The sequence below is a fragment of the Paraburkholderia sp. RHO2 genome (assembly GCF_050955445.1).
GTDB lineage: Bacteria > Actinomycetota > Actinomycetes > Mycobacteriales > Mycobacteriaceae > Prescottella > Prescottella agglutinans_A.
Window position 1 is genome coordinate 57,672 of the sequence record NZ_CP162617.1, and the last position, 56,554, is coordinate 114,225.

A 56,554-nucleotide genomic window follows, 5' to 3' on the forward strand; every position below is an offset into this window, starting at 1 on the left:
CGAAGCCGGGGAACAGCGGGACCGGCAGGCGCTTGCCGGTGGCGTCGAGCCACAGCGACGACGGACCGGGAATGATGCGGATCGCGTGGTCGGGCCAGATCGGATCCCAGTTGACGATGCCCTCGGTGTAGTGCCACATGCGATCCCGGTTGACGATGTTGCCGCCGGCGCTCTCGGTGATCTCGAGCATGCGGCCGTCAACGTGCGCGGGCACACCGGTGATCATGCGTTCCGGTACGCGGCCGAGTCGGTCGACGGGCCAGTTCTTGCGCACCAGTTCGGGATTGCCGCCGATACCGCCCGACGTCACGACCACGGCCTGTGCCCGGAGTTCGAATTCGCCCGCGGGCGTGCGCGACGACTTCACGCCGCGCGGTTCGATGGACGGCTCGAGCACGGTGCCGCGCACGCCGACGGCGGCACCGTTCTCCACGATCAACTCGTCCACCTGGTGCCGGTAGCGGAAGGTGACCTGGCCGCGGCGCGCGGCATCGAGCACCGGTTCGCGGAACACCCGCACCACCTCGGGGCCGGTGCCCCACGTGATGTGGAAGCGGGGCACCGAGTTCCCGTGCCCGGACGCGAGTCCGCCGCCGCGCTCGGCCCAGCCGACGTTCGGCATCACGCGCAGTCCGAGGTCGTGCAGGTAGGCGCGTTTCTCGCCGGCCGCGAAGTCGACGTACGCCTCGGCCCACTGTCGGGGCCAGTGGTCCTCGCGGTCGCGGTCGAATCCGGCGCTGCCGAGCCAGTCCTGCAGGGCCAGTTCGCGGGAGTCCTTGATGCCCATGCGGCGCTGCTCGGGGCTGTCGACGAGGAACAGTCCGCCGAGCGACCAGAAGGCCTGACCGCCAAGGTTTTCCACGTTCTCCTGGTCGACGACGAGCACCTTGCGGCCCGCCTTGACCAGTTCGTGGGTGGCGACCAGACCCGCCAGTCCCGCTCCGACGACGATGACGTCGGCTTGTTCTGCCACGGCCTATCTCCTGTCCGTATCGGTGCTGCTGTAACTGCTGACGACGGTGACGAACAGGCGCTGACGCGACTGCCGGACCGCCTCGTTCTCGGGTTCCATCAGGACCTGCACCGCGGTGCCGTCGTGGATGGCGACCAGCGCCCGGCCGAGCGCCTCGCGGTCGGTGACGCGTCGTCCGGCAGTGGCGAGGGCGTCCTCGACGATCGGCATGATCGTGTGCAGGATGGCGTCTTCGCGCGCGGCCATGACCCGCTTGAGGACGGGGTTGCGCAGCGCGTGGGCGGTGAACTCCGCGGTGATCCGGTACCAGGCGTCGTCGACGGGGATGGCCGCGAGGACGCGGTCGACGGCGGTCTCGAGCGTCAGCGACGCGGGCCGGGCAGCGGCGTCGGCGAGGGCGGTGCGGATGCCGTCGAGCATGAGCGCCGAGCGCTGCTCCCACATCGCGAGGAACAGCTCGTCCAGTGAGGTGAAGTTCGAGTAGAAGGCGCCGCGCGTGTACCCGGCGCGCTCGCACACGTGCTCGACGGTGGAGCGGCCGAAGCCCTCCTCGGCGAACACCTCGCCCGCGGCGTCGAGCAGGCGCTGGCGGGTCTCGGCGCGGCGTTTGGTGACCCGCTTGGGGCGCGGCACGTCGGTCGCCAGGTCGGACATCTGCACTGGTCATCCCTGCTTTCCGGTGACCGGGAACCTGTTCGATACAAAACTGTATCCGATGGGGCGCGCGTAGGGTCGGAATTGTGCAGGTCTGGTACGTGAGTTACGGATCGAACATGTCGCAGGCCCGGCTGGACTGCTACCTGCGCGGCGGATGTCCCGCGGGGGGTGTGCGCACGTACACCGGGGCGCGGGATCCGTGCGCGCCCGCGGCCCGGATCCCCGTCCGACTGCCCGGCACGGTCTACTTCGCCGGCGAGTCCTGGGTGTGGGGTGGGGGCCGGGCGTTCTACGACCCCCGTCTGCCTGGTGCCACCGCCGCATGCGGCTATCTATTGACCGGTGAACAGTTCGACGACATCCTCGCGCAGGAACCGTCGTGCTACGACCGGGTCCTCGACGTCGGCATGCTGGGCGGCGCGCCGATGCGCACTTTCACGTCGGTCGTCGGGCGCGGTGACGTCGCCGGGGCCGAGCCGTCGGCCGCATACCTCGCCACGATGACGACGGGACTTCGTGAGGTGTTCGGCTGGAGTTCCGAACGGTCCCATGCGTATCTCCGGCAATTGCGGCACTGACCGGGGTACGGTCGGGAGGCCGAACGCTGTGTCGGCGCTCACAGAAAAGGAAATCGATGTCGAATCTGCATGTCGTGGCGACCATTCCGGCCAAACCCGGATCCGAGAACACGGTCCGTGCCGCGCTCACCGCGCTGGTGGAGGCCAGTCGCAAGGAGGACGGTTGCGTGTCCTACGACCTGTACGAGTCGACGACGGCCGCGGGCACGTTCGTGACTGTCGAGGTGTGGACCGACCAGCACGCCCTCGACGCGCACATGAAGTCCCCGCACATGCGTGAGGCGGCAACCTCCTTCGGCGCGTACCTCGCCGCGGCACCGGGTATCCACCCGCTGCGCCCCATCGCCTGATCTCCTTCTCCCGTTTTGCGCACTTATCGGTCTCGTCCGGGCTCTGGAGCACCGATAAGTGCGCACAACGCGTTTCACGTGGAACCGGGCACGCCGTGGAGGTCCCGCCACGTCCGGTCGTTCAACACCGTCGCGGCGACGAGCACCATCCACCCGCTCATCGACAGCAGTTCGACGCGCTGCGCGAAGCCGAGCCAGGCGTGGCTGCCGGACGGGTCGTCGACGCCCACGAGCATCCACAGCGTGCCGATCAGGAACAGCACCACCACGGTGAGGCCGCACCACCACATCGCCCGCGGCGCGCGGTACACGAAGATTGCGATGATGAACGCGACCGCCGAGACCACCGCGGCCGTCACCGAGACGGTGCTCGTGAGCGCGTGCCACTGATGCGTGAGCGGTATCTGCGCCGCCTCGCAGGCTTGCTTGGAACACCGCAGGGGCAGACGCGAATCGGCGATCGTCCCGACCGCAAACACCCCGAGCGCGAGCCAGCCGACGGTGGTGAGGAACCGTCGCGGTGTCACGGTCAGACCCAGCACGGCGGCCACCGTCAGCGTGATACCGGTCAGCAGGTCGCCGCTGCGGTAGAGGATCCCGTGTTCCTGGTCCGTCGCCGCGAGTTGGCTCGCGAAGCCCTCGAACGGGTTCCCGCTCGGGTTCAGGAAGAACGCCAGTACCCACGACGAGTACAGCACCGCACCAGCGATCAGCAGTCCGGCGAGCGTGTAGCGACGCACCGCCGCCGCCGCCGCCGCCGTCGTCGTTGTTGTTGCTGCCGTCGTCGCCGACGTCACCGGCACGGCGTCCTCAGGCATGTCCGCTGCGGGGCTTGGCGAACGGGAAGGCGAGGGACTCGCGGATGCTGCCGCCGGTGATCAGCATGACGACGCGGTCGACGCCCATCCCGAGCCCACCGGTGGGCGGCATCGCGTGCTCGAGGGCCTGCAGGAAGTCCTCGTCGAGTTCCATCGCCTCGGCATCGCCGCCGGCCGCGAGCAGCGACTGCTCGGTGAGCCGGCGACGCTGGTCGATCGGGTCCGTCAGCTCGCTGTAGGCGGTGCCCAGTTCCATGCCCCACGCCACCAGGTCCCACTTCGCGGCGACGCCGGGGATCGTCGGGTGCGGCCGGGTCAGCGGCGACATCGACGTCGGGAAGTTGGTGTAGAAGGTCGGGAACTCGGTCTGCCCCTCGACGAGGTGCTCGTACAGTTCCTGCGCGACGGCACCGGCATCCCAGGACTTGTTGTACTCGATGTCGTTGGCGTCGCACAGCTTCCACAGATCCTCGAGCGACGTCTCGGGCGTGACCTCGACGCCGAGCTTCTCGGCGATCGCGCCGTGCATCGTCTTGACGGGCCACTCGCCGGAGATGTCGACAGGGACGAGTCCGCCGTCCGGTCCGGGTCGCATGATCGTCTGGCTGCCGTGTGCGGCGACGGCCGCGTTCTGGATCAGCTCGCGGCACACCACCATCATGCGTTCGTAGTCGCTGTGCGCCTCGTATGCCTCGAGAATCGTGAACTCCGGGTTGTGCTTGAAGTCGACGCCCTCGTTGCGGAACACGCGCCCGATCTCGAACACCTTCTCCATGCCGGCCACGCACAGGCGCTTGAGGAACAGCTCCGGCGCGATCCGCAGGTACAGGTCCAGGTCGTACGCGTTGATGTGGGTCACGAACGGGGCCGCGTTGGCGCCGCCGTGGATGCGCTGCAGGATCGGCGTCTCCACCTCCAGGTAGTCCCGGCCGGACAGCGTGTCGCGCAACGACTTCACGATTGCGGTGCGCGCCACCAGCAGCCGCCGCGACTCCGGATTGATCGCCAGGTCGACGTAGCGCTGGCGCACCCTGGTCTCGGCGTCGGTCAGGCCCTTCCACTTGTCCGGCAGCGGGTGCAGGCACTTGCCGTTCATCCGCCAGTCCGTCGCCAGCAGCGACAGCTCGCCCTTGCGGCTGCGTCCGATGGTGCCGCTGACCTCCATGAGGTCGCCCAGGTCGAAGGCGGTGGAGAACTCGTCGAGGCGGTCGCCGACGGTGGTGCGCTCGATGAGCACCTGAAGGTCGCCGGACCAGTCCCGCAGGACCGCGAACGCGACACCGCCGTACGTGCGGATCCGCAACAGCCGTCCCGCGATACGCACGCGCGTGCCCTCGGGCGACGCGGCCGCGGCGGCGACGGTGTGGGTCGGGGGATAGGCGACAGGGTAGGCGTCGGTGCCCTCGTCGGTGAGGCGCGCGAGCTTGTCCATCCGCACCCGCACCTGCTCGGGGCGGCGCGGACCCGACAGCGCCGACGCGGCCGACGCGGTCTCCGAGGCCGCGCTCGCGGGGACGGCGTCGGGGGCGCTGCCGTCGGCGTGCAGGACGCCGGAGATCGCGAGCGCCTCCGGCACCGCCGTGTGCGTGCCGGTGTGGGTGGCGGCCTTGGCTCGACGCCCGAATGTGGGGAGCGTCAGGAAGCCCTCGGCGACCGCCGACGCGATGCCCACGCGGGGCAGGTGCCGGTTGTCGTCGAAGCACAGGTAGCGCGGCGCCCACTCCGGTTGGTACTTCACGTTGGAGCGGTACAGCGCCTCGAGCTGCCACCAGCGGGAGAAGAACAGCAGCATCGACCGCCATATCCGCAGGATCGGGCCGGCGCCGATGCGCGCGCCCTCCTCGAAGGTGGACCGGAACACCGCGAAGTTCAGCGACACCCGGACGACGCCGAACTCGTCGGCGCGAGCCGCGAGTTCGGTGACCATGAACTCGACGACGCCGTTGGGGGCGTACGGGTTCCGACGCATCAGATCCAGCGAGACGCCGTTGGGCCCCCACGGCACGAGGGAGAGCATCCCGAGCACACCCCCGTCGTCGCCGACGGCCTCCACCAGCAGGCAATCACCGTCGAGTGGGTCGCCGAGCCGGCCGAGAGCCATCGAGAACCCGCGTTCGCTCTCGGTGTCCCGCCAGTTGTCGGCGCGCGAGATGACGCCGGCCATCTCCTGTGGCGGGATGTCGCGGTGGCGGCGGATCCGAGCGGTCACCCCCTGCTTGCGGATCCGGTGGACGGCCTGCCGTACCTGCCGCATCTCGCGCCCGTTCAGCGTGAAGTCGCGGGTCTCGAGGATCGCCTCGTCGCCCAGTTGCAGCACCGACAGCCCGCCCCTCTGGTAGGCGGTGGCGCCGGCCTCGCTCGCGCCCATCACCGCGGGTGCCCATCCGTACTGAGAGCAGAGCGCGAGCCACGCATCCACGGCGTGCGGCCACGCCTCCGGGTTGCCGATCGGGTCACCGCTGGCCAGACACACACCGATCTCGACGCGGTACGTCACCGCGGCCTTGCCGCTGGGCGCGAACACGACCGCCTTGTCGCGACGCGTCGCGAAGTAGCCGAGCGAGTCGCCGCCGCCGAAACCGTCGAGCAGTCCGCGCAGCGCGGACTCGTCGTTACCGGTCAACGCGTTCGACGCCCGCTGCGACCGGAACAGCACGATCACCGCGGCCAGCAGCGCGAGCGCGCCGAACAGACCCAGCACGGTGTTCACGAACGCGTGTGGATGCCCGTCGAACTGCTCGTTCTCGACCAGGGACAGGGCCGTGACGCGGTTGAGCGCCCACAGGAACCGCTCGCTCCGCGGCAGCGTGCCCGGGAACATCTCGACGAGGCCCCAGCCGAGCAGGGTGCCGATGGCGAGTCCGGCGAGCAGGACGCCGAGCGCCTTCCAGCCCGCGCCGCGCCGTACGCGCGTGTAGAACTCCTTGCGGGCCGCGATCAGGACGCCGATGACCGCGAGATGGACCACGCAGGCCACCGCGGCGCTGACGTTTCTGTCGATCGCCGCCTCGAGTGCGTTGCCGATCGCGAACAGCGCCATGTAGATGGTCAGCAGCCACCAGGCGATCCGTTTGCGGCTGGCCAGGGCAGCAGCCACCAGGCCCACGACCACCGCCCACGACAGGCTCGTGTCAGGGGCGTCGAAGTAGTAGTTGTTGATGTACACCCGCGGTGTGTGGAGAAGGAACCGCAACGCGGGTGACAGGCTCCACAGGAAGACCAGCACGGAGTACACACCGAGAATCAGCCCCGCGATGTGCGGGACTTCGGCGAGGCGTCCGCGTTTCGGTGCGACCTGTGTTCCGCGTACTTCCCGCTTGTCCGCCGCGTCGACCGGGGTACCGGTGCTGGTAGCCATCAACGTCCTCTCAGTTGCCGCGTCGTGTCTTCCTCCAGTGTGAGGCGTTTCCGAGCTGTTTGGGCGTTGGGGGGAAGATGTAGTCATGTCTGACGCTGTGGACGAGGTGCCGATCCGTGACGAGACGATCCGGTTGGGTCAGTTCCTCAAACTCGCGAACCTCATCGAATCGGGTGCCGAGGCCAAGGGCGTCATCGCGGACGGGCTCGTGAGTGTCAACGGCGAGGTCGAGGAGCGGCGCGGCCGGCAGTTGCGCGACGGCGACGTCGTCGAGATCGGCGGCCTGGCGGCACGGGTGAGCGCCCCGACCGCCGACTGACGGGCCCCGTGCCCGCCCGGGCCGGCACACCGGTCACGGGCCGGCGCGGCGCGGCCCCGCCCTCGTGAACTCCGGCTGCGTGCCGGAGAGGAACGCGTCCAGGCCGATGTCCAGGTCGGGGTTGGGGGCGCCGGTCCAGTAGCGCTCGAGCTCGTCGTCGATCCCGCCCCGGGTGGCCGCGTCGATCATCTGCTTCGCGGCCCGCTGGGTGATCGACGACCGCGCCGCGATCGTCGCCGCCAGGGCCGACGCCCGGGCGTGGAGGCGGTGCCCGGGCACGACCTCGGCGACCAGGCCCACCCGCAGTGCGGTGCCGGCGTCGATCCGGTCCCCGGTGATCACGAGGCGTTTCGCCGTGGCCGGCCCGAGGGTGTGGACCAGTCGGGTGATCGTCCGCGCCGGGTAGATCACGCCGAGCTTCGCCGGTGTCACCGCGAACTCGGCGTTCTCGGCGGCCACGCGGATGTCGCACGCCAGGGCGAGCTGCGCGCCGCCGCCGATGCAGTATCCGGTGACGGCCGCGACCGTCGGCTTGGGGAACGCCGCGAGTGCCTCCTCCGCGTCGGTGACCCGTTCTTCCATGCGGACGCCGGACCTCCGCGCCGAGCGCAGCTCACGGATGTCCATCCCGGCACAGAAGTGCGGTCCGGAGCCGGTCACCACCACCACCGACACCGTCGGATCGTCCGCCAGCCGCGCGAGCCCGGTCGTCAACTCCCCGAGCATCTTTCCGGTGAGGGCGTTGTAGCGGCGGGGATGGTCGATCGTGACGACCGCGACGTGCTCCTCGACGGCGATCCGGATCCGGCCGGGATCGGCGGGCGTGCTCACCGTCCCGCCCGGTAGTCCTCGACGAGAAGCTTTTTCTGCACCTTGCCCATCGCGTTCCGGGGCAGGACGTCCACGGCGCGGATCTCACGGGGACGTTTGTGGATCGACAGGGTCTGCGCGACGAAGTTCGAGAGTTCGCGGTGATCGCGGCAGTCGCCGACGATGTAGGCGACGATCCGCTGCCCGAGATCGTCGTCCGGCACGCCGACGACCGCGGCCTCGCGGACGTCGGGGTGGTTCAGCAGCGCCTGCTCCACCTCGCCGGCACCGATCCGGTAGCCGCCCGATTTGATCATGTCGATCGACTCGCGTCCGACGATGCGGTGGAACCCCTGCTCGTCCACGACGGCGATGTCGCCGGTCTTGAACCACCCGTCGTCGGTCATCGATTCGGCGGTCTTCTCGAAGTTGCCCAGGTATCCGTCGAAGAGGGTCGGGCCCGCGATCTCCAACTGTCCGAGCGTTTCTCCGTCGTGCGGTACCGGGTTCCCGGACTGGTCGCGCAGCCGGGTCGCCACTCCCCGCAGGGGCAGTCCCACCCAGCCGGGGCGCCGCTCGCCGTCGAACCGGGTGCTCAGCGTGATGATGGTCTCGCTCATTCCGTAGCGTTCGATCGGCGCGGAACCGGTGAGTGCGGTGAGGCGCTCGAAGACGGGCACCGGCAGGGGAGCGCTGCCCGAGACGAGGAGCCGCGCGGAGCCGAGAGCGCGGGCGACCGCCTCGTCGGCACACACGCGGGACCACACGGTGGGGACGCCGAAGTACAGCGAACCACCCGCTGCCGCATACGCATCCGGTGTGGGGCGCACGGTGTGCACGAGCGGGGAGCCGTGTCGGAGCGCGCCCACGACACCGAGGATGAGTCCGTGCACGTGGAACAGGGGGAGCCCGTGTACGAGGGTGTCGTCCGCATTCCAGTTCCACGCGTCGGCCAGCCCGTCCAGTCCTGCGGCCACTGCCGCCCGGGAGAGCACGACGCCCTTGGGGGTCCCGGTGGTGCCCGAGGTGTACATGATCATCGCGGTGGTGCCGAGTTCGGGCTCGGGGTGGGTCGATCCCGAACGTGCCCGTGGGTCGACCAGGACGGAGGGGAGGGTGACATCCTCCCGGTAGGCGCCGAGCCACAGCTGCGCGCCCGAGTCCTTCAGGATGTGGTTCCGCTCGGCCGGCCCCGAGTCGGGTGGCACGGGTACCGCGGCCACGCCCGCCATGAGGCATCCGGTCACCGCGATCACCGTCTCGATGCTTGCGGTGGCGTCGATGGCAACTCTTGTGGCACCGGCGATCTCGTCGGCCACGGCGGCCGCTGCCGCGATCAGTTCGGACCGGGTGAGCGCCTCGTCTCCGACACGGACTGCGTGGCGATCCTCGCCGCCGTTGCCGGGATCGCCCAGCGATGTCAGCAGCGGTCGAGGCCTCAGGGTGGTCATCGGTGAAGGGTCCTTTCTCGAAGCCCCTACCGGACGGTGCCGGGGCATCATCGGTCCACATTGTGGACCGCCGTGCTACATTGTGGTCCGGCTAACGTATAGCCCGCGATGCTCGCCGTCAACCGACGGGTGTGAAAGGTCTTGAATGAACAGTGTTCTCACCGCGCTCCGGGTGTTCGAGGAGGTCGCGGCCGCGCAGCCCGTCGGGCTGTCGGAGCTGAGCAAGCGTCTCGACGTTCCCAAGAGCACGGTTCAGCGGTGCCTCAAGACGCTGGCCGACGCCGGCTGGTTGCGCCCCGCGACCGGCGACGCGGGGCGGTGGGTGATCACCGGTAAGGCCTTCAGTTTGGGCAGTGCGATGTCGGCCGGCGACGACCTGCGCGACGTGGCGCTTCCCGAGTTGAGCCGGTTGCAGGCCGAGACCGGCGAGACCGTCCACCTGGCGGTTCCGGACGGGAGCGAACTGGTCCTGATCGAGCGTCTCGACAGCGCCCACCAGCTGCGCGCCTTCCTCCCGCTGGGGACGCGGTTGCCGCTGCATGCGGCGTCCACGGGCAAGGCGTACCTCGCGTCGTTGACGGACGCCCAGGTCGAGGAGTTCCTGTCGACCGAGCTCGCTCCGCTGACCGATCGCACGGTGACCGATCCGGCGGCGCTTCGTCGGGAGATCGCGGAGATCCGCAGCCGCGGGTACGCGGTGACCGACCAGGGGCTGCACGACGGGATCGCCGCCGTCGCGGTTGCCCTGCGCGGGCGGGGCGGCGCCGTGCGCGGCTGCTTCAGCGTCTCGGGCCCGGCCTCGCGGCTGACCCCTGATCTCTACCCGGTGTACGGCGAGAAGGCGCTGCTCGTGCGGGACGCGATCGAGCGGTTCCTGGCCTGACCGGACCGACCGTCAGGCCTGTGTGCGCTTGGTCCGTGAGCGGGTCTTGCCGGCGGCCTTGGGTGGTGCGGTTTCGGCGGGTTCGTCGTCGGGCAGCGGCTCGAACAGCATCGCGGTGTTGATGGTGGCGAGCTCGCGGCTGGCCGCCTCGTAGAGCCCGGTCAGGACCTGCATCGACCGCACCGCGTGGTGCATCTTGGTGGTGATGTCGCTCAGTTCCTCGAGGTTGGAGACCAGGGTCTGGCGGCGCAGTTGCGCGTACCGGTCGGTGATCTCGCGCCCCTTCGCGGTGACGGTGAACACCGACGACGTCCCGGACTTCGTCCGCTCGAGCAGTCCCATGCTCACCAGCTTGCGCAGGTTGTACTGGAGGTTCGGCAGGTCGTCGCGGTTGGTCAGCTGGGCGATCGTGGCGGTGTCCTTCGAGCGCTCCTGCATGCGCACGACGTGCAGCGCGACGACCTCGTTGAACGCCAGGTCGAGGTCGGCGGACACGCGGATGGCCTGCACCGCGAACCGCTGGAACCCGCCCTCCACCTGGAGGATTGCGAACTCGAAGGCGGTCAGCGCCTCCTCGTAGGCGTTCTCCGCCAGGTGCCAGCGCCGCCCCGGCGCCAGCGACTCGGGCCTGCCGGGTGACGTGGGGTCGCTGCTGCTCATCTTCTCCGTCGCTGGTTCGCTCGGCGTGGACCTGGCGGCGCGACATCCTGAATCGATACGCGCTGTGGTGCAACGGTATCAGGGGGAATGAAGGCAAACATTGAACTCATTCGTAGATCATTCATAAAATTTCTATTGACAGTCCACGAACAACTGATACTGTGACTCGCAACACCGCGAGTGTTTCCGACTTCTCAGACCGTGCGGCTCCCAGCCCGGGCCTGCACATCCGGCGCAGATCTCTGCACTGACAGCCACTTCCCATCCCAGACCACACGGAGGTCTCGATGACCACTACTTCCCACAGCGGTTCGTCCGCCGGGGTCACCCGGCAGTACGCGCCCTACGTCAAGGCCGACTGGGGCTACGCGAACCACTGGTACCCCGCCCTGATGTCCGACGAGCTCGAGGACGGCACCGTCAAGGGCATCACGATCGGCGGCCACGACATCGCCGTGCGCCGCTCGGCGGGCAAGGCGTACGCGCTGGCGGACCGCTGCATCCACCGCGGCGTGAAGCTGTCCGCCAAGCCGATGTGCCTGTCGGAGGGCACCATCACGTGCTGGTACCACGGATTCACGTACGGTCTCGAGGACGGCAGCCTCACCACGATCGTCGGCAACCCCGACGACTCGCTGATCGGCAACGCCGGCATCCGCACGTACCCCGTCGAAGAGGTCAACGGGATCATCTACGTGTTCGTCGGGGACGAGGACTACGGCACGCCGCCGCCGCTCAGCAGCGATCTGCCGGCCCGAGTCACCAACGACCCCAACGACAATCCGGTCCCGCACCTGCTGGACGAGGGCATCGTGATCCGCGGCATCCACCGCAAGCTGGTCGGCAACTGGCGACTGGCCGCCGAGAACGGCCTCGACCCCGGACACCTGCTCGTCCACTGGGACAACCAGATCCTGGTCGCGCTCGACCGCGCGCTGCCGCTCGGCGTCAACGCCCTCACCGACTCGGCCACCGAGGAGATCGACATCCCGGACGGGCCGAAGGGCGTGATGAACCGGTACGACCGCCCGGACCTCTACAAGCCGTGCCTCGACAACCCCAAGGTCAACATGAAGGCGCGCGGCACCGTGCCGCACTACTTCCGTACCTCGCTGTGGGTTCCGGGTGTCCTCATGGTGGAGCACTGGCCCATCACGGACGTCGTCCAGTACGAGTTCTACGTCCCGATCGACGATCACCACCACGAGTACTGGGAGATCATCGCGACTCGCGCTACCACCGACGAGGAGATCGCCGAGTTCAACTTCAAGTACGACAACTTCATGCTGCCGCTGGCGCTCGAGGGCTTCAACAACAGCGACGTCTTCGCCCGCGAGGCCACCGAGGAGCACTACACCAGGTTCGACGGCTGGAACAACGAGGTGCTCTGCGACATGGACTACTCCATCGTCGCCTGGCGCAAGATGGCGGCTCGCCACCCGCGTGGCTTCTTCGAGTCGCCCTTCCAGGACGAGGACTGACCATGTCCATCGCCCCGATCGACGCAATTCCGGAGTATGCAGTGACCACGAACAACGTCCACCTGAAGTTCACGGACGGGACGAAGACCGTTTCGGTGCCGGCCGGCACCACGATTCTCGAAGCAGCGAACGCGGCCGGTGTCCGACTGGTGAGTCAGTGCAAGGTCGGTACCTGCGGAACCTGCGTCGGTCGGGTCGCGTGCGGCGAAGTGATGATGCCCGAGGGTCGGGTCTACTCGCTGCGGCAGGAAGAGATGGCCGCCGGCCATCGACTCCTGTGCCAGGCGCACGCCTTCGCGGACTCCGAGGTGGAACTGGACTACCCGGCATCGATGCTGGACGAGTACCCGGTGATCCTCACCACCGCGAAGGTCGGTGCGGTCACCTGGCTCGGCGAGACGGTGGTCGAGTTGCGGCTCAAACTGCCCAAGTCGGTGCGCTTCTCGTTCCGCGCCGGCCAGTACGTGCGGATGCGGGTGCCCGGCACCGACGAATGGCGTTCGTACTCGATGGCGTCCGGTGAACGTGACCGGAAGACGCTGACGTTCACGATCCGGGTGCTCCCGTCCGGTGCGATGTCGGACTACCTCCGCGGCGCCGCCGCTACCGGTGACCAGATCGAGATCGAGGGGCCGATCGGCGGTTTCGGGCTCGCGGAGGACTCGGGACCGACCCTGATGATCGCCGGCGGCACCGGTCTGGCGCCGATGCTGTCGATGCTGGAAACGCTGCAGACCGCGCGCGACGATCATCCGATCCGCCTCGTCTTCGGCTGCACGCGTGGGGCCGACCTGTTCCACCTCGACGAGTTGGACGCGCGCCGCAGCTTCATGCGCAACCTGGCGGTCCGGGTCGTCGTCGACGAGCCCGGCGACGCGCTCGCCGCGATCCCCGACGTCCTGGTCGGGAACCCGGTCAGTGTTCTGACCGCCGACGACGTCGCGCATCCGCAGACCTCCGCGTACCTGTGCGGGCCGCCGGCGATGCTGCAGGCGGCCGAGCAGCGCCTGCTCGAACTCGGAATGCCGGCGGAGCGAATCCACGCCGAGCAGTTCCTTCCCAGCTAGATCGCAATCGAGCTGCGCGGTGACGCGGTTCGACTTCCGAACAGAGGCAAGAGATGAGTATTTCCCGACTGGGCGCTCTGAGCGTCGACGTCACGGACCTGGAGGCGTGGCGCCACGTGCTGGTCGACCTCCTCGGCCTGCACGCCCGACCGCGTGAGTCCGAGCAGGACCCGCTGCTGATCCGTATCGACGATCACCATCATCGGATCGCGCTGTACCCCGCGGCCGAGGACCGGATCCGGGCCATCACGTGGGAGGTCGACAGCCTCGAGGAACTCCGTGCCATCGCGGACCGCGTCGACGCCGAGGGCCTTGCCGTCGAGTGGATCTCGACGGGTGCGCCGGAGGAGCGGATGGCGGTGGCGGCCTTCCGGTTCGTCGACGCCGACGGTTTCCCGAACGAGGTCTGCTTCGGCCCCACGATCGATCACCTCCCGTTGGCGCAGGGCGGGGTGATCAGCGGTTTCGTCACCGGCGAGCTCGGCCTGGGGCACGTGGTGCTGATGTGCAAGGACTACCCGAAGGCGGTGGACTTCTACACCCGGGTCCTCGGGTTCCGATTGACGGACTACATCGTGTGGGACGGTGCGGATGCCACCTTCCTGCACTGCAATCCGCGTCACCACAGCCTGGCGCTGATGAACGAGTGCTTCAGCTTCACGGGCGGGGACTTCAACCACCTCATGCTCGAAGTGGCGTCGATCGACGACGTCGGCCGGGCCTACGACATCATCAACGACGCCGCCATCTCGCTGCAGATGACCTTCGGTCGGCACACCAACGACGGCGTGACGTCGTTCTACCTGCGCACCCCTTCCGGATTCGCGATCGAGATCGGCTACGGGGGAGACCTCGTCGACTCGGACGACTGGGAGGTCAAGACGTTCCGTTCGCCGTCCCGGTGGGGCCACGAGCCGCAGAAGGCGGAGTGAGCGCGATGTCAGTCGTCTCCTCGCCCTTCGCGGACATCCTGACCGACGAGAACCTCAGTTCCTCCGCGGTCGAACACTGCCTCGAACGCATCGCCGCCCGGGACCACGCGATCGGGGCGTGGGCCCACCTGGATCCCGATCTGGCGTTGGAGCAGGCCCGAGCCCGCGACGCCGAGCCGCGGCGCTCGGCACTGCACGGAATTCCGTTCGGCCTCAAGGACATCATCGAGACCGGTGACCAGCCGACCGGCTACGGGTCCGAGCTGTGGGAGGGATGGCGTCCGGATCGTGACGCCGAAGTGGTGCGGCGGCTGCGCCGGGACGGCGCGGTGATCCTCGGCAAGACGACCACCACCGAGTTCGCGACCTACCGTCCGACGCGGACCCGGAACCCGCACGGGCTGGAGCACACTCCCGGTGGCTCGTCGAGCGGGTCGGCGGCCGCGGTGGCGGACGGTCAGGTGCCGCTGGCGCTCGGTACGCAGACGGCCGGTTCGGTGCTGCGCCCGGGCTCGTTCTGCGGCGTGTTCACCCTGAAGCCGACCTACGGCCGGTGGCCGTTCGACGGCGTACTCCCCGTGGCGCTCACCTTCGACACCGTCGGCGGATTCGCGCGCCACCCCGCGTGGCTGGGTGCGCTGGACGAGTCCCTCGCCTCGGACGGCGTGCACACCCCGGACTCGGTGGTTCTGCCGGCGCTGCGCGATATGCGCGTGGGCGTGCTGCGCCCGCCGTGGGCCGACCGGGCGACCCCCGCCGCCGCGCGCATGCTCGAGGAATTCCGTTCGGGCATATCCGAAGTGGTGGCGGAGGTCCGGGACATCGAGGTGCCGGCGGAGCTGGCGGCACTCGACGACGCGCACACCCTGATCATGGCGGCCGAGGCGTCCGCGGCCCTCGCCGAGCGGATCCACCGTTCCCATCCGGAACGGATCAGCGACCAGTTGCACGCCTTCCTGTTCGCCGGACGCACCGCGCCGGCGAGCGACATCCAGCGGGCGCGTCGGGTACTGCGCTCCGCGCGAGCGTTCGTGGACCGGGCGTTCGCGGACGTGGACCTGCTGCTGACCCTTGCCGCGCCCGGGGAGGCGCCGGCGGGACTGACGAGCACCGGCGATCCCGTGTTCAACAAGTTGGCCAGCGTGAGCGGCTGCCCAGCGGTCGGGTTGCCCGCCGGGCGCGGCGTGCACGGACTGCCGCTCGGGATCCAGCTCATCGCGCCGGCGCACGCCGACCAGGCGTTGGTCCGGGTGGCCACCAGCCTCACCGACGGCGTCGGACTCGCGGCGCGTCCGCAAGTACCGGAGGAGGACGAACGTGACTGAGTCAGAGTCGGATACAGGGACGACCGCACGACTGCCGCTCGACGACGCGCGGCGGGAGATGTACGAGCGGGTGTGCGCGAAGCTGGATCCGGACCGGTTCCGTGACCTACTGGTCGACCTGATCGACATTCACAGCCCGACGGGCCAGGAGCGGGCCGCGTCCGAGTACATGGCGACCCACCTCCGGGACCGGGTGGGGATCGACGCGCGATACCAGCCGGTCTCGGAGCACACCGGCAACGCCGTCGGCGAACTGGCGGGCACGGGCGGGGGAAGCCGCCTGCTGTTGTACGCGCCCATCGACACCCACATCGATCCCGAGGCGGACGTGCCGTGGGTGGGGAAGTCGTTGCGCCCCGATATGATTCCCGAGGCGAGGGTCGACGGCGATCTCGTGATCGGACTGGGCGCGTCCAATCCGAAGTGCATGGTCGCCGGACTCACCGAGGTGATGAACGCGGTCGTCGACGCGGACATCCCACTGGTCGGCGACCTCGCGATCGGATTCGCCGGCGGCGGCATGCCGGTGACGATGAGCAACCGCGACCACGTGGGCATGAGCAGCGGCGTGTTCCACATGCTCACGCACGGCATGATGCCGGACCACGCGATCGTGCTGAAGCCGTGGTGGGCGGTGTACCCCGAGGAACCGGGAATGTGCTGGTTCAAGGTGTCGGTGCGCGGCACGTTCGGCTACGCGGGCATCACCCGCGGCACCGAGGGCTTCCGCTCCTCGATCGTCCCGGCCGCCACCGTGATCCAGGAGATCGAGCAGTGGCTGCCGGAGTACACCGCGCGGAACACATCGGGATCCACTCTGCCCGAGGGCTGGATCTCGGCCGTGCGCTCCGGCAGTCCGGACAAGCCGGCGTTCCCGTCGGCCACCACGGAGATCTACCTCGACGTCCGGGTCAATCCGCGCGTGACTCCCGCCGACGTCCGGCACCAGTTCGCGGAGATGATCGCCGGTGTGCGGCGGCGTCACCCGGACATCGAACTGGACTGGGAGATGTACGGGTCCCTCCCCGGCGGCATGACCGACACCGGGAACTGGATCATCCAGTCCTGCCGTCGCGGTTGGGAGGAGGTCGAGGGCCGGCCGTACGAGACGACGCCACTGCTCGGCGGCCAGACGGACGGCACCCTGATCCGTCGACTCGGAATCCCCTGTGCCCGAATTGGTTACCCGTGGCCGCCCGCGACGGCTCCCGACGAGCTGAACGAGGGGTTGGGCGGCATGGGCGTTGCATCGGTGTCCGACGTGATGATGGCGACCCGAGCGGTCGCGTACGCCGTCGTCGACACCCTCACTCGTACCAGAGAGGAACTCGAACTGTGAAGCGTGTCCTGAACATCGTGCCGGTACCGGTGCCGCCGGAGGCGTTGGACGCCTTCGCATCCCAGCTCTCCGGCGACTTCGTGCACCCGGCGTTCGAGAACGTCTTCGTGTCGGCCCGGGCGGGCGGCGGCGCGCTCGACAGCGCGTACGAGACGACCCTCGCGGATGCTTTCGTCCTCGACGCCGGCTGTCGGGCGGAGGAGCAGGGCTACGCGGGTGTGTGCGTCAACTCGATGAGCGATTCGGCGCTGGCGGCGCTTCGCTCGCGGTTGACGATCCCGGTCGTCGCGCCCAGCCAGGCCACGATGCTGCTCGCGTGCCTGCTCGGCAAGCGGTTCTCGGTCGTGACGATGTGGCCGCAGTGGCACGAGCTCTACCACAAGGCCGCCCGCGAGAACGGACTCACCGCGCGCCTGGCCTCGGTGCGGGACATCGGCGTCCGGCCGGACGCCGCCGAATTGTTGGCCGGCAAGGAAGAATTCGTCTTCGCCGCGCTCGAGCGCGAGGCCCGCGCGGCGGTGGAGGAGGACGGCGCCGACGTGATCGTCCTCGGCTCGACGACGATGCACCAGAGCCACGCCTACCTGTCGTCCGTGCTCGACGTCCCGGTGCTCAATCCCGGTGTCGTGGCCTACAAGATGTGCGAGATGCTCGTGCAGACCGGACTCGCGCACAGCAAGCGTGCCTACCCCTCGCCCGAACGAACACAGGACGACCTCCTGTCGGCCGTGGCGTCCGTCTTCCAGAGCTAGGAATCGACATGACAACCGAGAACAACCCCGAGATCGGGAAGAGTCTGCGGACCGGGTCCTTCGACACCAACTACCACGACGTCGGCAGCGGCGCCCCCGTGCTGCTGCTGCACGGCTCGGGTGCGGGCGTGTCGGCCTGGGCCAACTGGCGCGGCCTGATTCCGGTTCTGGCGCAGAACTTTCGAGTGATCGCACCCGACCTGGTGGGGTTCGGGTACACCTCGCTGCCGGAACCGGCGCGGTTCGAGATCTTCGATACCTGGATCGACCAGATCCTCGCGCTGCTCGACGGGCTGGACATCCCGAAGGTGCACGTGGTGGGCAACTCCTTCGGCGGCGGCCTGGCGCTGCACCTGGCGACTCGGTACCCGGACCGGCTGGGCCGGATCGTGCTGATGGGCGCCGGCGGTGTGAAATTCGACTTCACGCCGGAACTTGACGCGCTGTGGGGCTACACCCCGTCGGTCGAGAACATGAAGAAGATCATGGACATCATGGCGTACGACCGTTCCCTGGTCACCGACGAACTCGCCGAGCTGCGGTACCGCGCGACGACCCGCCCGGGCGCTCAGGAGGCGTTCGAGCAGGTGTTCCCCGAGCCGCGGCAGCGTCACCTCGACGCCCAGATCGTGCCCGACGACGAACTGGCGAAGATCGAACACGAGGTGCTGATCCTCCACGGCCGCGAGGACCGGGTGGTTCCGGTGGCGGCGTCCCAGCACATGTTCGACACCATCCCCAATTCGCAGCTGCACGTGTTCGGGAAGTGCGGTCACTGGACGCAGATCGAGCACGCGAACCGCTTCCAGCAGCTCGTCGGCCAGTTCCTCGGCGAGGAACTCGCGTGAGGGTCGCGATCATCGGCGCCGGCGTCGCGGGGCTGTCCTCGGCGAAGGTACTCGGGCAGTTCGGTTTCGACGTCACGGTGTACGACCGCACACCGGACGTCGGCGGCGTGTGGAGCGTGACGCGTCGCTATCCGGGGGTGACGACGCAGAACAACAAGGGCACCTATGCCTTCTCGGACTTCCCCATGCCGCGGGAGTACCCCGAGTGGCCCACCGGGGAGCAGGTGCAGCGGTACCTGGCCGGGTACGCCGAGCACTTCGGGCTGGAGTCGAACCTGCGTCTGGGCACCGAGGTGACCGCGGCCGTGCTCGACGAGGACAGCGGTGTCTGGTCGGTGACGTCGCGCGAGGTCGAGTCCGGCCGGGTCGACGAGCAGCAGTACGACCGACTCGTGATCGCGAACGGCATCTTCTGCGACCCCTTCGTGCCCCCGTATCCCGGTGTGGCGGACTACGAGCAGGCGGGCGGGCGGCTGTGCGCGGCGTCCGACTTCCACCGGCTCGAGGACGCCGCCGGCAAGGACGTGCTGGTGGTGGGGTACGGAAAGTCCGCGTGCGACGTCGCCGAGGCGCTCAGCGAGGTCTCCGCGTCGATGACGGTCGTGGCCCGCGAGGTCACCTGGAAGATGCCGCGCAAGCTCGGAAACGTACTGAACTACAAGTACATTCTGCTCACCCGTCTCAGTGAGGGGCTGTTCGAGCACATCGAGCAGCGGGGCTTCGGGCGGTTCCTCACCGGCCCCGGCCGCTTCCTGCGCAACGGACTGCTCGGCACCGTCCAAGCCGTCGCACAGAAGCAGTTGCTTCTCGACCGCGTCGGCTTGGTGCCCGAGGGCTCGTTCGAGCGGATCGTCCGGCATGCGGTGAGCCTGGCGACCGAGCAGTTCTACGAGAAGGTCGCGGACGGCACGATCGGGGTGCGGCGAGGAACGGTCATCTCCGCGCTGCACGAAAAGGACGGCAAGCCGGTCGCCGAGCTCAGCGACGGCACCGTGGTACCCGCGGACACGATCGTGTGCGCCACCGGATTCCAGCAGCGCGTGCCGTTCCTGTCGGACGAGATGCAGGACCGACTGACCGACGACGAGGGCAACTTCCTGCTGTACCGGCAGATTCTGCCGCTCGACGTGCCGAACCTGTACTTCGTCGGGTACGGCTCGTCGTTGTTCAGTCCCCTCAGCGCCGAGGCCGCCGCACTGTGGACGGCCGATCACATGCTCGGCGGCACGCAGTTGCCGCCGCTCGACGATCGACGCGCCTTCGTGCGGACCCGGCTGGACTGGATGATCGAGCGTAGCGAGGGCAAGTCGGCCCGAGGCACGAACATCATCCCGTTCTCGTTGCGGCAGGTCGACGAGGTGCTCGACGAGATCGACGCGAACGTCGGACCGCTCACGCGACTGTCGCAGTGGTTCCTGCCCGCGCGTCCCGCGTCCTACCAGCGGTCGACCCGCACCCTGCTGCGACGTCACGGCGTCGGCCGGGGATGACCCGGACGGAACCGTCGCGCGCTATCGCGTGCGGCGGTTCCGGCGCGAGGTGGCGATCCGTCCGGCCGCCCGCAGCACCTGCGGCGCCCGTCGGGCGGTACCCAGAACCAGCCGATCGATCATCTTCAGGTTCAACGGGTTTCGGGAGACGGTGCGGGTACCGTCTCCGGTCTCGGCGAGTGCGTACAGCCGCCAGTGTCCGGGGACGCCCTTGAGTGCGTGCTCACCGCGATCGGTGAAGCCCAGCCCGGAACCGACGACGAGGTCGCGGACAGTCCGCGAGACCAGCACCTCGCCGGGTGCGGCAGCCGCGCCGATGCGCGCGCCGACGTGCACGGTCATCCCGGTCAGTTCGATCCCGACTCCCTCGATCTCGCCGGTGTGCACACCGGCACGCACGCCGAGTCCCAGTTCCGCGGCCTGGCGGCACACCGTGCGGGCACAGCGGACAGCGGCGGCCGGCCCCTCGAACACGCTCAGCGTGCCGTCACCCGCGACGTTCACCAACCGCCCACCGGCCTTCTCGACCTCGTGGCGGACCTGGCGTTCGTGCGTGTCACGGAGGCCGCGGTATCGGCCGTCACCGATCCGTGCCAGTGTCTCGGTGGACCCGGCCACGTCGGTGAACAGCAACGAGGCGAGGTAGCGTTCGGCGTCGACGGGCCGTCGGTCCCCGGTGGCGACCACCTCGATGTGGTCGAGGACCGGGATCCAGCCCTCGCCCATCGACGTGCCGGGCGGCAACGGCGGCAGCACGTGCAGGGTGCCGTGCGGGATCGCGGCGGCGATCTGCCTCGAGGCGTCCAGCGGGACCGCGCTCCGCGCGGTGTGCAGAACGCGGGTGGGGCACTGGATCGAGGAGAGCGCGTCGAAGTAGTCGATGCGGAACAACCACTCGAGGTGCGCGCGGGCGGTGGCGGGGGTCGCCGAGCAGCGTTCGAGCAGCGCCATCAGTCGCCGATTGAACGGCGAGTCCTGGGTGGGGTCCCACATTGCGATGACCCCGCCCGAACCCCAGTCGTCGTAGACGGCCCGCCATCCGTCGACGAAGCGGTCCCGTGCCGCGACGGTCCAGCCTCGCGGCAGGTCCACGCCCTCCCGGAGGGCGCCTTCGACGAACGGTTGTTGGAACACCAGCCCGGTGACCCGGTCGGGGTCGCGGGCCGCGATCAGCGCGAGGGCACCGCAGGTGCTACCGATGCCGACGAGGGTGGCACGGCGTATCCGGACGGCGTTCATCACCGCGAGCACGTCGTCGGCCTGCTCCTCGAGCGTGGGGACGTGGTCGACGGGATCCGAGAGGCCGAAGCCACGGCGCTGGAAGTAGACCATCCGGCAGAAGGTCGCGGCGCGCTCGAAGACGTAGTGGATGTGGGGGTCGGTCCACATGAGATCGGGATGCAGGCCGATCTCGAGGAACAGGACCACGTCCGGGGTGTTCGTGCCCCCCTCGCCCACGACCTGGTATGCCAGCGCGTGTCCGTCACGCTCGACGTACCTCGTGCCAGGCGGGTACATGACCCAAGCGTAGCCGGGACCGTACTCGAATGCGTTGTCCGGCAGTGAGAATGCCGTCTTTGCGCGGTAGCCGTCGTGGCGCGTGAAGTCTCGGTAGGGTCGGGAGGGAGATCCCGCGTCGAACGGTCCGAATTGTCCGGCGGGTAACGGGTGGACGGAGGTACACCATGGCCGAGATGAGGGTGACCCCGACCGCGCTCACCGTCGGGCTGTCCCGTGGGGAGCAGATCGCGGGGTTGCACGGGAACATCACCGTCCCGCTCGCGCACGTCCGTGATGTCGACGTCGTCGCCGACGCGTTCGCGAACATCCGCGGCTGGCGTGCGCCGGGGCTGGCGATTCCCGGACGGGTCCGGATCGGCACGTGGCGCGGCGGGGGGCTGCGGACGTTCGCCGTCGCGCGCCGTGGTGTGCCCGCCGTGCGGGTGCACACCGTGGGTACCGCGGCGGGCGCGGACTTCGACCAGGTGATCGTCGGTACCGCGGACGCCACGGCGGACGCGCAGCGCGTCCGGGACGTGCTGGTGGCGGGCCGGCCCGAGTTCACCGAACGGGAGGTGACGTTCGAATCGGGCGACGGGACGACGATGGCCGGCACGCTCGCGGTGCCGAGCGGAGGAGAGCCCGGTCCGGTCGCACTGGTCGTGGGCGGTTCCGGCGAGATCGACCGGGACGGCGACCACCCCCGGATGCCGATCGGGATCAGTCGGGCGCTCGCGCACGCCCTGGCGCGGAACGGGGTGGCGTCGTTGCGGTACGACAAACGCGGCGTCGGCGCCTCGGGCGGGGACTTTATGACGGCGGGGTTCGACGACAACGTGGAGGACGCTGCTGCCGCGGTCGAATGGTTGGTCACGACAGGGGGATTCGCGAGGGACGCGGTCGCGGTCGTCGGGCACAGCGAGGGCGCGTGCCTGGCGATGTGCCTCGGGGCCCGCCGCGGCGGCACACCGGCGGCGGTGGTGCTGTTGGCGGGGCCCGCGGCGACCGGACGGGACGTGCTGCTGTGGCAGTCGGACAAGGCGGTCGAGGGGCTACCGCGCGCGGTGCGATGGATCCTGCGCGTGTTGCGCATCGACGTGCGGGCCAGGCAGCGCAAGGCCTTCGCCAAGCTGTCCCGCAGCGAGGGTGACGTCGCGCGATTCGGCGCGCGGAAGGTGAATGCGCGGTGGTTCCGGGAATTCCTGGACTTCGATCCGAAACCGCTTCTGAAGGAGAACTATTCGCCGGTTCTGGCGATCACCGGCGCGAAGGACATCCAGGTGGATCCGGACGATCTCGCGGTGATAGCCCGACTCGTCCCGGGCGAGGTGGACACCGTGCGGGTCCCGGATCTGACGCACCTGCTCCGGCGGGATCCGAACCCGCCGTCGCTGGGCGTGTACCGGAGGCTCGTGCGCGCCCCGGTGGACGCCGAGGTGCTGTCGCTGGTGGCCGACTGGACCGCCGGCCACCTGCGACGCGTCTGAGTCAGCGGACGACGACGCCGTCGTCGTCGCTGAAGACCGTCTCGCCCGGGTTGAAGGTGACGCCGCCGAAGGAGACGGGCACGTTCTTCTCGCCGGAGCCGGTCTGGGTGCTCTTGCGCGGGTTGGTGCCGAGCGCCTTGATGCCGATGTCGAGGGTGCGCAGGATCGCGGAGTCGCGCACCGCGCCGTTGACGATCACGCCCGCCCAGCCGTTGGAGACGCCGCGTCCGGCGATGATGTCGCCGACGAGGGCCGTGTGCACGCTGGCGTCGCCGTCGACGACCAGGACGCCGCCGTTGCCGGGCTCGCTGAGGGTCTGCTTGACCAGCAGGTTGTCCTGGAAGCACTTGATGGTGGTGATCGGGCCGGAGAACGCCGCCCGCGCACCGAACTGGATGAACTGGGTGTCGCAGCTGCGGATCTCCGGGCCGATCTCGTCGGCCAAGTCGGCGGTGGCCACCGGCTCGCTCATGGTTACTTCCCTTCGTCGGTTCCTCCGTACCTTAGTTGACCGTTCGGTAACTTGGCTGGTCAGCCGCGTCCGTGGCGCCGCTCGTAGTCGTCGCGGATCCACTCCGCGCGCCGCTGCGCCTTCTCGGCGACCAGCTCGGGATCGAGTCCGTGGCTCTGCAGCCGGTGCCGGCGGTACACCCGCATCAGCGCGATCGCGAAGTACACGAGCGGGATGAACAGCAGCGCCATCATCGCCAGCGGAATCCAGACCGGACCGGGGATGAGCAGGAACAACGCCAGGATCGGCAGCACCGGCACCGTGAACCGGATCAGGTAGCGCGCCGAGGCGCCGGGGCCTACGAGATCGTTGCGGACCCAGTCCTGCAGCGAAGGCGGCAGCGTCCGCCCGAACTGGTATCCCACGTACTGCCCGAAGGTGGGGCGTTGAGGTGCCGACATGGGTCCAGGGTAGAACGGGTGTCGGTGGGAAAATCCACCCGTACCGGCCCGAACAGTGTTGCGGTCACAGAATCGAACGTGCCGGGGCTCAGCCGTACAGTTCGGTGATGCGGTCGGCGAAGTTGTCGACCACCTTCTTGCGCTTGAGCTTCATGCTGGGGGTGATCTCGCCGTTCTCCACGGTGAGTTCGCGCTCGAGGATGGTGAACCGCTTGATCTGCTCCCAGCGGTTGAGGCCGGCGTTGAGCTGGTCCACGTAGGCGCTCATCATCGCGACGGTCGGTTCGGCAGTGGCGATCTCGCGCAGCGGCTTGTCGCCCATGCCGTTCTCGACTGCCCACTCGGAGACGGCCTCGCCGTCGAGGCTGATGAGGGCGACACAGTACGACTTGCCCTCGCCGCTCACGATGATCTCCCCGACGTACGGGCAGATGCCCTTGAACGTCGCAGAAATCGCGGACGGCGCCACGTACTTGCCGTTCGACGTCTTGAACATGTCCTTCTTGCGGTCGGTGATCCGGAGGAAGCCGTCGGCGTCGATCGTGCCGATGTCGCCGGTGTGGAACCAGCCGTCGGCGTCGAGCGACTCGGTCGTAGCCTCGGGATTGTGGTGATAGCCGCTCATCACGCCGGGACCCTTGATCAGGATCTCGCCGTCGCCGGCGATCTTCACGTCGGTGCCGGGGATGGGCCAGCCGACGGTCCCGAACCGGTACGCGGACGGCCGGTTCACCAGCGACGCGGCGCTGGTCTCGGTCAGCCCGTAGCCCTCGAGGATGACGATGCCGACGGCGTCGAACCATTGCGCCACAGAGCGATCCAGTGCCGCTGACCCAGAGATGAAGAACTTCAGTCGACCACCGAACCGGTCGCGGATCGTTCGAAACACCAGCCGGTCGGCGACGGCGTGCTGTGCCTTCTGCATGCGGGACAGCGGTTTTCCGGCCTGCCGTGCCTTGGACTCGGCGAGCCCGACGCCGATTGCCCAGTCGAAGATCTTCTTCTTGAGGCCGCCCTCGTCCTTGACCGTGCCGATGATCCGGGCGTACGCCTTCTCGAAGATGCGCGGCGCCGCACCCATGAAGGTCGGCCGCACGACCGCGAGGTTGTCGACGATCATGTCGACGCGCCCGTCGACGGCGGTGGCGAACCCGATCTGCAGTGGCAGGGTCAGCAGGATCTTGCCGAACACGTGGGACAGCGGTAGCCACAGGTACTGCAGGTCGTCGGCGTCGAGGATGCCGACCGCATCGATCGATGCGGCCTCGTACGTCCACGCCGAGTGCGGCAGCCGCACGCCTTTGGGCCGGCCAGTCGTGCCGGAGGTGTAGATGAGGGTGGCGAGGCTGTCCGGGGAGATGCCGGCGATGCGCTCGTCGACGGCGGTCGGGCGTTCGGCGAGCAGTCGGTCCCCGAGCCGTTCGAGTTCGTCGAAGCCGATCACCCACTCGTCGTCGGAGGGAGTGCCGTCGATCAGTACCACCCGCTGTACGTCGGGCAGTTCGTCGCGGTGCTCGCGGAGCTTGGCGAGCTGGGCCTCGTCCTCGGCGACGACGACGCGGCTGCCCGAGTTGGAGACGATGAAGGCGACGTCGGATGCCGTAGTAGTGGGATAGACGGTGGTGGTCGCGGCGCCGGCGCACATCACCGCGAGGTCGGCGAGCACCCACTCGTAGCGGGTGGCGGACGCGAGCGCGACGCGCTGCTCGGATTCGACGCCGAGCGCGATCAGGCCGGCGGCCAGCGTGCGGACCCGACGGCCCACCTCCGACCACGTGACGCTGGTCCACCCGTCGCCACTGGGATAACGGAAGGCCTCGGATTGTGGTGTCGCGGCTACCCGGTCGACGAACAGCTGAGCAACCGACGGCGCCCGCTCCTTGATCTTGGACCAGTCCACGACCTCGTCTGACGCGCGCGAAGCTGTCATGTTTCCGAGTCTAGGAACCCCGACGCAACCCCTGAACGGGAATTCACGGCACGGTTCGGTCTCGAAAGCGTGACGTGAATTCCCGTCCGGGCGGTGGTCAGCGGACGTCGCGCCGACGCAGCGCGGCGAGCCCGACGATCGTCAGGGCCGCGGCGATCAGCAGCAACCACACGACCGGCGCGGCCCGGAACTCGGCGCCCGGCAGGCGCGGCAGGTGCAGGAACGGCACGAGGTCGAGCAGCGGCTGGGGCAGGTCGGCGACCATGCCGAACACGTACAGCGCCATCATCGCACCGAAGACGCCCCACGCGGCGGGCGCGAACCGCGGCACTACCCCGAACATCGCGACGGCGATACCGGTCAGCAGCCACACACCGGGCAGCTGCACCAGCGCGGCGCCGAGGATGCGCGGCACCTGTCCACCGACGTCGTCGATGGAGGCCCCGTACGCGATCCCGGCCGCCACGCCGGCGACAGTGAGCGCGACGGCGGGGCCGGCGAGCGCGAACAGGATGTGGCTCATCGCCCACCGCGGCCGCGTGATCGCCGCCGCCAGCACGGACTCGGCGCGACCGGACTCCTCCTCGTCGTGCAATTGCAGTGTCGCGGAGATCGAGTATGCGCCGGCGACGAGCCCGAAGATGGTGAAGCCCAGGGCGATGAACGAGTCCTCGATCGCCTGCGCACCGCCGAGCCGCGCCAGTGCCTGCGTGACGGCCGTGCTGCCTCCCAGCTGATCGCTGACGCCGTGCGCGGCGCCGCCGATCACGAGCGCGAACACCGTCAGTCCCACGGTCCACGCGAGCAGCGGGCCGCGCTGCGAGCGCCACGCCAGCCCGATCGGACCGGAGAGCGACGGCGGCGACGTCGCCGGTCCGGGTCGTTCGGCGACGAGCCCGGCGCCCAGGTCGCGGCGCGCGAGCAATCGGTAGGCGCCGGCGACGAGTACGACGGTGGTGACGGCCGGCAGCAGCAGCACCCACCAACGTTCGTCGGCGTACGGGCGCACCTGCTGGGCCCAGCCGATCGGCGACAGCCACGACAGCGTCCCCGATCCGGCGTCGCCCACGGCGCGGAGCAGGAAGGCCACAGCGAGCACCGCGAACGCGAGGCCACGAGCCAGACGGGCGCCGGTACTCACCTGAGCGGCGACCGCGGCGACGCCGGCGAACACCGCACCCGCGCCCAGCACGGCCGCACCGAACGCGACCGCGCCGGTGCCGCCGATGCCGATCGCGATCAGCCCAGCGGCGCCCAGCACGGCGCTGATCGTGGTCCCGATGCCGGCCACCAACAGCGCGGCGGTGAGCCCCGCGTACCGGCCGACCGCCGTCGAGTCGAGCAGTTCCGTGCGGCCAGTCTCCTCCTCGGTGCGGGTGTGCCGGACGAGCGTGAGGATGACGGCGACGGCGACGAACGTGAACAGGTAACCGGCGCGCCACGTCGTCAATGCGCCGACGCTGGAGCCGAAGATCGGTCCCACCAAAGCGATTTCGGACTTCAAGCTCGCGGTGGACGTCGCGAAGGCGTCGAGCTGACTCTGGGTGGTGTACAGCCCCATGATCGCCTTGCCGTAGACGATCGGCAGCAGGCCGACGGTGATCGACCACAGCGGCAGGATCACCCGGTCGCGTCGCAGCGCCAGCCGCAGCAGCGCTCCGGTGCCGGTGAGCGGCGAGGACGCCGGTGCCGCCGGATGGACGACGGTCGGCGCCGCGGTGGTGGTCATACCGGAACCTCCTCCGAGAGTTCGTAGTGCCGCAGGAACAGCTCCTCGAGGGTCGGCGGTGTGCTGACGAGGCTGCGCACGCCGGTGTCGCCGAGCGTGCGGATCAGCGCGCCCAGGCTGTCGGCGTCCACCTGGCAGTGCAGCGTGCTGCCGTCCATCCGGACGTCCTCGACACCGGGAATCCGGGTGAGATCGCCCGGGTCACCGGTGAGTTCGGCCGTGATCGACGTGCGGCTCAGGTGACGCATCGACGCGATGGAACCGCTCTCGACCGCCTTCCCGGCCCGGATGATGGTCACCTTCTCGCACAGCGCCTCGACTTCGGACAGGATGTGGCTCGACAGCAGCACCGTCACGCCACGGGCCCCGGCCTCGGCGATGCAGTCGCGGAAAACCTTCTCCATCAACGGATCCAGACCCGACGTGGGCTCGTCTAGCAGCAGCAGCCGGGCGCGGGACGAGAACGCCGAGATCACCGCTACCTTCTGCCGGTTGCCCTTCGAGTACGAGCGCGCCTTCTTGTGCGGGTCGAGGTCGAAACGCTCGATCAGGTCGGCGCGCCGATCAGGGTCGAGGCCGCCGCGCATCCGGGCCAGCAGGTCGATGATCTCCCCGCCGGTCAGCGACGGCCACAACGTCACGTCGCCGGGCACGTACGCGACGTCGCGGTGCAGGTCGACGGCATCGCGCCACGCGTCCCGGCCGAACACCGTCGCGGTGCCGCCGTTCGCGCGCAGCAGGCCGAGCAGCACCCGGATGGTGGTGGACTTGCCGGCCCCGTTGGGACCGAGGAACCCGTGCACCTCGCCCTCGCCGACCGTCAGATCCAGGCCGTCGAGCGCCCGGGTGGTCCCGAACGACTTCTGAAGCTTGTCGACTTCGATGATCGTGGTCATGCCCTCTCCTCGGGAGGTGGGTGGTGGCCCCTTGTCGAGCTGAAGGGACCCTTTGTGCGCTGCCAGAAGCTGAAGGGTCCCTTCAGCTGTCGCCGGTGTAGGCGTCGAGCATCGCCGAATCGGTGAACAGTCCCTCGGTGTAGACCTCGAGGGCGGGGAGCATGACCTCGTCGGTCATCTCCCGAATCGCGCGGGCGTAGTCGACGGAGCCGTCGGGTTCGGCGTGCATCTGCAGGTACAGCAGCGTCGCGCCGAGGCTGTTCGTCGCGAGGTAGCGGGCCCGCGCGGACGGGTCGCGACTGGGCCGCACCCGTCCCTCGACGACCGCGGCCTCGAGGTACTCCTCGACCCCGGCGACCATGTGCTCGAACAGCGAGACGGCCAGTTCGCCGCCCGCCTGGAAGGACCGCACCAGGTACGCGACCAGCGGCGCGTACTGCTCGACCGCGCTCAGCGACGCCAGCATCCGGGCCGGGTTCTGTGTGGTCAGCACGTCGCGTTTCTCGGTGACGATGACGGCGAGGACGTGCTCGTCGCACACTGCCCGCAGGCCCTGCTTGGACCCGAAGTGGTGGTTGACGAGCCCGGGGGAGACGCCCGCCGCCGTCGCGACCGCGCGCACGCCGGCCCCGAAGCCCTGCTCGCCGAACACGCGGATGGCGGCCTCGCGGATTCGGGCCCGGGTATTCAGGTCCTGATCGGGGGGAACAGCCATGGCTGAACGCATGTTCAAAATGCTACGCGCGCGTTCAACGCAGCGACAGGGTCGCGGGCCCGTCCTTACGGCATCTTGACGGCGCCACCGGTGCGACGGTGCCGAGCGGGCGGTCAGAACCGCACGGTGAACACCACGTGCCGGTCGTCGCGGGCCGCGCGCTCGAAGAAGTCCATCACTTCCTGCAGCCAATCCCAGGCGTATGCGCGTTCGTCAGCGCCGTACTCGGGGTTGCGATCGTCGAGCGGCATCGCGTCGTAGCCCGCGCCGAACTTGGATTCGGTGATGCCGGCCAGGTACGCGGCAACTTCGGCGACCCGGCCGGGCGCCAGGTAGGTGATCAATTGGTCGTCGGTGTCGGTGTTGAGGTCCTCGTCGCCCAGGATCACGCCGTACGCCGGCCAGTTCTCGGGCGCGCGCTGGTACCCGGCACTGGAGAGCGAACACAGGATCGGGTCCCACGCCTTGTCGGTGTCGCACGAGAACTCGGAGCGCCCCATCTCTTCGATGTCCCGAGCCACCGCGCCGAGTCTGCCGTCGTCGCCACGAGCGTCGAGAAGTTCCGCCGCCACGCGGTCGGAAAGCGCGAAGTGCACTCCGAGTTCCATGGGGTCACGCTAGCGGTGCGATCTTCGCGACTGTGCAACGGTCGCACGGGAATCTCGACGGCGAAACCGCACAAGGATTTCGGCCCCGTCAAACGCTCGACTGTGTTAGCTTCCCGAACGAATGGACCCGTGATCCGGGTCACTGCACAGTGAGGATGGACCTACGTGACGCTGAACATCGCCGACCTGTACGAAGCCGTCACGGACGCGATCCCCGATCGGGTGCCGGTGGTGTGCGGGGACGAGCGTCGCAGCTACATCGAGCTGGACCGGCGAGCCAACCGGCTCGCGCACCATCTCGAGTCGGTCGGGGTGCAGCCCGGCGGGCACGTCGCGATCCACATGCGCAACCGCATGGAGTACGTCGAAGCGCTGTTGGCGTGCATGAAGATCCGGGCCGTTCCCATCAACGTCAACTTCCGCTACACCGATGCCGAGTTGGTGTACCTCTACACGAACTCCGACAGCGTCGTGCTGATCGTCGAGAACGAGTATCTGGCACCGGCCGGGGCCGCGCTGCCGCAGGCGCCGGGGATCGGACACGTCCTCGTCGTCGGTGAGCACGCGGGTCTGCCCGCCGGGTACGACGGCGTGACGGTCGCCGACTACGAGGACGCCCTCGCGACGCAGTCCGACGGGCGCGGTTTCGGGCCGCGCAGTGCGGACGACCACTTCGTGATCTACACCGGCGGCACCACCGGCATGCCGAAGGGCGTCGTGTGGCGGCACGAGGACTTCTACTACGCGGCCCTGTCCGGTGGGAACATCGGTGGCTCGCCCCGACATTCGGTCGAGGAGGTCGTGGCCGGCGCCGTCGCCAACACCGATCCGCAGGTCTACCTGCTGATCCCGCCGCTCATGCACGGCGCGGCCATCTACTCGCTGCTCACCGCGTTCTTCATGGGGGCCCCACGCGTGCTCACCCGCACCTTCGACCCCGTCGAGGTGCTGCGCCTGATCGAGGCCGAGAAGATCAGCGGCATCACCGTGGTCGGGGACGCCATCGCCCGCCCCATCGCGGAGGCGATCCGCGAGCGCGGCGACCGCTACGACCTGAGCTCGCTGAAGCTGATGGGCTCCGGTGGTGCACTGTTCTCGCCGAAGCTCAAGGACGAACTGCGCGAGATGGTTCCGGGTCTGGTCATCAAGGACGCCTTCGGCGCGTCGGAGACGGGCAACGACGGCATCGTGGAGTTCGGCGACGACGGCACCAAGCGAATCCGGTCCAATCCCAACATGATCCTCGTGGACGAGAAGTTCCGGCCGATCGAGCCGGGTTCCGACGAGGTGGGCTACCTGGCGCGCAAGGGGCACGTCCCGGTCGCGTACTACAACGACGAGGCCAAGACCGCCGCGACGTTCCCGGTGGTCGACGGGGTGCGGATGGCGGTCCTCGGTGACATGGGGCGGATGGAGGCGGACGGCACCATCGCGCTCCTCGGTCGCGGCTCGACGTGCATCAATTCCGGGGGCGAGAAGGTGTATCCGGAGGAGGTGGAGCAGGCGCTCAAGACGCACCCGGCGGTGCTCGACGCGCTGGTCGCCGGGGCGCCCGACGTCCGGTTCGGTGAGAAGGTGGCGGCGGTCGTCCAGTTGCGGCCCGGCTTCGCCGACGCCGACGCCGCCGAGATCGCCGAGCACTGCCGCACCCACGTCGCGGGCTACAAGATCCCGCGGTCGGTGGTCGTCGTCCCGGCCATCCGGCGCTCGCCGAGCGGCAAGGCCGACTACCGCTGGGCGAAGGAGGTCGTCTCGGCCGTCTGAGCCAGGACTTTCCTGTTCCTCCACGCGTCGGATTGTGGACAAGCGTCCAATTGTTTGTTGAAATGAGTCGCTTCGAGCGTATCTCGACCACCGTCTCGGCAGCCCTTGTTTTCCGTACAGCCCACTGGAGGAACGAGTTGCGTAGGACGGCAGGCTGGATGGCCCCACGATCATCCGCAGATCCGACGTGACCTACACGGCGGGCGCGGTGACCCTCGGGAATTACCGTGCGGTGCTGACCCATTCCGCCGTCCAGTAGACCGATTCCTCCCCGGTGACGGCGCGGTCACACGCCCGCCACCAGGCATCCACGAAGGGTGTGTTCCATGCGTTCTGTTCTGCGGCAGTTGCTCGCGCTGCTGGCCTTGGTCGCGTCGATCGTTGCGGCGTCCACGACGGTCGCCCACGCCGATCCTGTCCTCACCACGAGTGCGGACAGCTCCATCGGAGTCCGACTACTGGATCCTTCGCCGGGGGAGGGTTTCCCGTCGCTGAACCACATCTTCGACGACGTGCAGCCCGGCCGCGACATCCGTCAGCGCGTGGAGGTCTCGAACGACACGGTCCAGGCCCGGGCCATCGAGGTGTACGCCGGCGCGGCGACGATGCGGAGTGGTCAGTTCACGGTCCAGGACCGGGGGACGACCAACCGCCTCACCGGCTGGACGAGCGTGGACAAGCAGACCTTCTCGCTCGCACCCGGCGCGAAAGCCGTGGTGACCGTGACGATCACCGTCCCGGCGGATGCACCCGCCGGGACCCAGTACGGGGTCCTGTGGGTGCAGGCCGCCGGCGACGGCTCCGGACTGATGACGGCATCCCGCGTCGGCGTCCGCATGTATCCGACGGTGGTTCCCCCGACCGGCAAGACCGCCGACTTCACGATCTCCGGACTCGCCGGCGAACGTGATTCCGCCGGCCGCGCGGTCGTCGTGGCCGACGTCCGCAACACCGGCACCTGGGCGCTCGAGGTCGACGGCGAGCTGACCCTCGTCGGTCCGCAGGGCGTCGCTCTCGGCCCGTTGTACCCGGCGGCGACGACCGTCGCGCCGGGCGCCGTCGGCAAGGTGCGGTTCCTCGTTCCCGACAGCGTCGATCTGCCGGCCGGGCCGTGGCAGGCCGCGACGACGATGCGCAGCGGCGCGATCACGCGCACCTACTCCGGCACGGTCGAGTTCCCGGCGGCAGCGACCGGCGGTGGCTCTCTGGGATCGCTCGGAGGCTTCGGAAGTCTCGGATCGTGATCCCTGTGACGGCAGCCACCGACGGGGTAGGTTGTGTGTAACTCGAAATCTACTCACCAGTAGGAGTACGAACATGCCTGCTCCGTCCGCGGCGACATTCGCCCGCCTCGCCGGTCTCATCGCGATCCCCGACGCGGCGGCCCGGCCGACGCGTCCGGTGCTCGAGGCCTTCACCGGGCGCGAACTCGCGACCGTCCCGGTCGGCACCGCGGCCGACGCGATCTCGGCGGTCGAGCGGGCCCGCGTGGCCCAGAAGGCGTGGGAGCAGCGGTCGCCCGCCGAACGCGCCCAGATCTTCCTGCGCTACCGCGACCTGGTCCTCGAGCACCGCGACGCGCTGATGGACATGGCGCAGGCCGAGACCGGCAAGTCCCGGGCGTCGGCGCAGGAGGAAGTCCTCGACATTGCGATGACCTCCCGCCACTACGCACGCCTGGCCCCGAAGCTTCTGCGCCCCAGGCGTGTCCAAGGCATGCTGCCGGGGCTCACCAAGACCGTCGTCCGGCATCACGCGAAGGGTGTCGTCGGCGTCATCTCGCCGTGGAACTACCCGATGACGCTCGCGGTGTCCGACGCGATCGCGGCGCTGCTCGCGGGCAATGCCGTGGTGATCAAGCCGGACAGCCAGACCCCGTACTGCGCGCTCGCGTGCGTCGAGCTGCTGTACCAGGCGGGCCTGCCGCGCGACCTGTTCGCCGTCGTGCCCGGGCCCGGCTCGGTGGTCGGCACCGCGCTCGTCGAGCACACCGACTACCTGATGTTCACCGGTTCCACCGCCACCGGGCGGCTGCTGGCCGAGCAGGCCGCACGTCGCCTGATCGGGTTCTCGGCCGAGCTGGGTGGCAAGAACCCGATGATCGTCGCGGCGGGAGCGAACCTCCGCGAGGTGAGCGACGCCGCGGTGCGCGCGTGCTTCTCGAACTCCGGCCAGCTGTGCATCTCGGTCGAGCGGATCTACGTCGAGGAGGCGATCGCGCCCGAGTTCATCCGCATGTTCGGCGAGCGGGTGCGCAACATCAGCCTGGCCCCCGGCTACGAGTTCGGCATCGAGATGGGCAGCCTCGTCTCCGAGGATCAGGTGAAGACCGTCTCCGGGCACGTCGACGACGCGATCGCCAAGGGCGCCACCGTGGTCGCCGGCGGCAAGGCGCGTCCCGATCTGGGTCCGCTGTTCTACGAGCCGACCGTGCTCACCGACGTCACCCCCGAGATGGAGTGCTACGCGAACGAGACATTCGGTCCGCTCGTCTCGATCTACCCGGTCGCCGACGTGGAGGAGGCGATCGCCCGCGCCAACGACACCGAGTACGGGCTCAACGCGAGTGTGTGGGCCGGCAGCAAGGCCGAGGGCGAGGCCATCGCGGCCCGGGTCATGGCCGGCACCGTGAACGTCGACGAGGGCTACGCCCCGACATGGGGCAGCACCGCCGCCCCGATGGGCGGCATGGGCGTGTCCGGCGTCGGTCGTCGGCACGGCGACGACGGCCTGCTCAAGTACACGGAGGCGCAGACCGTCGCAACCACCCGCGTGCTCAACCTCGGTGGCCCGCGGTGGCTTCCGGCCAAGGTGTGGGCCAAGATCCTGCCGCCGTTCGTCAAGGCGATGCAGTACCTGCCGGGGCGCTGACCCGGCTCGATCCCCTGAACCGACCGAGAACGGGCGTCGTGCGCATCACGCGTACGGCGCCCGTTCGTCGTCGGGTATGCAGACCACCTTTCGGGGAACCGGTCGCACCCGCTGATCTCGCCGCGTGAGCGAAGCCGCGTGGGTGTGATGATCGCGTTCCGTGGCGGCTCCGCGGTCTCGCCGACGCAAATTCGTCCGAAAGTTGGATTTGCCTGGATCCCCGGCGGGTTCGGCCGGGATTGCGGGCTTCCTCTGGTGGAATCGCGGTAGCGTCGCCGCAAGGGGCGCCATACGAGGAAGGCGCAAACATGAGCGTGGAATCGCCTGACACCGAACCCCACGTGGGTCGCCGCGAGTGGATCGGCCTGGGCGTCCTCGCCGCCGGCCTGTCCCTGATCGTCGTCGACGGCACCATCGTCAACGTCTCGCTGCCGGTGATCATCGACGAGTTGGGTCTCGATCTCACCGACGCCCAGTGGATCAACAGCATCTACGCCGTCGTATTCGCGGCGCTCCTGCTCACCGCCGGCCGACTCGGCGACCGGCTGGGCCGCCGGATGCTGTTCATCCTCGGTGTGGTCGTGTTCATCGGCGGCAGCCTCATGGCGGCCGCGTCGGAGAGTTCGACCGCGCTCATCGTGGCCCGCGTCGTGCAGGGCGTCGGCGGCGCCTTCGTGCTCCCGTGCACACTGTCGACCGTCAATGCGACCTTCCGTGGCCGCGACCGGGCCATCGCGTTCGGCGTCTGGGGTGCGGTGATCTCCGGCATGGCCGCCGTCGGGCCGCTGCTCGGTGGCTGGCTGACGACGTCGTTCACGTGGCCGTGGATCTTCCTGGTCAACCTCCCGATCGGCATCCTCGTCATCATCGGCGCCTTCCTCACCGTCCCCGAGACGCGGGCGACGATCACGGTGCCCGGACTGGACGTGGTGGGCCTGCTGCTCAGCGCAATCGGCTTCGGCGCGTTGATCTTCGCGCTCATCGAGGGGCAGACCCTCGGGTGGTGGAAGCCGATCGCCGACCTGACGGTGTTCGGCATGACCTGGCCGGAGACCGCCCCGATCTCGGCGACCCCGGTCGCCGCGGCCGTCGGTGTGGTCGCACTGGTCGGTTTCGTAGTGTGGGAGCGGCATCGGGCGCGGATCGGGTATTCGGCCATCCTCGACCTGGATCTGTTCCGGTTCCGCACCTTCAGCTGGGGCAACTGCACCGCGATGGCCGTCGCGATCGGTGAGTTCGGTCTGCTGCTGGTGCTGCCGTTGTTCCTCGTCAACGCGTACGGCCTGAGCACCCTCGGCGCCGGGACGGTGCTCGCGGTGATGGCGCTCGGCGCGTTCGCGTCCGGTGCCGCGGCGCGCCATGTGACCGCCCGCTTCGGCGCGCCGCGCACTGTGATGCTCGGCCTGGCGCTCGAGGTGATCGGCGTGCTCGCGTTCGCGCTGTACCTGCGGCCGTCGTCGGAGACCTGGCTGATGGCGCTGCTGCTGGCGATCTACGGCCTGGGCCTGGGTCTGGCGTCGGCGCAGCTCACCGGCACCGTCCTGGTCGACATCCCGACGTCGGAGTCCGGCCAGGGGTCGGCGACGCAGAGCACCGTCCGCCAGCTCGGATCCGCGCTCGGCACCGCCATCCTGGGCACCGTGCTGTCGCTCGGGCTCGCGCACAGCCTCACCGACCGGCTCGAACCGGTCGCGCTGCCGCCGCAGGTGGAGACGCAACTCGTCGACGGCACCCGCGACTCCGCCGGCGGCACCATCCCGGCGATCCGCGACCAGGGCGAGCACGGCAAGCTCGGCCCGGCCGGACCCGAGACCGCCGACGCACTGTCGGAAGGCTTCGCCGACGCCACCCGCTGGTCGCTGTTCGTCGCCGCCGGATTCCTGCTCGTCGGTCTCGTCTCCGCGACACAGCTGCAGCCACGCCGGCGGGAGGAGGTGGCCGCGACTGCGGCGTAGGGCCCCGTCGGAGGCGCAGAGCGGGTTGCCGCGAGCGGGCCGTCAGTCGCCGCTGGGCGGGAGCACCTGCCAGAGCACGACGACGGCGATCACCGCGAGGATGCACAACACCCCCAGCGTCGCCGCCATCCCGATCGAACCCGCAAGGCTCACCGCGACCGCCACCACGACGAGCGCCGTCGCGGTGACGCCGAGCACCAGCAGGTGCCGGACCGGTTTGCCTCCAGGTCCTCCCGGCATCGCGGACGTCGGCGCCCTTCTCGATGGCTACCGCTACCTGCGCATACCTCCTCGGGTCCGGGCGATACCCATGCCCATGATTCCGGCTCCGAGTACGCAGACCACGGCGCCGACGACCACGTTCGACCAGATCATTCCCGCGCTGGTGGTCACGCCCGAGACCAGCCACGGGGAGACGATCAGCCAAACTCCCAGCAGCGGAGCGACGAACGTGATGCCGTGGGTGCGGCCGAGCGTCGTCGCGTGACCGACGGCCAGCAGTGCGACCGCGAAACCGGCGAACAAATTGCACATCGTCAGTGACATCTGCCCGCTGAACCCGACGATCCACGGTGAGGCCGCCGCGTACAGACCGGCCAGGACCATCAGCCCCTCGGCGACCTGCGGAACGGTGGTGTTCCCGAATTCGTCGTAGCGGGCGCGTAGTCCGGCGATGTCAGGGTGGGTTTCCATCGACATGGACGGTGTTGTCGACATGACGGATCATCTCCTCGACGTTGTGTCCCGATATCGAGACTAGTCCGCATGTACGCGTCCAGGCGATGGACGGAACGTGTCGACCGGAACAACGGGAAGACACACGGGGGCGCCTTGGACGTACGAGTGCCCTCCTGGGAGTCGAAACCCGCGCGAGTCGGGTATCCTGCGGCGGCATCGACCGTCGCGAGTGCGAGGACTCATGAGCTCCGGTCCCAGTCTTCGTCCCACCGGTGCCGCACTCGGTGCCATCCGGCGCCGTGGCGCGCTCGTCACCCCGAACAAGTAGATGGCTGTCCGCACACCATCGACGTGACGTGACACGCAACCGTCCTATTGGCGTGCAGTCGCTTTCGCGCGGCGAAACGCTCCGGACACGGTCGAGTCGACCCGGTTCGTTCTCGACCTTCCCATGACGATCGGCTTCGAGACAGATTGTCGGACATCGATTCCCATTGGGCTAGCTGGGAGGCGATCGGACGTGCGCCAACCGGAACGTAGCCGAACTCTTCACGGTCGTACGAGGACGGGTTCTGAGTATGTATGTCCTACCGAGGGATTCGAACCGCTCGGGTGGGGGTGACGATATTGATGCACTGCCACGAGGGTGACGGTGCGGGCGGCACGTTGCGGTGAACTTGTCGTACGGCACAGAGAAGTTGGCTCAGGAACCGGGGGGGTCGGCGTCGTCACTGTCGCCGACCGCGGTCTCACCTTCTTCGATGAAGTGTTTGAACTTCGTCATGTTGGTTCGGACGAGGTGGTTGAGGTAGCCGAGTTTGTCGGCAACGTTTTCGACGAACCCTTTCGGGTCGATGTCGATGTGAGCAGTCACGCGGGTATGTGTGTCGTCGAGTGGGTGGAACGTGATCACCCCGTCGTTTTCGGGGGCTCCGTCCGAACGCCAGGCCACTCGTTCGTAGGGATGTAGTTCGGTGATCAGGGCGTCGAATTCGCGGGTCAGGCCGGCCAGGTGGACCACGAAGTGCAGGTGGTCGTCGTCGAGGCGACGAACTTCGCGGACTCCGCCCAGGAACTGCGGAAAGGTCTCGAACTGGGCCCATTGGTCGTAGGCCACCCGGACCGGGACTCTGACGTCTACTGCCTCGGTGATGCTGCTCATGGCGGCGAGGTACCCAGGCTTCACCATCTCGAAACAGGTGTGGGTTCGAACAGTAAGTGCGATGCGCTCGGTCGTCGCCGCTCGCCTCGTCCGGTCCCGAGGCAGGTCAAATTCCGGACGCGAACCGGCGGTGCCGGGCGGCGTCGGCGCGTTCGGTACTGATCGCGTCCACCAGGCGGGTGAGACGTCCGAACGTCGGGCCCATCCGCCGCGGGCGGTGGACGACGGCGTCGCAGATGACCCTGCCGGCCTGTTCGGGTGTGAGTGCCGCGGCCTTCAGGTACTGCTCGTTGGGTGTGATCATCGCGGTCCGTACCAACGGCATGTACACCGACGTGAATGTGATGTTCTCGTCGAGGGTCTCGGCTTGGAACGACGTGCAGACCTCGTCCAGCGCGGCCTTGGAGGCGACGTAGGCGGAGTACCCGGGACCGCCGAACAGGTTCGCTGCCGACAGCACGTTGACCACCTGACCGAAGCGTCGCTCGCGCATGCCCGGAAGCACTCCGAGCATCAGCCGCACCGCCGCGTGGTAGTTGAGCTGCATGGTGCGTTCGAAGTCGTGCGCGCGCTCGTACGACTGGGCGAGGGACCGGCGGATGGACCGGCCGGCGTTGTTGACGAGGATGTCGACGCCGCCGTGCTCGTCGAGGATCCGGCGCACCATCGCGTCGGACGCGTCCGCGTCGTTCAGGTCGCACGGATACGCGAATGCCTTGCCGCCGCGGGCCGTCACGGCGTCGACCACCTCCAGCAGCTCCGGTTCGCGGCGGGCGACCAGCAGCACGGTGGCGCCGGCGGCGGCGAGTTCGATTGCGGCGGAGCGGCCGATGCCCGACGACGCCCCGGTGATCAGGACACGCGTTCCCGTCACCGCCTCGGCCAGCGTGCGGCGCTGCCGCCGCGGGAACGGGCCCCGCGTGTCGAGTGCGTGCTTGGCCTGGAACCACCACCCCGTCGAAGTCATGGTGACGGATCCTATGCGACAGGGAGTCGCTGATCGGGCGAGTTGACGGCGCTGACGCGCGGCGACGGAGCGGCGCGACCGGGGGCTGCCGACGACAAGAAACAACGGCGTCGAACAAACGCTCTCCCACCGGCAAACAAACATTTTGCTGCTTCTCGGGCCCGAACCCTGGACACCTGATCAACCGTCGAGTATCAATAATCGACCCCGTATCGAATCGGACCGTTCGGTTCGGAGCTCGGGGGCTGTCCGCTCGACCCGTACGTCCCCGAAGAGGATTCATGCGCAAAATCACGCTTGCCGCTGCCGGTGTCGTCGCAGCCGCCGGGCTGCTGGTTCCCGCGACCGCCGCGAACGCCGACACCTCAGCCAACACCGAGGTCACCTTCGTCATCGCCGGTGCAGGCGGCAGCCTGTCCCTGATCACCGGCGGCCCGGTCGGCACCATCGTTCCCGGCCCGGGCGGCGCCAGTGGCACGCTCACCACGGTCACGGTGAACGACTCCCGCAATGGATCCGGGCGCGGCTGGACCGCCACCGCGTCGTCGACCGACTTCGTCGGCCCCAACATGACGATCCCGAAGAGCGCGGTCACCTACACCGCGACGGCCGTCGCCGGCGGACTCATGGGCGGAAGTCTGGACGCTACCGGCGCGCAGGCCCTGGACGCCCCCAAGGCCGTGGTCAATCGCACCGGCCTGAACTGGCCGACCGAAATCATCACCTGGACCCCGTCGCTCAAGGTCGACTACCAGGGCGGTGCCGCGATCGGTACCTACAAGGGCACCGTGACCGTCTCGGTCGCCTAAGGCATTCGGCAGTCTCCGGCCGGGGCGCACACCGAGCGCCCCGGCCGGCCCGCTAGAAAGTGATCCATGCGTCCCCTCCCCGCGCTGCGTAGCCTCCTCGCTCTTCTCGCTGCCGTTCTGATGGCGGTCGGGACTCCCGCGTCCGCATCAGCACAGTCCGATCAACCGGCGGGCGGTGCGCTCGACGGTTCGATCGGTATCCGACTGGTCGACGCGCCGGTGGAGCTCAAGGACGATCCGCGGGCGCTTCGGTACATCATCGACAACCTGCCGCCGGGAACCACCATCACGCGACATGTGATGGTGTCCAACAACACCGGCGCCCCGGCGAAGATCGATGTCTACGCCGGAGCCGCGCGCATCGCCGACGGCTCGTTCGTGCTGGAGGAACCGGGCGAGACGAACGCCCTCACCTCCTGGACCACCGTCGATCAGCCGACGCTCGAGCTCGACAACGGTCAGCAGGCCGAGGTGGCGGTGACGATCGCGGTCCCCAAGGATGCACCGGAGGTCGAGCAGTATGCGGTGATCTGGGCTTCGCACAAGACGCCCTCCACCGACGGCAGCGGCATCACCAACGAGTCCCGCGTCGGCGTTCGCGTCTACCTGTCGGTGGGACCGGGCAACGGCCCGCCCGCCGATTTCACCATCTCCAGCCTGACCCCTCGACGCGGCCCGGACGGCACCGCCTCCGTGGTCGCCTCGGTCACCAACACCGGCGGCCGCGCGATCGATCTCTTCGGCACGCTCGGTCTCTCGGGCGGACCCGGAGGACTGTCCGCCGGCCCCATCGACAGCGAGGCCGCGACCATCGCGCCGGGGGAGGACGGCGGGGTCGTCATTGCGGTGCCCGACAGCGCCGCACTGCCCGCCGGCCCTTGGAAGGCCGACGTGAAGCTCGAGAGCGGCATGGTCAAGCACGACATGTCGGAGACGGTCACGTTCCCGGACAAGGGTGACGGCGACTCCGTCGGCGCGTCCCAGTCCACGTCGTGGCCGCTCGTCATCGGGATCGTGGCGGTGCTCGCCGTGATCGCCCTCGCCGCCTTCGTGGTGGTCCGGAAGCGTCGGGCCGCGGGCGCGGAGCTATAGCCATGTGGCACAACCGGATGCCCCGCACCCTCCGCCTGTCCGTCGCCGCAGTGGGCGTGCTGGTCCTCGTCGGTGCCCCGGCGGCGACGGCGGAACCGTCGGACGTGACGACGACCGAAGTGGTCACGGCGACGGACGCGGCGCCGACGACCACAAGCGCGGCGCCGACGACGACCCGCCGATCCGGTTCCCAGCGCGATTCCCCGGACGGGATGCCCACGACGACGTCCACGACGACCCCGGTGTCCACGACCGCTTCCCCGTCGCCGCAGTCGCCCGCACCGCCGACGGCGACCACCACGACGCCGGCACCGGCGGCCCGCGCCGAGGTGTTCGAGACCGCCGTGCAGGGTCGGTCCGGTCTGTCCGTCGGTGCCTGGGGCCCGGTCGGCACCATCGTTCCCGGCGCGACCGGGGCGAGTGGCACCTTGCCCGTCATCTCGGTGTCCGACAACGCCGTCGGCTCCAACAGGTCGTGGGTCGCGACGGCGTCTTCGACCGACTTCGTCGGCCCCAACATGACGATCCCGAAGAGCGCCGTCGTCTACGAGGCGACCGCCATTGCCGGTAAGGGAATCGGTGGTGCCCTGAATTCGAAGGGCGCGCAGAACCTCGGCGGTCCGAGGGCCGTCGTCGAGCGCACGGGGCTGGATCTGCTCGAGACGATCAGTTGGACCCCGGCATTGACCGTCAACTACCCCGGCGGCGCCGCCGTCGGAACGTACCGGGGCACCGTCACGGTCTCGGTCGCCTAGCCTGCGGGTCAGGCGGTGGTCGCGAGTGCCGCCGCGAGCCCGAACGCGATTGCCATCGCGGCCGATTCGCCGACGGCGCGGCGCAGCGACGCGTCGGCGGTCATCCGGTGCCCGGCCGCGGAGGCGACCCACGTGCGGCGCAGCCACCACCCTGCCGCGAGCAGGGCGGCGAGCGCAGCGACCTTGGCGAGCACCACCCGGCCGTACCCGGTGGTGAGGAGCGGTCCGAATCCGCCGAGCCGGACGGCGGCGTTGACGACACCGGTCGCCCCGAGCACCCACACGCAGCGCCAGGCGATCGTCGAGTAGCGCGGCAGCAGCGTCGACCACGCGCCACGGGAGCGGGCGGTGAGCGCGAGCGCGACGAGCATCCCGAACCACGTCGCCGCGGCGAGGACGTGTCCGGCGTCGAGCAGCGATCCGAGCGTCTGCTGCGACATGTGGCCGCTGATCGGGCGGGTGATGAGTGCCAGCCCCGACAGCGCCAGCACGGGGGCCGCGGGCCACGGCAGGCTGCGCCGGAAGGCGACCGCGGCGACGACGGTGACGAGCGCGGTGCACACCACGGTCGCGGCGCCGAGTCGGCCCGCGCTCACCAGGCGCATGAAGTCCACGACGGTGCCCGGCGCCACCGCGAACCGAGAGCGGCCCTCGGCCTCGGCGGCCTCGAGTACCACCAGCACGATCTCGGCGACCGTCCACGCGCCCGCCAGCGCGGCGGTGGTCTGCCACAGCAGACCGGGCTCGAGGGCGGGACGACGCTCGTCGCGCTGCAGCCACTGCCACCCGGCGAGCCCGAACACCGTGGCGCCCAGCCCGACCGCGAGCACCCGGACGACGCTCGTGGGGGAGGGGCCGTCGGGGGTGGCGAGCAGCCACGCGAGCCCGACGCCCGCGAGCGCGGTGAGGACGGCGGACAGCAGCCACGTCCGGCCGGTAACGACCGGGCCCGCCGTCCTCATCGGTTTGTCAGTCCTGGCCGCGCGGCTTGCGCAGCGCGAACCACAGGCCACCGGCGACCACGACGACACCGACGCCGACGAACACCCAGATCAGCGTGTTGCCGCCGTCGGAGGACTCGTCCGAGCTGTCGGAGGACTGGCCGCCCCCGGCCTTGGGGCCCGGCGTGCCGGTGCCTTCCTGCGTCAGCGTGAACACCTGGGTGCCGCTGACCGGGTGGCCGTCGGCGGAGGTGACGCGGAACGCGATCGTGTAGTCGCCGACCGGGCCGAGGCCCTCGAGCGGCACACTGACGCTGTCGCCCTGAACCGTCGGGTTGCCCTTCGACCACAGGTTGCCGTCGGGGCCGACGACGGTGAGCGACGCGAACTTCTCCTGCAGCGCCTCGTTGAACGTCAGGCTCACCCGCGCGGGGGCGGTCGCGATCTGCGCGCCGTTCGCGGGATCGCTGGCGACGACCGCGGAGTGCGCGGACGCGGTGCCGACGCCCAGCATCGTCGCGAGCATCGCGAGGAAGCCGATCGCGATGACGCGGAGGCCGTGGATCTTGTGTCGGTTCGTCAACGTCGGCTCCTCACCATTGCAGTGACACCCAGCGCCGCGCCGAGTGCGCCCAGCGCCACGCCGATGCCACCGAGCCAGCGGGCGGTGGTGTCGGTTTCGTCGACCGCGACGGTCGCGACAGTCGCGTCGACCGTGGCGTCGCTGCCCGCGGCCAGCGTCAACGTCGGCGCCGGCTTGTCGGGCTCGCTGCCGTCCGGGTTGGGCTGCTGATCCCACTGCACGACCTTGCCGTCGCTGTAGGTCTGGGTGGCGGGGAACTCCACCTGGTCCTGCTCGGGCAGCGGACCGGCCGACAGGACGAACTGCTGGAACTGGCCGGGTCCGACGCTCACGCCGGGGTCGGCCGTCCACGTCACCGACGTCGCGGTCGCGGAGGCCGGATCCTTCTGGACCGTCGACGTCCAGCCGGGCATGGGCGCGGTGCGGGCCGACTTGAGGTTCGGCAGCTGCACCGTCACCGCGGTGGTGCCGGCGGTCTCGGACTCGGTGGGGACACGGAACGTGAGGACGGTGTAGCCGCCTTGCTCGGCGCCGGGTGCGGCGACGGAGACGTGCGCGGAGGCCACGCCGGTGGCCAGCAGCAGCGCCCCGCCCGCGGCGCCCGCCGTCAGGAGGGCGCGGGAGAGGATTCGCTTCATCTTTCTCGGGTGTCTTTTCTGTGCGGAGGTACCGGGTTCGCGGGTCAGGCGAACACCGGAGGTCCGCGCCGGGACAGGCCGGCGGCGAGCACCGCGAGATGGGCCGCGCGGCGTCCGGACCGCCGCGGCACGAGCAGGCGCGCCGGTTCGACAGCGAGCGCGGGCGGCTCGAGGACGGCGCGCAGGACGCGGGTGATCGGCCCGTACAGCCGCTCCGCGGTGAGAATCAGGGCCGCGCAGACGACCGTGGCCACGGCGTGCGTTGCCAGCATCGCCGGTGTGGGCACGCCGGAGTGCAGGTGGACGTCGGACGCGACCGTGAGCGTCAGGTGGCCGACGCCCTGCCCGGCGGCGAGCGCCGCGAGCAGCGCCCACCGGCTGCGGCTGAGGGCGGGCACGCCCCCGACCACCGCGCCGACCCCCGCGCAGGCCACGAGCAGCAGCGTCAGCGCCGCGGAGTCGGGGAGTCCGCCCCCGCCGACACCGTGCGCGGCGACGGCCAACGTTGCCGTCGCCGCCCCGACCGCGCCGCCGCGGAGGGCGGCGGTGGGGGCGGGACGGCGGACGGACACGGTGATCGGGACGCCGTCAGCGCACGCCGAGGCGCGCCAGGATGTCGGCCTCGACGCCGTCGAGTTCCGCGGAGATGGCGTGGTGGGCCTGCTTGCGGCGGGCCGGCGGCATCTGCTCGGCGGCGTGGACGGCGGTGCCGAGGTCGCCGAGGCGGGCGCGGATCGCGGTCGCGAACTGCTGGGTCTCGGCGTCGCCCGGGTGCCGGATGACGATCTCGTCGACGGAGTTCTCGGCGCCGGCGATCCGGGCGCTGAGCTTGGCGCCGTGGCCGGTGTACTCGCCGAGCTGGTCGACGGCGATGCCCATGCGCTGTGCGCGCTGGTTGTCGATCTGGCCGCGCAGCGCGGTCGCGCCGCGGTAAGCGATCGGCACCACGACCGGGGCGAGCAGGCGCGCGACGCCGAGGTAGCGGCGCAGCTGGGTGACCGTCAGGCCCTTCTCCGCGGCCTTGACGGCGGCCTTCTCCTGCGCCTTGAGCGCGGCGATCTGGGCCTTGTCGACCTTCTTCTGCGCCTTCGAGTCGGACCGGAGCTTCTTGCGGGCGTTCTTGGCGCCGAGCTTGGCCTCGAGCTTGGCCTTGTGCTTGAGAGCCTTCGCCTCGGCCTTGCGCGTGGCGCGCCGCTTACGTTTCGTGAACAACCCCACTGGAAAGGCCCCTCCATCTGGTGTTTCGGCGCAGGCGCGGACTGCGTCACAGCTTATCTGTGCATCGCTGATGCTCGTCGCTTTCGGCTTTACCCTAGGCGAGCACATAATCTTCCACATCGTGTGTTCCCCGATCGGCCCGCAGGACGGCGCCGGCACCGCCGAGGCGGCGCCGGCAAGACGTGACGCTTCCGGCACTGTGGAGGCGCCCATCCTGCTCGAGCCAGGCGCGCTGACGCGGTGCCGTCATCGGATCCATCTCGACGCGACCTACCCCGACCAGCTCGTCGGGGTGCCCGAGAACACCGGCGTCAAGCAGCGGCAGGAGGCCGCGGCCGCGCAGCGCGAGGCGGTGCGGATCCGCCTCGCCGACGCAAACCCCGACGCCTGGGTGCGGATCGCGCCCGACGGACCCGCCGGCCAGCGGGCCCGCGCGACACTCGAGGCGTGCCGGGCCGGGGCCGACAAGATCTGGGGTGCGGTGCTGCCGTCCGAGCGCGACAGCGGCCGGCGGGGACGCGTCGAGATCCTGCTGCGCGACGCCGACCGTGGCGGCTACATCCCCGTCATCGTCGTCAACCACAAGGTCACCGACCCCGGCAGCGGGGCGACCACGTCGGGGCTGTTCGAGTGGGCACCGGTCGTCGACGAGACCCGCAAGGTCCGCGCACAGCTGCGCGACCAGATGCGGCTGGCGCACGTGTATCGGATGCTCGAGTCGCACGGGCTGGCGAGCCCGTCGCCGGTGGGCGGTGCCATCGGCTACGGCGCCGACTGCGTGCTCGTGCACGACCTGTCGACCGTGCTCGGCGACTACGACGAGCGCTTCGCCGACCGCATCGCCGTCGCCCGCGGCGAGCTGCAGACGGTGCCGTCGCAGATCGGCGAGTGCCGCTCGTGTCCGTGGTGGCCGGGTTGCCGGGCGAAGCTCGAGGAGACCCACGACGTGTCGCTGGTGGCGTCCGGATCCCGCGCGGAGGTGCTCCGTGAGCGGGGCGTGCGCACCATCGAGCAGCTGGCGGCGTGGGAGGGAGAGGCCCCGGAGGAGTGGCCGCACAACTCGTTCCGCGACACCGTCGTCACCGCGAAGGCGTGGCTGGCCGGGGCGCCGCTGGTGCGCCGCAACGAGACGGTGACGGTGACCCGCGCCGACGTCGAGGTGGACGTCGACATGGAGAGCTACCAGGAGCACGGCGCCTACCTGTGGGGCACCCTGCTCAACGTCGCCGGCACGTCGGTGTACCGGCCGTTCGTGAGCTGGGATCCGGTGCCGACGCTCGACGAGGCGCGCTCGTTCGCCGAGTTCTGGACGTGGCTCATGGCCGAGCGGGCCGGTGCCGCTGCCGCCGGGAAAACCTTTGCCGCGTACTGCTATTCGCGAGCCGCCGAGGACAAGTGGCTGCTGGATTCGGCGCGCCGCTTCGCCGGTGTGGAGGGCATCCCCACCGTCGCCGAGATCCGCGAGTTCATCGACAGCCCGCAGTGGGTGGACATCTACCAGGCTGTCGGCGAGAACTTCGTGTGCCCGAACGGCAAGGGGCTCAAGAAGATCGCGCCCGTCGCCGGGTTCCACTGGCGCGACGCCGAGGCCAGCGGCGAGGCGTCGATGAGCTGGTACCGCGAGGCCGTCGGCTACGACGGCGATCCCGATCTCACCCAGCGCCAGCGGCTGCTCGAGTACAACGAGGACGACGTCATCGCCACCAAGGTGCTGCGCGAGTGGATGAGCGAGCGGGCGCTGGAGGAGATTCCGCACGAGTCCGACCTCTGAGTTTCAGATCGGACATTCCGTGCAATTTGTACTAAAAACCGACTGATTGTTACGGTCGAGGTTCGATGATGTCGACTCCTGAGCGGAGGTGAACACGCATGCTTCTCGGTTCTCTCGGACTGACCCTGGCCAGCCTGGTCGGCGGTCTCCTGGGCGGTCTCGGTAGCCTCCTGGGCATCTGAGTCAACGCAGCAGCGCACGCACCCCGGTCGTATCGGCCGGGGTGCGTTGCATTTTGAGCGTTTTGCGCACTTATCGGTGCCTGCGGGGCCTCCGTGGCGCCGCTTTGCGCACTTATCGGTGAAACGACGACGCCCCGGCTCGGGTGAACCGGGGCGTTCGTCGAGGCGCGCGAGGACTACCGCGGCGCCATGCGCAGCGCACCGTCCATGCGGATGGTCTCGCCGTTGAGGTAGTCGTGCTCGACGAGGAACTGCGCCAGCTGCGCGTACTCGTCGGGCTTGCCGAGGCGCGACGGGAACGGGATGCCGGCCTCGAGGTTCTTGCGGTACTCGTCGGTGACGCCGGCGAGCATCGGGGTGTCGATGGTGCCGGGGGCGATGGTGTTGACGCGGATGCCGACCTGCGCGAGGTCGCGTGCCGCGGTGATCGTCATGGCGTGCACGCCGCCCTTGGACGCGGTGTAGGCGATCTGGCCGATCTGCCCCTCGAACGCCGCGACCGACGCGGTGTTGATGACGATGCCGCGCTGGCCCGAGTCGTCGACCGTGGGCAGGTGCTGCATCGCGTTGGCCGCCAGACGCATCACGTTGAACGTGCCCAGCAGGTTGACGGTGATGACCGTGCGGAACAGCTCCAGGTCGTGCGGGCCGTTCTTCGACAGGATGCGGCCCGCCCAGCCGACACCGGCACAGTTGACCACGGTGCGCAGCGGAACGCCCGACTCGCCGATCTTGTCGATCGCGGCCTGCACGTCGGCCTCGCTCGTGACGTCGGTGGGGATGAACGTGACGCCGGCCGGCACGTTGTCGCCGGCGCGCTCGATGGACTGGGCCAGGTCCAGGCCGAACACGGTGGCACCCGCGTCGGCGAAGCGCTTCGCGGTGGCGGCCCCGAGCCCGGAGGCTGCGCCGGTGATCAGTGCCGCGGTTCCCTGGATTTCCACTGCTCTTCCCTTCGGTCCGGGTCGACCACTGCGGTCGGCCGTGGTGAACTGCACCATAACGCGGGCGTGGACGGCGGCGCTTGTTGGTTGTTACACCGGCCCACCCGATGCCGCCGCGAGGTCGTGCCGGTGCGCCCACGCGGCGACGTCGCCGCGCTCGAGCGCCACGGCCAGCAGGTCCGGGAACCGATCCGGGGTGCACGCGAAGGCCGGAACACCCAGTGCGGCAAGCGCGGCCGCGTTGTCCCGGTCGAATGCGGGTGCGCCGTCGTCGGACAGCGCCAGCAGCACCACCACCTGCACCCCGGCGTCGCGCATCGCGGCCACCCGGGTCAGCATCTCGGCGCGGATCCCGCCCTCGTACAGGTCGGAGATCAGCACGAACAGCGATTCGGTGGGACGAGTGATCAGCGACTGGCTGTAGGCGATGGCGCGGTTGATGTCGGTACCGCCGCCCAGCTGGGTGCCGAAGAGCACGTCCACCGGATCGGACAGCTTGTCGGTCAGGTCCACGACCGCCGTGTCGAACACCACCAGCGACGTGCGCAGCGCCCGCATCGACGCGAGCACCGCGCCGAACACCGACGCGTACACCACGCTCGACGCCATCGACCCCGACTGGTCGATCGCGAGGACCACGTCGCGCTGCACCGCCTGGGACCGGCGGCCGTAGCCGATCAGCCGCTCCGGCACCACCGTCCGGTACTCCGGCAGATAGTGCTGCAGGTTCGCCCGGATGGTGCGGTGGAAGTCGAGGTCGCGCAGCTTGGGGTTGGTGGTGCGGGCCGCCCGGTTCAGCGCGCCCGTCACCGCGGTGTGGGTGGCCCGGGCCAGGCGTTCCTCGATCTCGCGGACCACCCGCTCCACCACGATCCGCGCGGTGCCCTTGGTGGTCTCCGGCATCACCCTGTTCAGGCTCAGCAGCGTGCCCACAAGGTGGACGTCCGGTTCGACGGCCTCGAGCATCTCCGGTTCGAGGAGCAGCTGGGTGAGTCCGAGCCGTTCCATCGCGTCCCGCTGCATCACCTGCACCACCGAGGTGGGGAAGTAGGTGCGGATGTCGCCGAGCCAGCGCGCCACGCGCGGTGCGGAACCGTCGAGACCGGCGCCGCGCCGGGGGTTTCCGTCCACGAGGCCGGCGTCGTCGTACAGGGCGGACAGGGCCGCGTCCATAGCGGCGTCCGACGCCGACGCCAGCCCACCGGTGGACTCCTCGGCGACGCCGCCGAGCAGCAGCCGCCAGCGCCGCATCCGTTCGTCGTCGATCGGTGTGGTCATGCCGGAATCCCCAGGATCAGGGCGGTGGCCGTGAGGGCGCGACCGCCGCGGTCGGTGTCGAGGACGACGTCGGCGGCGGTGACCCGCTGCCCGTCGCGCAGGATCTCGCCGAGCGTGCGCCGCTCCGCGGGGCCGAAGCCGCCGAAGGTGCGGCGCAGCGCCGGGAGCGCGTCGAGGAACTCGTCGGCGTGCAGCCCGGACACCCAGGTGTCGATCAGCGCGAGCAGGTCCCGGTCGTGGACGAGCAGCAGGCCGCTGCCGCCGGCGAACCCGTCGATCCACCGGGCCTTCGCCGCCGCCGCGACGCCGGCCGACAGCGCCCGGCCGACCCGGGCGGTGGTGTCGGCGGTGTCGAGGCGGCCCACATCGCGCAGCAGGCGCACGGCGCGGCCCGTGAGCAGTCCGTCGACGTCGTCGCGTCCGGCCAGCGTCGTCAGGGTGTCGAGCCACCGCTCGGTCGACGCCGGGTCGTCGCGCAGGGTGAGCGCGGCGTGGACGTCGTCGAGCGCGGCGCGCAGTCCGTCGGCGGCGTCGGCGTCGAGGCCGGTGACCGCGGCTGGTAGGCCCGCGCAGATGCGCACCAGCAGGGCGTCGACGACCCGGTCCAGCGCGGACAGGTCGGTGCCGCGCACGTCCCCGTACCGGAGGGTCCGCACCAGCGCCGGCAGCGCCACCATCAGGTGGGCGACGTCGTGGTCGAGGGCCGCGGCGGTGTCCACCGCGTCCAGCAGGTCGGCGACGGTGTCGCGCAGGTCGGCGAGCAGGGCCTGCTCGAGCAGGCCGGTCACCTCGGCCAGCGTGACGTCGGGTCCGGCGGCCCGGTCGCGCACCACGGCCAAGGCGGCGGTGGCGACGGTGGTGCCCCAGCGGGACGCCTCCACCACCGCGACCGCGAGTTCGGGTCGCCAGCGCAGCTTCCAGGTCTCCCGGAACGTGCCGGTGGAGCGCACCGTCGACTGGGCGGGCACCGCCCAGTCCACCGCGAGCAACCGCAGGCGGTGCAGCAGCTGCGACCGCTGCCGGTCGAGGTCGGTGCGCAGGTCCAGGCTCAGTTCCTTCTCCGACGGGGACCGCTTGAGCCGCAACGACTTCGACCGTGCCTGCAGGTCGGCCTCGAGCGGCACGGTCGGGGTCGACTCGGGCACCTCGCCGAGGGACTCGCCGACGACCAGACGCCGGGTCACCAGGTCGAGCAGCACTTCGTCGCCGTCGCACAGCACCGCGCGGGTGGCCTCGGTGACCTCCGCGAGACCCGGTAGCGGCCGATCCCGCAGCGCCGCAAGGGTGTCGGCGAGGCGGGTCGCCTCGATGACGTGTGCGCTCGACACCGGCAGATCCTCGGCGCGCAGCACCCGCGCCACCCGGGTCAGCCACCGGGCGACCGTGTCGTCGGGTTCGGTGAACAGGTGCTCGTACCAGCCGGGGGAGACGATGCCCGCGCCGTAGCCGGACGCGACGGACAGCCGGGAGTGGGTCCACGGCACCCAGGTGAGCGACGCCTTGACCTTGGGGAGCCCGCGCAGCAGGCGGGCGTCCGGCGCGGCCGGGCCGAGGCGTCCGGCCAGCGCGGGTGCGTGCATCGCCCCGCACACCACCGCGATCCGCAACGCCCCCGCCTTGACCGTCGCGCGCAGCACCTGCCGCATGTGGGCCTCGCGGCGCGCGGTCTGCTCGTCCAATTCGACGCCGTCGCGCAGCGCCGCCATCGCCTCGGTGATCGCGTCGAAGGCCGCGGTCGGGTCGTCTTCGTCACCGGGGGAACGGGATTCGACGACGGTATCCCACCACTGCTCGAAGTCGTCGTAGCCGGCCGCCGCCGCCAGCGCGGTCAGCGGATCCGGGCGGGCGGCCTCGTCGGTGTCGCGGTCCGCGGCCAGCGCGAGCGTCGCCGGCAGGTCGCAGAACCGGACGTCGGCGTCGTGGTGCACCGCCCACCGCAGCGCCTGCCATTCCGGGGAGAACACCGCCATCGGCCAGAATGCTGCGCGCGCAGGATCATTCGCGGCGTACCCGAGCAGCGCGACCGGCGGGCGCAACTGGTCGTCCATCGCGAGCGGGACGAGCGCGTCGGCGTCCGCCGGGCCCTCGATGAGCACCGTGTCCGGTTCGAACGCGTCGAGCGCGCGCTGCACCGCCCGGGCGGAACCGGGTCCGTGGTGCCGGATGCCGAACACCCGCACCTGCGCGCCGGTGGTCGCGATGGTCACCCGGCCACCTCGCGGCACGCCCGGTAGAAGTCGTCCCACTCGGTGCGGTGGCGCACCACGGCCTCGAGGTACTCGGTCCACACCACCCGGTCGGCCACCGGGTCCTTGAGCACCGAGCCGAGGATGCCGGCGGCGACGTCCGCCGGGCGCAGGGTGCCGTCGCCGAAGTGGGCGGCCAGGGCGAGTCCGTTGGTTACCACCGAGATCGCCTCGGCGGTCGACAGCGTGCCCGACGGGGACTTGACCTTGGTGCGGCCGTCGGCGGTGACCCCGTCGCGCAGTTCCCGGAACACCGTGACGACGCGGCGGATCTCCTCCGCGGCCGCGGGCACCGGCGGCAGTTCCAGTGCGGCGCCGAGCTGTTCGACGCGGCGGACCACGATCGCCACCTCGTCGTCGGCGCTGGCCGGCAGCGGCAGCACCACGGTGTTGAAGCGGCGGCGCAGCGCCGACGACAGGTCGTTGACGCCGCGGTCGCGGTCGTTGGCGGTGGCGATGACGTTGAAGCCCTTGGCCGCCTGCACCTCGGTCCCGAGTTCGGGCACCGGCAGCGTCTTCTCCGACAGGATGGTGATGAGCGCATCCTGCACGTCCGCGGGGATGCGGGTCAGTTCCTCGATCCGGGCGATGGAACCGTCGCGCATCGCGGTCATCACCGGCGACGGCACCACCGCGGCGGGGGTCGGGCCCTCGGCGAGCAGCCGCGCGTAGTTCCAGCCGTAGCGGACGGCCTCCTCCGCGGTGCCGGCGGTGCCCTGCACCAGCCGCGTCGACTCGCCGGAGATTGCCGCCGCCAGGTGCTCGGACACCCACGTCTTCGCCGTGCCGGGCACGCCGAGCAGCAGCAGCGCGCGGTCGGTGGCGAGCGTCGCGACGGCCACCTCCATCAGGCGCCGCGGACCGACGTACTTCGGGGTGATCACGGTGCCGTCGGGCAGCGTGCCGCCCAGGAGGTACGTCACCACCGCGTGCGGCGACAGTCGCCACGACGGCGGGCGCGGGCGGTCGTCGGCCGCGACCAGCGCCGCCAGTTCGTGCGCGTACTGCTGCTCGGCGTGGGGACGCAGCAGGGCCGGCTCGGCGGTCAGGGTGTCGGTCACGTCAGCTCCTCGTGAAGGTGTCGGCGGTGGGTGAGGATGTCGGCGGCGGCCGCGAACAGCGCCAGTCGGTCGAGGTCTCCGGTGCGGGTCGCGGCGTCGGACAGCGCCGACTCGAGCTCGAACGGGGCGCGGTGGGCGAGCAGGTCGACGGTGTGCCGCAGCTCGGCGGTCCGCGCGCGGGACGCGTACACCCCGGCCATGACCGCGGCCGCGACGTCGTGCGGCCACGGTGCCGCCAGCGCCGCGAGCAGGTTCGGGTCCGGCAGCGCGCCGTCGCGGGTGGCCCGCAGCCGCGCGATCAGGACGTCGCGCGGCAGGTGGGCGGCGACCTGCGGGCCGACGGTGCCGTCGCGGCGCAGCAACGCCGCCGCCCAGTCGGCGTCGCCCTGGGCGGCGACCGCCGCGGACCAGGCGTGCTCCAGCGCCGAGGTGAACGGCTCGGAGACCGTCACGTGCGGCAGATCCGCTGGGGTGAGCCCGATCTCGGGCCACACGGCGAGCGGTGCGGACTGCACGATCAGGGTCAGGCGGTCGTTCGGGCGCGGCGCGGAGCGGTCGTCGAGGCCGTCCCGCAGCGCGGCGTCGTCGAGCCGGTGGGGCAGCCTCACGGTGACGACGCCGTCGGCGACGGTGATCCACTCGCGCAGCCGCTGCGCCATGCGCTGTCGGTATGCCGCGCCCGGCAGGAGACGCAGCACGCGCGCCGCGGCCTGTCGCACGCGCAGGCTGCGGTCGTCGAGCGCCTGCTCGAGCAGCGACTCGTCGTCCGGGCGGAGGCCGACGGCCAGTTCGGCGACCAGGGCGGCGCGCTGCTCGGCGTTCTCGGACCGCCAGCCGGCCGACAGCAGCGCGTTCGCGGCCGCCGGGTCGGCGCGGCGCAGCGCCGCGAACCACCGCCGCCGCACGGCGGGGGCTCCGTGGCGCCAGTCCTCCTCGTCGCCGGTGTCGGGATCGCGCAGCGGCGCCCAGTCGGGGTTGCGGGCGGCGAGCCACTGGCCCCGCGGACCGGCCAGCGCGACCAGCCCGTCCCGGTACCGGGGGAGTCGGACGGCGGCGCCGAGCAGGTCGACCAGCAGGTCCGGCGGTGGACGGAAACCCGCTGCGGCAACGAACCATTCGGGCAGCAGCGAGGAGTCGACGACGAGCAGGGATCGCAGTCGCGCCGCCGCGGCCTCCGCCAGCAGCGGGCGCGGATCGTCGGGGGCGGGCGCCGGCACCGAGGCGGGGGTGGGCGCGCTCGCCCCGGCCAGGAACGCCGACTCGAGCGCTGCCGCCGCGAGCAACGTCGCGGCGGGGTCGCCGCCGTCGAGCGCGGACGCGGTGTCCGCCGTATGCAGGCTGGTCAGCGACACCGTCGAGCGGGCGGTGCCGAGAAGTGCTGTTGCGGTGAGCGATTCCGGGTACGGGCGGATCATGCGGCGCTCACCGTGCCGGCGTCGAACACGGAGGCGGGCAGCAGCGCGGTGCCGTCCCAGTCGCCGCACACGGTGACCGGGTGGCCGCCGGAGACGGCGAGCAACTGCCAGCGCGACGCGTCGTCGCCGCCGACGGGCAGGGCCCGGCCGGTGCGGTCGACGACCTGCCACGTTCCGCCGGCGACGGTGGGGGTGACGTCGGCGAGGAGCATCGGCCACGAGCGGATCCACGGGTCGGCCGCCAGCGCGGCGGCGTAGCCGCCGAGGGCGGTGGCCGGGTCGGTGGCGCCGGGCAGCGTGGTGAACGGCTCCGGTGCGGCGTGCTGGGTGCCCAGCTGCGCGCGGAGCGGTGCGGCCCCCGGGTAGTAGTGCAGGTCGGCGTCGACGATCGTTCCCGGAATGGGTACGGCCGTGGTGAATTGGGCGCTGCCGTGCGCGAAGTCGAGCAGCAGCGCCCAGCGGCCGGAGTCGCGTCCGCGCAGCCACACCCGGCGGGTGACCAGGCGGCCCTCGTCGGCCGTGCGGACGGCCAGCACCTGCCAGCGGTCGCGGACGGGGGGCTCGGCGCGCACCTCGTCGGCGCGGACGGGGACCCCGAGGTGCGTCTGCACCGACCGGTTCAGCGGTTCCGGCAGCCGGTCGCGGTCCCGGAACGCGCGGATCAGCAGATGCAGGCGCGCGTACTCGGTGAGCAGTGGCGCCGGCCAGTCCGGGTCGGTGGCGACCAGGGCCGGCAGGGAGCGCAGCGTCGCGGCGAGGCCTGGTGCCTGCGCGTCGACCATGCGGGCGGCGATCGCGTCGTAGGCGGCGGCGTCGTGGGAGACGGAGCCCAGGCCGGCGACGATCCGGTCGGTCAGCCACCGCTCCAGTTCGTCGAGGCCGGCGGCGATCCGCTCGCTGCGGCGCTCGGCGGTGGCCGGGTCGGGCGTCGCCTTCGCGGACGCGGCGGGTGCGGCGGCGGCGGTGCGGGCCGCCCGGGTGGCGAGCCAGTCGGTGACGAACTCGGGCGCCTCGGCGACCGGCACGGCGCCGTCGGCCCAGCGCATCAACAGGCTCACGGCGTGCTTGCACGGGAACTTGCGGCTGGGGCACGAGCAGCGGTACGCGGGGCCCGTCAGATCGACGGCCGCCAGGTACGGGTTCTTGCCGCTGCCACCGCACGAGCCCCACAGGGCGGCGTCGGTGCGGCCGGTGTCCGTCCACTTCGACGCCAGACCGCGGGCAGCCGTCAACGACGCCGAGTCGGGAGCAGCGGCCGCGACCTGCGCGGGAGACCAGGGTTCTGTCACGTCGGAAAAACGTACGGCAGGTCGCCGACAAGTCCCCAAGCGCGCACGTCGATCGTGGGGACCGTCACGGACGGCGCGCCGCCCAACGACCTTGAAGCTGCCCACTGGATTACGGGTGGGCGGGCGCCGAACGGGAATTCACGGCACGCTCGAGGCCCGCGAGCGGTACCTGAGTTCCCGTTCGTGAACCGTTCCCTGCAGGATCGAGCCATGAGTATCGCGATCAATCCGTCCGCCAGCGCGGAGAACTTCAAGCTGCTGCAGACGGAACCGTTCTTCGAGGTCGTCGTCGATCTTGTCGGGGGATATCTCGCGTCGGCGTTCGACGACCCGGCCTCGTGCGAGGTGGACGAGTGGACGCTGAGCTGTCTCCCGACCACGAACAAGACCGCCGAGCGCGAGCGGCTGTTCACGCTCAACATCGGCCCGATGGAAGTGCTCTATGTGGAGCGGTACACGGAGAACGGGGAGACGGTCGACTTCCGCACCGTGCTGTACACGTCGTTGTCCGCGCTGATGCGCCGCACCGGATACAGCATCGACGGCCTGGCGATGGCCAACCCGCTGCTGCGCTTCAAGCAGACCACGCTGGCGTCCGCGGACGGCGACGGTGTGCTGATCGACTGGTTCCTCTCCGACGAGGGCGCCGACGACCAGTTCTTCGAACTGCCGCTCGACGAGACGACGATCGGCCCTCTGGCCGAGCGGCTGGTGAGCAAGGGTCGTGGCCCGTACGCGCAGTACCACAACCGGTGGTTCGCGCAGCACGTCCTCGACGCCATGAAAGAGGATGCGTGACATGCCAATTCGGCTCCCGAAGGTTCTCGCCGCCGGCGACGACAATGCCGCCGTCGAGGTACTGCAGCAGTACTTCCGTGCGCCTTGGGTGAAGACCGGGAGGCTTCGCAGCGGCGCCCTCTGGGACACGTGGGACAGCACCGGCACCCGCGAGCGCGACACGGACGTCTTCACCGCCGACGACCTGGTTGCGGTCACCCTGCTGACCGTCGAGGTATCCCCGGACGGCGCCGACGTCATCCTTCGCGAGCGGCGCGGCGAGTTCGCGG

53 protein-coding genes (2 of these 53 only partly in view) are annotated in these 56,554 nt (G+C 70.1%); 23 read left to right on the forward strand and 30 right to left on the reverse strand.

Annotated features, from left to right (window positions below):
* Both ABTV10_RS00240 and ABTV10_RS00245 read right to left on the reverse strand, forming a co-directional pair.
* Positions 1-973, reverse strand: partial view of an FAD-binding dehydrogenase gene (locus ABTV10_RS00240; RefSeq protein ID WP_499031721.1) — the 5' portion only. The gene continues 689 nt to the left of window position 1, outside the view; only the first 973 of its 1,662 coding nucleotides appear in the window; the start codon lies at positions 971-973; its stop codon lies off the left edge, out of view.
* A gap of 3 nt (positions 974-976) precedes the next feature.
* The gene (locus tag ABTV10_RS00245; protein ID WP_499035244.1) at positions 977-1,627 is read right to left on the reverse strand and encodes a TetR/AcrR family transcriptional regulator; all 651 of its coding nucleotides are present in this window, start codon (positions 1,625-1,627) and stop codon (positions 977-979) included.
* A 101-nt stretch (positions 1,628-1,728) separates the two neighbouring features.
* Between ABTV10_RS00245 and ABTV10_RS00250 the strand changes: the two genes are divergently transcribed.
* Both ABTV10_RS00250 and ABTV10_RS00255 read left to right on the forward strand, forming a co-directional pair.
* The gene (locus ABTV10_RS00250; protein WP_499031723.1) at positions 1,729-2,208 is read left to right on the forward strand and encodes a hypothetical protein; all 480 of its coding nucleotides are present in this window, start codon (positions 1,729-1,731) and stop codon (positions 2,206-2,208) included.
* A 56-nt stretch (positions 2,209-2,264) separates the two neighbouring features.
* On the forward strand, positions 2,265-2,558 hold the full coding sequence (locus ABTV10_RS00255) for a putative quinol monooxygenase (RefSeq protein ID WP_499031725.1): 294 nt from the start codon (positions 2,265-2,267) through the stop codon (positions 2,556-2,558).
* A 74-nt stretch (positions 2,559-2,632) separates the two neighbouring features.
* Here ABTV10_RS00255 and ABTV10_RS00260 read toward each other — a convergent pair whose 3' ends face one another.
* Together ABTV10_RS00260 and lysX are read right to left on the reverse strand one after the other, a co-directional pair.
* Positions 2,633-3,376 (reverse strand): DUF998 domain-containing protein, encoded by a 744-nt coding sequence (locus ABTV10_RS00260; protein WP_499031727.1) that lies wholly within the window; start codon positions 3,374-3,376, stop codon positions 2,633-2,635.
* On the reverse strand, positions 3,369-6,734 hold the full coding sequence (gene lysX, locus ABTV10_RS00265; protein ID WP_499031730.1) for a bifunctional lysylphosphatidylglycerol synthetase/lysine--tRNA ligase LysX: 3,366 nt from the start codon (positions 6,732-6,734) through the stop codon (positions 3,369-3,371). Before lysX ends, ABTV10_RS00260 begins: the two co-directional genes overlap by 8 nt.
* Positions 6,735-6,819: 85 nt before the next feature.
* Between lysX and ABTV10_RS00270 the strand changes: the two genes are divergently transcribed.
* Positions 6,820-7,053, forward strand: coding sequence for an RNA-binding S4 domain-containing protein (locus ABTV10_RS00270; protein WP_433608813.1), 234 nt, complete (start codon positions 6,820-6,822; stop codon positions 7,051-7,053).
* A 33-nt stretch (positions 7,054-7,086) separates the two neighbouring features.
* Here ABTV10_RS00270 and ABTV10_RS00275 read toward each other — a convergent pair whose 3' ends face one another.
* Together ABTV10_RS00275 and ABTV10_RS00280 are read right to left on the reverse strand one after the other, a co-directional pair.
* Entirely contained in the window at positions 7,087-7,884 is a 798-nt protein-coding gene (locus tag ABTV10_RS00275; RefSeq protein ID WP_499031732.1) for an enoyl-CoA hydratase/isomerase family protein, read from the reverse strand.
* Positions 7,881-9,314 (reverse strand): acyl-CoA synthetase, encoded by a 1,434-nt coding sequence (locus tag ABTV10_RS00280; RefSeq protein WP_499031735.1) that lies wholly within the window; start codon positions 9,312-9,314, stop codon positions 7,881-7,883. Before ABTV10_RS00280 ends, ABTV10_RS00275 begins: the two co-directional genes overlap by 4 nt.
* Positions 9,315-9,459: 145 nt before the next feature.
* On the opposite strand from ABTV10_RS00280, the gene ABTV10_RS00285 reads away from it, so the two are divergent.
* Positions 9,460-10,197, forward strand: a complete 738-nt coding sequence (locus tag ABTV10_RS00285; RefSeq protein ID WP_499031737.1) for an IclR family transcriptional regulator — start codon at positions 9,460-9,462, stop codon at positions 10,195-10,197.
* Between the two features lie 12 nt (positions 10,198-10,209).
* Here ABTV10_RS00285 and ABTV10_RS00290 read toward each other — a convergent pair whose 3' ends face one another.
* Entirely contained in the window at positions 10,210-10,857 is a 648-nt protein-coding gene (locus ABTV10_RS00290; RefSeq protein ID WP_499031740.1) for a helix-turn-helix domain-containing protein, read from the reverse strand.
* Between the two features lie 287 nt (positions 10,858-11,144).
* Between ABTV10_RS00290 and ABTV10_RS00295 the strand changes: the two genes are divergently transcribed.
* The 8 genes from ABTV10_RS00295 to ABTV10_RS00330 are packed head-to-tail and all read left to right on the forward strand — an operon-like array spanning position 11,145 to position 20,091.
* The gene (locus ABTV10_RS00295) at positions 11,145-12,338 is read left to right on the forward strand and encodes a Rieske 2Fe-2S domain-containing protein (protein WP_433608823.1); all 1,194 of its coding nucleotides are present in this window, start codon (positions 11,145-11,147) and stop codon (positions 12,336-12,338) included.
* A gap of 2 nt (positions 12,339-12,340) precedes the next feature.
* Positions 12,341-13,405, forward strand: coding sequence for an FAD-binding oxidoreductase (locus tag ABTV10_RS00300; RefSeq protein ID WP_499031742.1), 1,065 nt, complete (start codon positions 12,341-12,343; stop codon positions 13,403-13,405).
* A gap of 53 nt (positions 13,406-13,458) precedes the next feature.
* On the forward strand, positions 13,459-14,337 hold the full coding sequence (locus ABTV10_RS00305) for a VOC family protein (protein ID WP_499031745.1): 879 nt from the start codon (positions 13,459-13,461) through the stop codon (positions 14,335-14,337).
* Positions 14,338-14,342: 5 nt separating this feature from the next.
* The gene (locus ABTV10_RS00310; RefSeq protein ID WP_499035245.1) at positions 14,343-15,662 is read left to right on the forward strand and encodes an amidase; all 1,320 of its coding nucleotides are present in this window, start codon (positions 14,343-14,345) and stop codon (positions 15,660-15,662) included.
* Positions 15,655-17,001, forward strand: coding sequence for a M20 family metallopeptidase (locus ABTV10_RS00315; RefSeq protein WP_499031747.1), 1,347 nt, complete (start codon positions 15,655-15,657; stop codon positions 16,999-17,001). The genes ABTV10_RS00310 and ABTV10_RS00315 overlap by 8 nt, the downstream gene beginning before the upstream one ends.
* On the forward strand, positions 16,998-17,753 hold the full coding sequence (locus ABTV10_RS00320; RefSeq protein WP_433608831.1) for an aspartate/glutamate racemase family protein: 756 nt from the start codon (positions 16,998-17,000) through the stop codon (positions 17,751-17,753). Before ABTV10_RS00315 ends, ABTV10_RS00320 begins: the two co-directional genes overlap by 4 nt.
* Positions 17,754-17,761: 8 nt before the next feature.
* Positions 17,762-18,601 carry an alpha/beta fold hydrolase gene (locus ABTV10_RS00325; protein WP_433608833.1) on the forward strand — a complete coding sequence of 280 codons (840 nt, stop codon included), beginning with the start codon at positions 17,762-17,764 and terminating at the stop codon, positions 18,599-18,601.
* Entirely contained in the window at positions 18,598-20,091 is a 1,494-nt protein-coding gene (locus ABTV10_RS00330) for a flavin-containing monooxygenase (protein ID WP_499031749.1), read from the forward strand. The genes ABTV10_RS00325 and ABTV10_RS00330 overlap by 4 nt, the downstream gene beginning before the upstream one ends.
* A 21-nt stretch (positions 20,092-20,112) precedes the next feature.
* On the opposite strand, the gene ABTV10_RS00335 is transcribed toward ABTV10_RS00330, so the two are convergent.
* Entirely contained in the window at positions 20,113-21,609 is a 1,497-nt protein-coding gene (locus tag ABTV10_RS00335; RefSeq protein ID WP_499031752.1) for an adenylate/guanylate cyclase domain-containing protein, read from the reverse strand.
* A gap of 167 nt (positions 21,610-21,776) precedes the next feature.
* Here ABTV10_RS00335 and ABTV10_RS00340 point away from each other — a divergent pair, with 167 nt between their 5' ends.
* Complete coding sequence (locus ABTV10_RS00340; protein WP_499031755.1) at positions 21,777-23,078, forward strand: alpha/beta hydrolase family protein; 1,302 nt, start codon at positions 21,777-21,779, stop codon at positions 23,076-23,078.
* Between the two features lies 1 nt (position 23,079).
* Here the strand turns inward: ABTV10_RS00340 and rraA are convergent, their stop codons facing one another.
* From rraA to ABTV10_RS00375, 7 genes are all read right to left on the reverse strand, one after another.
* Complete coding sequence (rraA, locus tag ABTV10_RS00345) at positions 23,080-23,550, reverse strand: ribonuclease E activity regulator RraA (RefSeq protein ID WP_430334976.1); 471 nt, start codon at positions 23,548-23,550, stop codon at positions 23,080-23,082.
* Between the two features lie 59 nt (positions 23,551-23,609).
* A complete protein-coding gene (locus ABTV10_RS00350) occupies positions 23,610-23,990 on the reverse strand; it encodes a DUF5313 family protein (protein ID WP_433608840.1) in 381 nt (126 codons plus the stop codon).
* A gap of 88 nt (positions 23,991-24,078) precedes the next feature.
* Entirely contained in the window at positions 24,079-25,920 is a 1,842-nt protein-coding gene (locus ABTV10_RS00355; protein ID WP_499031759.1) for an AMP-dependent synthetase/ligase, read from the reverse strand.
* Between the two features lie 97 nt (positions 25,921-26,017).
* Positions 26,018-27,649 carry an ABC transporter permease gene (locus ABTV10_RS00360; protein ID WP_499031761.1) on the reverse strand — a complete coding sequence of 544 codons (1,632 nt, stop codon included), beginning with the start codon at positions 27,647-27,649 and terminating at the stop codon, positions 26,018-26,020.
* Positions 27,646-28,545 carry an ABC transporter ATP-binding protein gene (locus tag ABTV10_RS00365; protein ID WP_499031763.1) on the reverse strand — a complete coding sequence of 300 codons (900 nt, stop codon included), beginning with the start codon at positions 28,543-28,545 and terminating at the stop codon, positions 27,646-27,648. The genes ABTV10_RS00360 and ABTV10_RS00365 overlap by 4 nt, the downstream gene beginning before the upstream one ends.
* Before the next feature lie 82 nt (positions 28,546-28,627).
* Entirely contained in the window at positions 28,628-29,272 is a 645-nt protein-coding gene (locus tag ABTV10_RS00370) for a TetR/AcrR family transcriptional regulator (RefSeq protein ID WP_499031765.1), read from the reverse strand.
* A gap of 101 nt (positions 29,273-29,373) precedes the next feature.
* Positions 29,374-29,868: a DUF1877 family protein gene (locus ABTV10_RS00375; RefSeq protein WP_499031767.1), complete on the reverse strand. Its 495-nt coding sequence runs from the start codon at positions 29,866-29,868 to the stop codon at positions 29,374-29,376.
* 165 nt (positions 29,869-30,033) lie between these two features.
* On the opposite strand from ABTV10_RS00375, the gene ABTV10_RS00380 reads away from it, so the two are divergent.
* From ABTV10_RS00380 to ABTV10_RS00395, 4 genes are all read left to right on the forward strand, one after another.
* Complete coding sequence (locus ABTV10_RS00380) at positions 30,034-31,632, forward strand: acyl-CoA synthetase (RefSeq protein ID WP_499031769.1); 1,599 nt, start codon at positions 30,034-30,036, stop codon at positions 31,630-31,632.
* Between the two features lie 326 nt (positions 31,633-31,958).
* The gene (locus tag ABTV10_RS00385; RefSeq protein ID WP_499031771.1) at positions 31,959-32,876 is read left to right on the forward strand and encodes a hypothetical protein; all 918 of its coding nucleotides are present in this window, start codon (positions 31,959-31,961) and stop codon (positions 32,874-32,876) included.
* Positions 32,830-34,503, forward strand: a complete 1,674-nt coding sequence (locus ABTV10_RS00390) for a succinic semialdehyde dehydrogenase (RefSeq protein WP_499031774.1) — start codon at positions 32,830-32,832, stop codon at positions 34,501-34,503. Before ABTV10_RS00385 ends, ABTV10_RS00390 begins: the two co-directional genes overlap by 47 nt.
* 308 nt (positions 34,504-34,811) lie before the next feature.
* Positions 34,812-36,458: a DHA2 family efflux MFS transporter permease subunit gene (locus ABTV10_RS00395; protein WP_499031776.1), complete on the forward strand. Its 1,647-nt coding sequence runs from the start codon at positions 34,812-34,814 to the stop codon at positions 36,456-36,458.
* Positions 36,459-36,500: 42 nt separating this feature from the next.
* Here the strand turns inward: ABTV10_RS00395 and ABTV10_RS00400 are convergent, their stop codons facing one another.
* From ABTV10_RS00400 to ABTV10_RS00415, 4 genes are all read right to left on the reverse strand, one after another.
* Complete coding sequence (locus ABTV10_RS00400; protein WP_499031778.1) at positions 36,501-36,698, reverse strand: hypothetical protein; 198 nt, start codon at positions 36,696-36,698, stop codon at positions 36,501-36,503.
* Between the two features lie 33 nt (positions 36,699-36,731).
* Positions 36,732-37,175, reverse strand: coding sequence for an SPW repeat protein (locus ABTV10_RS00405; protein ID WP_499031780.1), 444 nt, complete (start codon positions 37,173-37,175; stop codon positions 36,732-36,734).
* A 664-nt stretch (positions 37,176-37,839) separates the two neighbouring features.
* Positions 37,840-38,298 (reverse strand): SRPBCC family protein, encoded by a 459-nt coding sequence (locus tag ABTV10_RS00410; RefSeq protein WP_499031782.1) that lies wholly within the window; start codon positions 38,296-38,298, stop codon positions 37,840-37,842.
* A gap of 106 nt (positions 38,299-38,404) precedes the next feature.
* Complete coding sequence (locus ABTV10_RS00415; protein WP_499031784.1) at positions 38,405-39,265, reverse strand: SDR family NAD(P)-dependent oxidoreductase; 861 nt, start codon at positions 39,263-39,265, stop codon at positions 38,405-38,407.
* Positions 39,266-39,546: 281 nt separating this feature from the next.
* Here ABTV10_RS00415 and ABTV10_RS00420 point away from each other — a divergent pair, with 281 nt between their 5' ends.
* The 3 genes from ABTV10_RS00420 to ABTV10_RS00430 all read left to right on the forward strand — a co-directional run bounded on the left by ABTV10_RS00420 (position 39,547) and on the right by ABTV10_RS00430 (position 41,921).
* Positions 39,547-40,074, forward strand: coding sequence for a hypothetical protein (locus tag ABTV10_RS00420; protein WP_433608862.1), 528 nt, complete (start codon positions 39,547-39,549; stop codon positions 40,072-40,074).
* A gap of 66 nt (positions 40,075-40,140) precedes the next feature.
* Complete coding sequence (locus ABTV10_RS00425; protein ID WP_499031786.1) at positions 40,141-41,166, forward strand: COG1361 family protein; 1,026 nt, start codon at positions 40,141-40,143, stop codon at positions 41,164-41,166.
* Positions 41,167-41,168: 2 nt separating this feature from the next.
* On the forward strand, positions 41,169-41,921 hold the full coding sequence (locus ABTV10_RS00430) for a hypothetical protein (RefSeq protein ID WP_499031788.1): 753 nt from the start codon (positions 41,169-41,171) through the stop codon (positions 41,919-41,921).
* 8 nt (positions 41,922-41,929) lie between these two features.
* Here ABTV10_RS00430 and ABTV10_RS00435 read toward each other — a convergent pair whose 3' ends face one another.
* Genes ABTV10_RS00435 through ABTV10_RS00455 form a run of 5 tightly spaced genes read right to left on the reverse strand, consistent with a single transcriptional unit; the run spans position 41,930 to position 45,301 of the window.
* Positions 41,930-42,883 (reverse strand): CopD family protein, encoded by a 954-nt coding sequence (locus tag ABTV10_RS00435; RefSeq protein ID WP_499031790.1) that lies wholly within the window; start codon positions 42,881-42,883, stop codon positions 41,930-41,932.
* Positions 42,884-42,890: 7 nt separating this feature from the next.
* Positions 42,891-43,445 (reverse strand): copper resistance CopC family protein, encoded by a 555-nt coding sequence (locus tag ABTV10_RS00440; protein ID WP_499031792.1) that lies wholly within the window; start codon positions 43,443-43,445, stop codon positions 42,891-42,893.
* The gene (locus ABTV10_RS00445; protein ID WP_499031794.1) at positions 43,442-44,083 is read right to left on the reverse strand and encodes a YcnI family copper-binding membrane protein; all 642 of its coding nucleotides are present in this window, start codon (positions 44,081-44,083) and stop codon (positions 43,442-43,444) included. The genes ABTV10_RS00440 and ABTV10_RS00445 overlap by 4 nt, the downstream gene beginning before the upstream one ends.
* A gap of 44 nt (positions 44,084-44,127) precedes the next feature.
* The gene (locus ABTV10_RS00450) at positions 44,128-44,655 is read right to left on the reverse strand and encodes a hypothetical protein (protein ID WP_499031796.1); all 528 of its coding nucleotides are present in this window, start codon (positions 44,653-44,655) and stop codon (positions 44,128-44,130) included.
* 16 nt (positions 44,656-44,671) lie between these two features.
* Positions 44,672-45,301: a DUF6474 family protein gene (locus ABTV10_RS00455; protein WP_499031798.1), complete on the reverse strand. Its 630-nt coding sequence runs from the start codon at positions 45,299-45,301 to the stop codon at positions 44,672-44,674.
* A 121-nt stretch (positions 45,302-45,422) separates the two neighbouring features.
* Here ABTV10_RS00455 and ABTV10_RS00460 point away from each other — a divergent pair, with 121 nt between their 5' ends.
* The gene (locus ABTV10_RS00460; RefSeq protein ID WP_499031801.1) at positions 45,423-47,072 is read left to right on the forward strand and encodes a TM0106 family RecB-like putative nuclease; all 1,650 of its coding nucleotides are present in this window, start codon (positions 45,423-45,425) and stop codon (positions 47,070-47,072) included.
* 358 nt (positions 47,073-47,430) lie between these two features.
* Here ABTV10_RS00460 and ABTV10_RS00465 read toward each other — a convergent pair whose 3' ends face one another.
* The 6 genes from ABTV10_RS00465 to ABTV10_RS00490 form a co-directional block, all read right to left on the reverse strand.
* Entirely contained in the window at positions 47,431-48,198 is a 768-nt protein-coding gene (locus ABTV10_RS00465) for an SDR family NAD(P)-dependent oxidoreductase (RefSeq protein ID WP_348603037.1), read from the reverse strand.
* Between the two features lie 90 nt (positions 48,199-48,288).
* Positions 48,289-49,476: a VWA domain-containing protein gene (locus tag ABTV10_RS00470; protein WP_499031803.1), complete on the reverse strand. Its 1,188-nt coding sequence runs from the start codon at positions 49,474-49,476 to the stop codon at positions 48,289-48,291.
* On the reverse strand, positions 49,473-51,683 hold the full coding sequence (locus ABTV10_RS00475; protein WP_499031806.1) for a DUF5682 family protein: 2,211 nt from the start codon (positions 51,681-51,683) through the stop codon (positions 49,473-49,475). The genes ABTV10_RS00470 and ABTV10_RS00475 overlap by 4 nt, the downstream gene beginning before the upstream one ends.
* Positions 51,680-52,783 (reverse strand): ATP-binding protein, encoded by a 1,104-nt coding sequence (locus tag ABTV10_RS00480; protein ID WP_499031809.1) that lies wholly within the window; start codon positions 52,781-52,783, stop codon positions 51,680-51,682. The genes ABTV10_RS00475 and ABTV10_RS00480 overlap by 4 nt, the downstream gene beginning before the upstream one ends.
* A complete protein-coding gene (locus tag ABTV10_RS00485; RefSeq protein WP_499031811.1) occupies positions 52,780-54,198 on the reverse strand; it encodes a DUF5691 domain-containing protein in 1,419 nt (472 codons plus the stop codon). The genes ABTV10_RS00480 and ABTV10_RS00485 overlap by 4 nt, the downstream gene beginning before the upstream one ends.
* Positions 54,195-55,487: an SWIM zinc finger family protein gene (locus ABTV10_RS00490; protein WP_499031813.1), complete on the reverse strand. Its 1,293-nt coding sequence runs from the start codon at positions 55,485-55,487 to the stop codon at positions 54,195-54,197. Before ABTV10_RS00490 ends, ABTV10_RS00485 begins: the two co-directional genes overlap by 4 nt.
* A 210-nt stretch (positions 55,488-55,697) precedes the next feature.
* On the opposite strand from ABTV10_RS00490, the gene ABTV10_RS00495 reads away from it, so the two are divergent.
* Both ABTV10_RS00495 and ABTV10_RS00500 read left to right on the forward strand, forming a co-directional pair.
* Positions 55,698-56,285 (forward strand): hypothetical protein, encoded by a 588-nt coding sequence (locus ABTV10_RS00495; RefSeq protein ID WP_499031815.1) that lies wholly within the window; start codon positions 55,698-55,700, stop codon positions 56,283-56,285.
* A gap of 1 nt (position 56,286) precedes the next feature.
* Positions 56,287-56,554, forward strand: the 5' end (the start) of a protein-coding gene (locus ABTV10_RS00500) for a DUF6308 family protein (protein ID WP_499031818.1). 365 nt of this gene lie beyond the right edge of the window; 268 of the gene's 633 nt are visible here — the first part of the coding sequence; its start codon is at positions 56,287-56,289; its stop codon lies beyond the right edge, outside the window.

Excerpts from the sequence above, each read along its gene's own strand:
- ABTV10_RS00400 (WP_499031778.1), bottom strand. The coding sequence starts at position 36,698 with ATGCCGGGAGGACCTGGAGGCAAACCGGTCCGGCACCTGCTGGTGCTC.
- ABTV10_RS00405 (WP_499031780.1), bottom strand. The coding sequence starts at position 37,175 with ATGTCGACAACACCGTCCATGTCGATGGAAACCCACCCTGACATCGCC.
- ABTV10_RS00280 (WP_499031735.1), bottom strand. The coding sequence starts at position 9,314 with ATGACCACCCTGAGGCCTCGACCGCTGCTGACATCGCTGGGCGATCCC.
- ABTV10_RS00340 (WP_499031755.1), top strand. The coding sequence starts at position 21,777 with ATGGCCGAGATGAGGGTGACCCCGACCGCGCTCACCGTCGGGCTGTCC.
- ABTV10_RS00435 (WP_499031790.1), bottom strand. The coding sequence starts at position 42,883 with ATGAGGACGGCGGGCCCGGTCGTTACCGGCCGGACGTGGCTGCTGTCC.
- ABTV10_RS00365 (WP_499031763.1), bottom strand. The coding sequence starts at position 28,545 with ATGACCACGATCATCGAAGTCGACAAGCTTCAGAAGTCGTTCGGGACC.
- ABTV10_RS00415 (WP_499031784.1), bottom strand. The coding sequence starts at position 39,265 with ATGACTTCGACGGGGTGGTGGTTCCAGGCCAAGCACGCACTCGACACG.
- ABTV10_RS00295 (WP_433608823.1), top strand. The coding sequence starts at position 11,145 with ATGACCACTACTTCCCACAGCGGTTCGTCCGCCGGGGTCACCCGGCAG.
- ABTV10_RS00255 (WP_499031725.1), top strand. The coding sequence starts at position 2,265 with ATGTCGAATCTGCATGTCGTGGCGACCATTCCGGCCAAACCCGGATCC.
- ABTV10_RS00260 (WP_499031727.1), bottom strand. The coding sequence starts at position 3,376 with ATGCCTGAGGACGCCGTGCCGGTGACGTCGGCGACGACGGCAGCAACA.
- ABTV10_RS00285 (WP_499031737.1), top strand. The coding sequence starts at position 9,460 with ATGAACAGTGTTCTCACCGCGCTCCGGGTGTTCGAGGAGGTCGCGGCC.
- rraA (WP_430334976.1), bottom strand. The coding sequence starts at position 23,550 with ATGAGCGAGCCGGTGGCCACCGCCGACTTGGCCGACGAGATCGGCCCG.
- ABTV10_RS00290 (WP_499031740.1), bottom strand. The coding sequence starts at position 10,857 with ATGAGCAGCAGCGACCCCACGTCACCCGGCAGGCCCGAGTCGCTGGCG.
- ABTV10_RS00410 (WP_499031782.1), bottom strand. The coding sequence starts at position 38,298 with ATGAGCAGCATCACCGAGGCAGTAGACGTCAGAGTCCCGGTCCGGGTG.
- ABTV10_RS00370 (WP_499031765.1), bottom strand. The coding sequence starts at position 29,272 with ATGCGTTCAGCCATGGCTGTTCCCCCCGATCAGGACCTGAATACCCGG.
- lysX (WP_499031730.1), bottom strand. The coding sequence starts at position 6,734 with ATGGCTACCAGCACCGGTACCCCGGTCGACGCGGCGGACAAGCGGGAA.
- ABTV10_RS00245 (WP_499035244.1), bottom strand. The coding sequence starts at position 1,627 with ATGTCCGACCTGGCGACCGACGTGCCGCGCCCCAAGCGGGTCACCAAA.
- ABTV10_RS00305 (WP_499031745.1), top strand. The coding sequence starts at position 13,459 with ATGAGTATTTCCCGACTGGGCGCTCTGAGCGTCGACGTCACGGACCTG.
- ABTV10_RS00445 (WP_499031794.1), bottom strand. The coding sequence starts at position 44,083 with ATGAAGCGAATCCTCTCCCGCGCCCTCCTGACGGCGGGCGCCGCGGGC.
- ABTV10_RS00495 (WP_499031815.1), top strand. The coding sequence starts at position 55,698 with ATGAGTATCGCGATCAATCCGTCCGCCAGCGCGGAGAACTTCAAGCTG.
- ABTV10_RS00395 (WP_499031776.1), top strand. The coding sequence starts at position 34,812 with ATGAGCGTGGAATCGCCTGACACCGAACCCCACGTGGGTCGCCGCGAG.
- ABTV10_RS00430 (WP_499031788.1), top strand. The coding sequence starts at position 41,169 with ATGTGGCACAACCGGATGCCCCGCACCCTCCGCCTGTCCGTCGCCGCA.
- ABTV10_RS00385 (WP_499031771.1), top strand. The coding sequence starts at position 31,959 with ATGCGTTCTGTTCTGCGGCAGTTGCTCGCGCTGCTGGCCTTGGTCGCG.
- ABTV10_RS00270 (WP_433608813.1), top strand. The coding sequence starts at position 6,820 with ATGTCTGACGCTGTGGACGAGGTGCCGATCCGTGACGAGACGATCCGG.
- ABTV10_RS00355 (WP_499031759.1), bottom strand. The coding sequence starts at position 25,920 with ATGACAGCTTCGCGCGCGTCAGACGAGGTCGTGGACTGGTCCAAGATC.
- ABTV10_RS00375 (WP_499031767.1), bottom strand. The coding sequence starts at position 29,868 with ATGGAACTCGGAGTGCACTTCGCGCTTTCCGACCGCGTGGCGGCGGAA.
- ABTV10_RS00470 (WP_499031803.1), bottom strand. The coding sequence starts at position 49,476 with ATGACCACACCGATCGACGACGAACGGATGCGGCGCTGGCGGCTGCTG.
- ABTV10_RS00425 (WP_499031786.1), top strand. The coding sequence starts at position 40,141 with ATGCGTCCCCTCCCCGCGCTGCGTAGCCTCCTCGCTCTTCTCGCTGCC.
- ABTV10_RS00325 (WP_433608833.1), top strand. The coding sequence starts at position 17,762 with ATGACAACCGAGAACAACCCCGAGATCGGGAAGAGTCTGCGGACCGGG.
- ABTV10_RS00335 (WP_499031752.1), bottom strand. The coding sequence starts at position 21,609 with ATGTACCCGCCTGGCACGAGGTACGTCGAGCGTGACGGACACGCGCTG.
- ABTV10_RS00310 (WP_499035245.1), top strand. The coding sequence starts at position 14,343 with ATGTCAGTCGTCTCCTCGCCCTTCGCGGACATCCTGACCGACGAGAAC.
- ABTV10_RS00360 (WP_499031761.1), bottom strand. The coding sequence starts at position 27,649 with ATGACCACCACCGCGGCGCCGACCGTCGTCCATCCGGCGGCACCGGCG.
- ABTV10_RS00350 (WP_433608840.1), bottom strand. The coding sequence starts at position 23,990 with ATGTCGGCACCTCAACGCCCCACCTTCGGGCAGTACGTGGGATACCAG.
- ABTV10_RS00300 (WP_499031742.1), top strand. The coding sequence starts at position 12,341 with ATGTCCATCGCCCCGATCGACGCAATTCCGGAGTATGCAGTGACCACG.
- ABTV10_RS00420 (WP_433608862.1), top strand. The coding sequence starts at position 39,547 with ATGCGCAAAATCACGCTTGCCGCTGCCGGTGTCGTCGCAGCCGCCGGG.
- ABTV10_RS00485 (WP_499031811.1), bottom strand. The coding sequence starts at position 54,198 with ATGATCCGCCCGTACCCGGAATCGCTCACCGCAACAGCACTTCTCGGC.